We start from the raw sequence: 57,671 nt of genomic DNA, 5'->3' as shown, positions 1-57,671 counted from the left end.
AAAAAAGAAGAACTGTCTAAACAAGAAGCCAGTTCGGATGATTCCAGTATCAATTTTACTATTGATGAAAAGAAAAATAAAGGTCTTTTTGGTAAAATAATGGGCGGTTATGGAACTGACGACCGTTATGAAAATAGTTTTATTTTGAACTATTTTAATAATAAACAAAAAATAAGTTTACTGGGTTCTGCTAATAATATCAATTCGACCGGTTTTGCTATGGACGAAGTGTTTGATAATATGGGAGGCGGACGAAACAGCAGGCAGGCAACTAGAGCCACGGCATCTGGAAAAGGAATTACGACAACTAATCTGGTAAGTTTTAATTATTCGGATGAGTGGGCGAAAGTTTTTAATACAACGGCTGGCTATGATTTTAAGAATACAATTAATGAAAATCAATCGAAATCCAAGCAGACAGAATTTTTATCATCAACCAGCACTAATTTTACCGACTCAACTTCAAAAACCAGAAATGAAGGCACGGAAAATAAGGCTAATTTTGAGTTTGAATATAAAATAAATCCAACAACAAGACTGGTTGTTACACCAAATATCAGTAAATCCCGTACCAACAGCAACTCAGAATCTTCTAGTGCAGCTACAGATCAAAATGGTGTATCTTTAAATGAAAGTAACGGGACTTCATACAAAGAAAATGCATCTGCTAATTTTGGGAATACCATAAATTTTAATAAAGCTTTTGAAAGAAAAGCCCGTAACCTGAGTTTTGTTTTCAGTAATACTAATTCCAATAGCGATTCGGATGCAATAAATGAGTCGAAAACTGTTTTTAAACAAGGTAACAGACAGAATGATGAGCGTCATCAAAATGGAAAAAGTAATAATACTGCTGACTCATATTCGGCCGAAATTGAATTTACGGAACCAATAACTGATTCACTGCGAATTCGACTTGGAACAGAATTAGGGTGGGACAGTGAAGTAAATGATGCGAAAACCTATGATTATGATGATGCAGCTCAAACGTATTCAATTTTAAATAATCTTCAGACAAATTATATTACCTCAAGTCAAAATTCGATTACTCCAAAAGCGGGTCTTACTTTGGAAAAAAACAATTTTACTTTTACTTTGAATTCCAAAACTTCTATAGTTGATTACAATAATCATTCACTTTACCTGAACAATGCCACTGATTTGAATCAGCAATATGTGCTGCCTTATGGTAATGCACAAGTAAGGTATAAATTTGATAAGTCAAAGTTCATTACTTTTAGGTACAATTACTCAAGCAGTCTTCCTTCGGCAACACAATTAATGCCGGTAGCCAATTTGGCAAATCCATTGAATACTGTAATAGGGAATCCAGAATTGAATGTAAACAAAGTAAACAGCGTAAATATTAATTATAGAAATTTTGATATGCGTACCCGTTCTGGATATAACATATTTGCAAGTGGGGATTTTTATGATAGTGCAGTGGTTGCTTCTTCTATTTATGACACTGTTACCGGAAAAAGAATAACTAAGTATCAAAATGTAACAGGGACTTATAGAACTAGTGTCGGTGGAAACTGGGGACAGAGTATAAAAATGGATGCTCACGTTGTACGATATGGTCTGCGTTTAAACGGTAGTTATTCTTTGGATAAAAGGTTTACCAATGCTGTTTTATATAGTGCAAAATCATTGGCTGTTTCGCCAAATGTGTATGTTTCCTATGATTATGGCGAACTGCTTAGTGTTTCACCTTCTTACGGTCTGTCTTATAACGAATCAACGTATAGTAATTCGTCAATAAATGCCAGCTCAAATGTGGTACATAGAATAAACATACAGACTACTAATTATTGGCCAAAGAACTGGATTTTCGGAAACGATTTTGGTTATAATTACAATTCGAATATTTCAGGTGATTTCAAAAAAGATTTTTATTTATGGAACACCAGTTTGTCGTATGGTTTTTTCGAAAAGAAAATGACTTTGAAAGTAAAAGTTTATGATGTTTTAAATCAGAATCAAAGTGCATCCAGAACAATATCTGCAACGACGATTCGTGATGAAGAGAATACAGTATTGAAAAGATATGCAATGTTTTCTTTAACATATAAACTTGGAACTTTCGGCGGACCAAGAGATAGACGTCAGCCTCCTGGCGGCGGTTACGGCGGTTTCAGAAGAGAGGGTATGAATATGGATTAATTTCATGAATACTGCTGATTGTTTTTAAATTGTTTTTTTTTAATAAAATATTAAGGAATTATGGGTTAAACCATTTTAAAACAAAATAGTCTTATAGTTTTAATCTTAAATATAAATGAATATGAAAAAGTTAATTATTGCGGCTTTATTAGTTATTAGTGCTTCTTCTTTTGCCCAAGAGCAGACAAAGTCAGAAGATAAATCAAATAAGCCGAAAAGAGAAAAGCAGACTCCTGAACAAAGAGGTCAGGCACAGCTGGATAAACTGACTAAAGAGTTAAGTCTGAATCCTCAGCAGCAAGAACTGATAAAGCCAATTCTTGCAGAGCAAAATGCCAAGATGGAAGCTTTTAGAGCAGAACGAATGGGAAATAATTCAAAAGAATTGTCGGCTTCTGAAAGAGATGCTTTAAAAGCAAAAAGGCAAGAAGACAGAAAAGCTGCGGATGCTAAACTACAAGCCATTTTGACTCCGGAGCAGTTTAAAAAAATGAAAGACATTGAGAAAGCCAATATGGAAAGAATGAGAGAGGCGAGAGGTAATTGGGGAAACAGAGATAGAGATAATGGTAATGGAGATAACGGTGGCGGTTTTGGAGACAATAACGGCGGTAATAGAGAAGAAAACTAATTCTAATCATGTTTTTTTAGACAAGAAAAGTCCTAAACATAAATTTTATGTTTAGGACTTTTCTTGTCTAATGTGTTCTGAAATGTGTTTTGGCTGTTATGAAAAATATTTTTTAGAATTATTTTTCAATGCTCCATTTTTTTTGAGGTTTTGTGTTCCTCTTCATAAAAAGCAGAGAAAACCATACTGAGTGCCACACCCAAACCCAAAAGATACATTGACATTATGACTGGAAGAGACAGAAATAAATCAGCTTGATATATTGCTGTAAAAACCATGACATAGATTGTGGTAAACCACACCAATTTAATCACATAATTTTTCATAACTATATCTTTTACATAAAGTTACGTTATTGTATTGTGAATTTTGTTAATTCGAAAATAAATAATTCATAAAATAATAATGCTTATTTAATGATTTCTTTTCTTACTGATTAAAATAGCTTCAGTAAAATTCCTAAAATTGCTGCTATAACGATAATATGAGGTTCTTGTATTTTTTTTACATAAATCAAAACAAGTGCGGTTCCTGCAGCAATTAAGGCAGTTGGTATGTCTATAATTGTCCGGATGGCGATTACAATTACAGCGCCCACCAATGCGCCAATAACTCCTGCAGTTATTCCGTCGACAAATGCTTTGATGCTTTTGTTCTGGGAAATCTTTTTAAAATAAGGAGCAGGAATAACCGTAAATAAATAGCAGGGAAGAAAAACACCTAAAGCCGCAATGCAGGCACCGGTAAATCCAGCCACTAAATAACCAATGAAGCCTACAGTGATTACTACCGGACCTGGAGTAATCATGGCCACAGCCACAGCATCGACAAACTGATTTTCGGTGAGCCAATGGTGTTCAGCGACAATACCCGAGTGCAGGAAAGGAACAATGGCTAGTCCGCCGCCAAAAACAAAGGCACCAGCTTTGATAAAAAACCAGGCAAGGTCGCCTAGTTTTCCCAGATCAATAGTTGAGAGACCTACTGTAGAAAGTAAAAAGAAGGAAGCAGTTTTAGGACGTCTGATCCATTCCGGAGGTGCTTTTACAATCATATAGATGAGTCCCAAGGCGATAAATAGCAGCAGTTCTTCATTTTGAGTCACTGCAGTAAGCACGATAGCGGTAAAATAAAATATCCACAGTAACCAGCTGTTTTTGATAGCCGGAATTTCAAATTTACTGATAGATTTCACAGTGAGTTTATAAGAACTCACAGCAATAATTCCAATTACTGCAGCACTGATTCCGTAAAAAATTGCCTGCATCCAGGGCAGACCGCCATAAGCCTGATAAGCGATTCCTAATAAAACAACCATTATAAAAGAAGGAATGACAAATGCTAATCCGGAAAGTGTAGCTCCTAAAACGCCAAAGTGTACAAATCCAATATAAATTCCCAGTTGTGCAGCCAATGGGCCGGGAGCAAGCTGTGAGAGTGCTAATCCTTCCTTGAAGTCGGAATCGTTAATCCATTTTTTATTCTCAACCAAGTCGCGGTGCATGTAACCAACCAAAGCAACAGGCCCGCCAAAACCAGTAGTTCCTAACTTTAGAAAATATTTTATTAAATCCAGTAAGGTGTAATTTAATTTTTCAGTACTCATAATTGTTCTCTTAAATCTTGTTAGTTACCTTATTCATAAAAACTAACAATCAAAAAAACAATCAGTTTTGGGTTTAACTTTTTAAAAATCTTAATTGGTGAATGTCTTGTGTTTTTGGGTAAGTTTTATTTTATGATAAAAGGTAAACCTGATAATATCTCTGTCAAAATAATCAACACCGCTTGCCCGCTGCTGAAAACTGTTTAAATAACCTAATTCTAATGCAATATTTTTATTGATGCCGTACTGCATAGCGGCGTAAATCCGGTTTTGGTCAAAAGTGTTTTTTACGATGCTTTGCCCAGCATTAATCATCAGTTCATCATACACTATGGCTTTTAAATACTGCTTTTCCTTTTGCCAGAAAGAATATTCACCCTGCAGGCGGTACCTGAATCTCCAGGTAAAAGTTGTTCCCGGGAGTAAGCCTGTTTTGTCCGCATTGTGTATAAAACGTTCTTCCACTTGAAACCGCTGGTGGGTAGTGAAATTACCATAGTCGTGTTTCCACGAGATGTCCTGCTGTATGCGGTATTCTGGTGTTCTAAAATCATTAGTGCTTTCAGGGACTTGTGTTGCCACTGAAAAATAGGAAACTCCGGCTCCCAAATCTATATTTTTATTGATTTTGTACCGCCCGTGCATTCGAATCAAAAACAAATTGTCTTCGAAAGGATTTATGAATACCCGATTGTCAAATTCAGTATGTACAGACCATTTGTCGTTTATCGTCAGCTGGTTGAAATAGCGTGTCCAAAGCAGACTTTGGTGATCTACATTTTTTTCGGTCTGGGCATTAGCAATGATACATAGTAGTAAAAGGCCAAAGATATTGATGCTTTTCATGAAAGGAATCTCAATTTTTTCGGCAAATGTAATTAAACTCTATGTATTAAATAGGTTTTATTTTTTTTGCTAGACCAAAAAACCTTTTACATAATCCTGGGTCAGTTTTTCTTTTGGATTTAAAAGCACTTCTTCTGTTGGTCCAAATTCTATAATCTCTCCCATGTAAACAAAACCAATATAATCCGAAACACGTCTGGCCTGACGCAGAATATGAGTAACCAGAACGATAGTGTATTTGTCTTTTAATTGTAAAAATAATTCTTCAATAGCCTGGGTTGAGATGGGATCTAATGCTGAGGTCGGCTCGTCTCCCAGAATTATTTCGGGTTCAATGGCCAGTCCTCTCGCTAAACACAATCGCTGTTGCTGTCCTATGGATAATCTCGTTGCAGGCGATTTTAGTCTGTCTTTTACTTCATCCCAAAGGTTAACACCACGAAGGTATTTCTCTACAATTTCGTCAAGATCATTCCTGTTATTGTTACCATGAATCCGTTGTCCGTAAGCAATATTATCATAAATATTCATCGGTAATGGAAAAGGTCTTTGCGAAAGCAGTCCCATTTTTTTTCGGATGTGCGTTACTTCGGCTTTTGGATCGTAAATGTTTTCGCCATCTACCAGAACTTGGCCATCTACACGCACATCATCTTGGCGGTCCAATAATCGGTTCATCGTTTTTAGAAGAGTAGTTTTTCCACAACCTGATGGACCAATTAATGAGGTTACTTTCTTGTCTGGAATATCTAGATTGATATTCTTTAGGATATGGTTGTCACCAATGTGAACATTTAAATTCTGAATACTTATATGTGGCTGAATAATCATATTTTATTTTTTGAAAGATTTTTGCTTGCTGTTTTTGCTGCAATGTTGATGATTAAAACAATAATGGTTAAAATAACCGCTGCTGCATACGCTCGGTTTTGAACCTCCTGTATGGGACTGCTCAACTGGAAAAAAATAGACAGTGGCAATGTTGCTGCAGGCTGATCTAATGAAGTTGGGATACTATCTGTAAATCCAGCGGTAAAAAGTACGCAGGCAGCATCACCAATGGCTCTCCCAAAAGAAAGCAGTATGGCAGTTATAATTCCTGGGATGGATTGTCTCAAAATGATTTTAGCAGATTCATAGCGAGTGCCTCCAAGGGCAAAAACGGCATTAGACATATCTTCCGGAACTACACGAACCACTTCGTCAATAGCTCTGACTAATATTGGAATTATCATTAAAGTGACCGTAATAATTCCAGCCAGTAATGATGTTTTTAATCCCATATACACCATGATTGTAAATCCAAATGCACCATATACAATTGACGGAATACCAAATAGAATGTCTGAACTTAATCGGGTGATCGTTGCTAATCGGGCATTTTTTTTGGCATATACATTAATGTAGATTACAATTGGCAGACTGATTATAAGTCCTAAAAAAGTTGAACCTAATGTAATATAAATTGATCCGACTATTGCGTTTAGAATCCCGCCGCCTTTGCCAATGTAGAAACCGCCTTCTGGAATTTTCGAAATCATTTCCCAGCTTAACGATCCAGCTCCTTTCGAAAAAAGCGTGTACACTATCATAAATAAAGTACTGCTGACGATTATGGTACTTAAAATCATCAGAAATCGGAATATATTTTCTTCTATTTTTCTTGCTTCCATTCTGTTAGGTATTTCTTTTTTCGATTCGGTATAATATTACTCTCGAAAAGGTATTAAACAAAAAGATAATGACAAATAGGAGCAAGGCTGCAAACATAAGTGCCGAATCGTACATGGGAATAGACATCATTTCGCCATAATTATTAGCGATTAGAGCTGGTAATGGATACCCCGAGTCGAATAGATTTTGGGGGATTTGTGCCAGATTTCCGCAAACCATTAAAACGGCAATGGTTTCACCAAATGCTCTGGAAATGGCAAGGACAACAGCTGCGATTATTCCGTCGAAAGATTTTCGAAGTACGACTTTTTTAATAGTTTGCCATTGTGTTGCACCAAGAGATAAAGATGCATTTCGTAAATCCTGAGGAATATTGTCGAATACCTCAATTATGATGCTTATGATAAGCGGGAAAATCATAATTGCCAGAACGATTCCTCCTGCTAATACGGAATAACCTGTTGTAAATTCTACAAAATGAGGCGCTATTGTATCCTGAATTAAAGGAACAATTACCAAAACTCCCCACACTCCATAAAGAACAGGAGGAATACCCGATAGTAATTCGATCAATGGTAAAACTAATTTGCGTACTCTTTTATGCGCATATTCCGAAAGGTAAATGCCAGTAAGCAGTGATAATGGCAAGGCAATAATAATAGAAATTGCAGTTACCCAAAGTGTGCCTACTATAAATGAATAAAAACCAAAAGCTTCTTTGAAAGGTTTCCACTCGGATGAGAATAATAAATTGGAAAGCGAAGTACCGTTTAATAGCGGTATGGATTTGTAGAATAAACCTATGGCAATTAACACCACCATTGAGATAGACAGCAGGGTGAATGCCAGAAATGTTTTGCTGACAAATTTATCTTTGAGTAATCTTTTGTTTTTGATTGAATTATAGAAAGCCACCCTGCAAAATTTTTGAAAGCTCCTCATTACTTTCAAAACCTGCTTTCGGGTGGATTTTTTCTTTACAGACTTAAGTCTGATTATATCTGTTGATGTTGGCATAATAGTACTGATTTTTATCTTTAGCCCTGATAGAAGTAGAAAACCTTTTTGTTTTTGCTTTAAAAACAAAAGATTGGAACGTAGATCAGGACCCATATTGATGAAAAATGCCTGATGGTATTGCTCCTAAAAAAAGAGTTTAAAAGATATTTATTTTACCTTATCTAATTCTTTCTTTAATTTATTTTTTGAGAGTTTGATATAACCCGCTTCTGTAACATACTTTTGACCATCTGTAAGGATGAATTTAAGGAAAGCTTTTACAATTGGGTTATTTGGTTTTCCATTGGTAACAAAATACAAGTCTCTTGCAGGAGGAGATGGATATTTTCCAGCAGCAATAGCCGCAATCAATTGGTCGATATCATTGTAAAAGTTTTCGTCTGGGTCTAATTTTCCATTATTGTTTAGATCGATAGGAACTGGTACGAGCCCATTAGTAGGCTTGTTGGTTTTTGTATCGTAGACGTACACAATATTATTAAAACCCAATCCAGAAGGATCTCTTTTGACAGCTTCTGCCAATCCTGGATCTCCAAACACGGCAACACCTTGTAAGTCTTCTTGTTTTTTGCCAAAATAATGCGCCCAGGTTTCGGCAGCACCAGCAGCGTCAGAACGGGTGTAAACATGTATAGCAGCGGTATTTTTGAAACCTAAAGCATTCCATGTTTTGTATTTGCCTGTTATGAATATATTGTTTAAAGCTTCTTTCTTTATTCCTCTTTTGTACAAAACCGCTTTATAAGGACTGGCTGCACTTATGGTCGGAATTACGGCATCTTTAGTTACTGCAATGGCAAATGCTTTCTTTTGGAGTTCGGCTTTATTTAAATCTCGTGATACCAATCCAATATCAGTTACTTTCGATAAAACATCTGTTATTCCTTTTCCTGCACCGCCGGCCTGAATGTCAATTTTGACTTTTGGATGCGCTTTTTTGAATTCTTCTGCCCATTTTACCGTAATAGGATATAAGGCAAATGCTCCTGAAATACTTATGTTTCCTGATAAATCTTGTGCTGTGATTTTATTGGGAGTTATGTTCGTAATTATAAGTGCCGCTATGAAGACTAATGTTTTTTTGTATGTTTTCATCTTGTCTTTTTTTATTTAATTAAAATGTTTTTTTTGATAGCAAAAAGTTAGCACATAATGAATGTGTTAACTTTTAAATTCTGTTTTGCTGTATTAAAGAGCGTAACGAAGCGTAATTCCATATGTTCTTTGATCTCCTATTACACCGGCATATTGTCCTGAATTTCCTCCGGCTGGTAATAACTGCTCGTAATAATCTTTATCCAAAAGGTTGCGTCCCCAAAAGTGAACTGATAATCCTTCAGAAGCACGGAATCCGATACGGCCGTTAAAAATTGCATAACCAGGAACTACCAAATATTTTGAAGCTGATGGGCTTGATGAAAATTCTGAACGAGCATAACCATCAAGAGCTATGAAGAATTTTCCTGCGTTAGCAAAGAATTTTGCGCTTTTTGTATATTCTCCGCTTAAACTTCCTGCCCATTTTGATACTCCAGGTAAATTAGAACCTGATACATCTTTAAATGACACTGAAGATCCAGTTTCTTCTAGAGGCAGCGGTGCATTTGTAAATTTAACATACTTACCGTCGCTATAAGTTCCTGCTCCGTAAAAGTTGAAATGCTTATTTAAGATGAAACTGAAATCTAGTTCTACACCTTGTACACTCACTTCATCTGCATTTGCAAGATAACCGCGGTTTACTCCCAATTCAGCAGCCTGAACATTGGTTTGGAAATCTTTGATGTTGGTGTTAAAGTATGTCAAGTTTAATATTGAATTTGTAACTGGTGAAGTTTTTATTCCAAATTCATAATGAGTAACATCTTCTGGCTTAACTGTTGCAAGATCTCCTAAAGTTTGTCCCGCTGGCGGAGTAGGAAGTCCTGCCACATTCACTCCAATAGGTTTGTAGCTTTTTGCAAAAGTTCCATAAGCATTGATTTTATCTGATGCTTTGTATGATACAGTTATGTTTCCAGAGAAGTCGGTATCGTCATTATCTGATGAGAAATTTTGATCTGTATACACTTTCTTTTTCAGTGCAATTAATGCAGGATCAGTAGTTTGAAGTCCTCCGTATGTTTTACGGTCATAATCTGCATTTTTCTTGTCATAATTGTATCTTAAACCAGGTAATACATGCAGTTTATCTGTTACAGCCCAGTCTAATTGACCAAATACTGCCGCACTGGTTGAATGTATCTGAGCATTGGTTTTTATTCCATATCCTTCAAAAAGACCTGGAGTTTTCCATAATGCCGTATTTGCTGGGGTAAATGAGTCTTGTGAAAATCTCCATTGTGCGTTACCGGATTCTTCTGTACCTTTTGTTTTTGATGTCTGGTCAATATAAAACACACCGGCAACACCGCTTAATTTAGATGTAATATGACCTGCGTAACGTACCTCTTGAGTAAATTGAGTTTGTCTGGAAGGATTTTGCGATTTTGCAAGTACCTGTAATCCTGTAAAATCCCTGTCATTTGATGGGTCCCAAGTCCAGAATCTCCATGCAGTTGTTGAGGTAAGTGTTCCGTTTCCAATTTTTGTGTCCACATTAAGTGATCCTCCGCCCAAATCCTGTCCTGAACGCCATGGAGTGTCATGGTCAATTTTACGATCGAAAGCATTTAAGCTTGGCAATTGGTAGTTTAAATCAGCGATAATTGCATTAAATTGGCGTTGTGGAACTCTATTTGTTGGAGCAACACCTGCAACTACCTGAGCATATCCGTCATTATGCTGTGTTGTGATATCTCCTGCTAACGTAATATTTGTGTTTTCTGTTGGAGTAAAAAGCAATTGACCTCTAATACCTTGGTTGTTTAATGTATTTGTTGGTTTTCCTGTTTTAACATTATCGATTATACCATCACGCTGGGTACCTGAAAATGACAATCTGCCAGCAATTTTTTTACTCAATGCTCCAGTAACCGATGCCTTAGCTTGAAGATATGCATAGTTACCATAACTCACTTCGAAGTCTGCACCTGAGTTGAAGCTTGGCTTGCGCGAAGTGATGTTAAAAGCACCTGAAGTTGTGTTTTTACCAAACAATGTCCCTTGAGGCCCGCGTAATACTTCAATTCTTTCTACATCGATAAAATCTAGAGTAGTTGCAGCAGGGCGGGCATAGTACACACCGTCAACATAGAAACCAACACCTGGATCGATACCATCATTAGTTAGACCAAATGGTGATCCAAGACCGCGAATATTAATCCCGGTGTTTCTTGGGTTTGAAGAATAAAGCTGTACCGATGGAACCAATTCTTTGATACGGTTCACGTTAAAAGCGCCTGTTTGTACAGCTTGCTTGCCCGTAACAACAGACACTGCGATAGGAATATCTTGTGCTTTTTCTATTCGGCGTCTGGATGTTACAACTACCTCAGATAATACTTTTTCTTCACCAGTGCTAATAGTTATCTGTAAAGGTTTAGCAGCAGTTGGCAGTTCGTTTATTTTAATTTCTTTGGTTGTGTAACCTAAGTATTGCACAATGATTGTAAATGGAAGTGTTTTGGATTCAATACTGAAATTGCCATTAGCATCAGTAGTTGATGAATTAGTAGTTCCTTTTACAACGATATTAACGCCTTCTATAGGAGAGTCGTCATCGGTTTTTACAACTCCTTGTAAAAGGTTTTGACCATATGAATTCGAGAAAATTAGAAAAAAGAATAAGCCTGCAATTGTTTTTATAAATGTATTTTTCATTATTTTAATATATTATATGTAATTAGTAGAATTTAAATTTAAATTTTTTTTATTTTCTAGCATATACACATACACATCAAAATGGATGCTTTTTTTTCAAAATTTGAAAAAATTATTGTTTCAATGTTTTTCCTGACTTCACGTTTTTTACTGGTAATAGTCTGCATAAGTTAAAATTTGATTGTTAGTCTTGATTAATTTTGATGCAAATATATAATTAATTCTATAAAATTGGTAGAATTAATTATATATTTTTTTATTTTTTTATCAAAGAGGCGATAGTGATGCCCTGCATTGCTTTAAGAGTTTCTTCTCTTATGGCAATCAATCCGTGGCGCAGTGAGCATTCCGACTCACTTTTGCAGTCTGAACAGCGTTCGTAAAAATTTAATGAGGCACAAGGCAAAAGTGCGATTGCTCCGTCAAATAATCGATAAATATCGGCCAAAGTAATCGTTGCTTTGTCTTTCAAAAGATAATAACCGCCAAATTTTCCTTGTTTACTCCCTACAAAATGGCCTCTTTTTAAATCCAAAAGAATCTGTTCTAGAAATTTTTTAGGGATTGATGCTTCTTCAGCAATTTCGATGGTTCTTGAAATATGATTTTCATCTTGCTCTGCTAAGTAGAGTAATGCTTTAAGGGCGTATTTGGATTTGTGTGACAGCATTCTTGGATAAAAGTTTTAGTTGAATATGAATTCGGATGGCATTTCAAGATGTAATTATAAACCAAATATAGTTATTTTTTTAAATTATAAAAAACTTAATTTCAGAAACACTTTCTTAATTACTTAGACTAGCTGGAAGCATGTAATCTAAAATAATTAAAATTATACTATACATAGATCAAAAATATAAGACATTATTTCGTTCTCGCTGCTTGGCATAGTGTTGTAAATAATAAAAAGAGCTGTCATCAACTTAGAAAACAGCTTTTTTATCTTTAATGAATTTTTATCTTATTCTTTGATTCTCTTTTTTAATTCTATTTTTAATTGTTCATTGTAATGATCTCCTGAATCAAAATGTGAGAGCTGTAAGAACGATAACTCCGACAACAATTAGAGATGAGGAAAATACAGTATTAAAGCGTTACGTCATGTTCTCATTGACCTATAAGATTGAAAAATTTGCTGATAAAGAGAGAAAATCAAACGGAATGATGCGGTTCTAAAAACAGAAATGCCTTCAGATAATGAAGGTATTTCTGTTTATAATTTTGTACCAAAAGAAAGTATAAATTGTTTTACCAGCTTCCGCCTGAGCCTCCGCCCGAGAATCCGCCTCCGCCGAAACCACCGCCAAAGCCACCGCCTCCGCCACCAAAGCCACCACCTGATGATCCGCCGAAACCGCCTCCCCCGCCTCTTCCAAGACTGCTGAGAAGGATAACGTCCATTAGGCTAGGACCGCCGCCGCCACGGTTGCCGGAATTACCGCTTCCGCCGCCTTTGTTTTTCGATAGCAGTATCAAAACAATGATAACTATTATAATAATTGGAAAAACTGGAAAATCATTTCCTTTTGTCTGTTTTCGTTCCCCCTTGTATTTACCTTTGAAAACATCAATAATAGCATCGGTTCCTTTGTCCAGACCGCGGTAATAACTTCCTGCTTTAAATTCGGGAATAATGATGTTTCTTGTGATTTCTCCGCCAATCCCTGCGGTAAGCCGGTCTTCTAATCCATAACCTGGCGATATCCATATTTTTCTTTCGGCTTTTGCCAATAAAATAAGGACGCCGTTATCGTCTTTTTCAGTTCCGCCAATTCCCCAGGTCTGTCCCCATTTTGGAGTTAAAATTCCAATATCTTCGCCTTTCAGGCTTTCTATCGTTATAACCACAATTTGAGTTGTAGTGGAATCAGAATATTTGATGAGTTTTTCTTCGAGCTGTGATTTTTCATCAGGACTAAGAATATTTGCATAATCATAAACTGAAGTTTGAAAACTAGGTTTCTCAGGAATGGTAAATTGTGCAAATAAAAATCCACTGTTTAAGAAAAGGAAAACATAAAGAAATAATTTCCACCCAGCTTTCACTTTCTGATTTTCGACTTTCGACTTTCGACTTTCGACTTTGTGACTTATTCCCATTATCCTTTTGATATTTCGTTTGATAATTCGTTGGTGTCACCTTCCTGCCATGGGAAATGTTTTTTAAGTTCATCTCCGGCTTTCAATATGCCGTCTATTAATCCCTGTTTGAAATTTCCCAATTTGAAATGAGCAGCCATGACATCGCGTGTGCTGTCCCAAAAAGTATTGGTAACAATATCGTTGATGCCTTTGTCTCCGCAGATCACAAAAGTTTTATCTTCAACAGCCAAATAGATTAAAACACCATTTTGCAGCTCAGTTTCATCCATTCTCAATTCGTGAAAAACCTCCATCGCACGGTCATATGCATCCAGTGCGGTTGTTTTTTCGATGTGAACTCTAATTTCGCCAGAAGTATTTTTTTCGGCTATACGAATAGCTTCAACAATTTCTTGTTCGTCTTCTGTGCTTAAAAAATCTTCTACTTTTGACATGGGAATTATTTTTGAATGAAGATTAACGATTTTTGATTGTAGAAGTATTCATTCTACAATCAAAAATCGTTAATCAAAAATCTGAAATCTTTCTAGAATTTTACTTCAACAGGTTTTTCAGCACCAGCAACCGCCTCAAAGTATGCTTTTTTCTGGAATCCAAACATGCCGGCAAATATTGAGTTTGGAAAGGTTGCGATATGATTGTTATAAGGTTTGACAGCCTCATTAAATCTTGTTCTTGCTGTTAGAATCTGATTCTCCGTACTTGCCAATTCGTCTTGCAGTTTTAAGAAATTCTCATTAGCTTTTAAATCTGGATATTTTTCCACAGAAACAAGTAATTTTGACAAAGAACTGCTTACTCCGCTTTGCGCTGAATTAAAAGCGGCTAATTGTTCTGGAGAAATATTAGTTGGATCAACAGTTACTGATGTTGCTTTGGCACGAGCTTCGATTACCGCAGTTAAAGTGCTTTTTTCGAAATCGGCGGCACCTTTTACAGTGTTTACTAAATTCCCGATAAGGTCATTTCTTCTTTGATAAGCAGTCTGTACATTACCCCATGACTCCTCAATGTTCTGGTTTAAAGTAACTGCTGTATTGTTTATTCCTTTAACCCAGCTGTATATTCCAATAATTACAACTGCTCCGATAATCCAAGGCAAAAATCTTTTCATGTTTGTCTAATTTAAAGTTTAATATTTATGTGTTTAAAAGTATAAGTATTTGTTGTTTTTTGACATTGACATTGAAACTGTCAAAGTTCGTTTTTAATACTAATCAGCTGCGTCTTTATGGTTTCTAATTTACTGATAATTTCAAATTTATCCATAGTTTTCTTCTGACCTTCTTTAAGATGGGTTTTGGCACCTTCCAAAGTGAATCCTCTTTCTTTAACCAAATGATAAATAAGTTTTAAATTCTTGATGTCTTCGGGTGTGAACATTCTGTTTCCTTTAGCATTTTTCTTTGGTTTCAGAATATCAAATTCACCATCCCAAAAACGGATCAGGGAAGCGTTTACGTCAAATGCTTTGGCAACTTCGCCTATGCTGTAATATCTTTTGTCTTTTGGAAGTTCAATATGCATGCTTTAGTTTTTTAGTTGTTAGTCCTTAGTTGTTAGCTAATCACTAATCGCTAATCACTAATCGCTAATTATTTTTTGTCTATATTCTATTTTCTTTAATCTATAATTCTAATCCAACGATTGATTCTCCTGATTCGCTATTTTTGAAATGGCAACGTATTCCACTGCCGAAATATTGCCGTAATAAAAATTAAGAGGGTTGACCACTTTTCCGTTTTTGTGCACTTCATAATGTAAGTGCGGCGCTTCTGAACGTCCTGTACTGCCTACATATCCAATAATATCACCGCGTTTAACCGATTTTCCCGGTCTGCAGTTGTATTTGCTCAAATGAGCATAAAGAGTTTCGTAACCATAACCGTGTCTGATTACAATATGATTCCCAAATCCCGAAGCACTGTTGTCTGCCCTTGCTACGACTCCATCGCCTGTGGCATAAATTGGAGTACCCGATTTGGATGTGAAATCCATGCCTTCATGCATTTTTCTTGCTTTGGTAAAAGGGTCTGTTCTGTATCCAAAACCAGAGGCCATTCGTTTCAAATTTTCATTTTTTACAGGCTGTATTGCAGGAATTGCTGAAAGCAGTTTGCCTTTGGCTTTGGCTAATTTCACAATTTCGTCCAATGATTTGGACTGAATCGCGAGTTCTTTACTCAAAGCATCGACTCTTTCGGTAGTGCTGGTTACCAATCTTGAGTTGTCATATCCCTGCAGAGCCGCATAACGATTTATTTTAGAGTAACCCGCTTTTCGTTCTTCTTCCGGAATGGCCGCCGTGTTGAAATATACTCGGTATAAATTATTATCTCTGTCTTCAATATCTTCAATGACATCATCTATCTGATCCATTTTTTTGTTCAAAATGGCATAATTCAATTTTAAATTTTCAACTTGTCTTTCCAGTAAACGGTCTTTTGGAGTGTCAAAATAAGGAGTGTTCAATAGTATTATGAACGTCAAAAATCCAAACAATGCCGAGGACAATAAAAATAGTACAGCATAGCCGACTTTTCTTCTTTTTCTGATTTTTATTTTCCGATAGGCCAGATTTACTGAATCGTAATAATATTTTACTTTCGCCATATTTTAAAATACCCTATTTTTGCAAATTAGTATAAGGTAAGTCGAACAAATTTAATAAATGTTTCAGATGTTCGGTTATTTTTTCAGGAATAAATAATTAGCCAATTTTATAATTGAGATAATTAGGCAATTAGATAATTTTAAAATTATCTAGTTATCACATTATCTATTTATCTATTTTCTAATTATCAAATTTTCTAATTATCAAATTTTCTAATTTAAATATGAAATCACAAGACGTACGCAAACAATTTTTAGATTTTTTTGAAAGTAAAGGGCATTTAATTGTTCCATCGGCTCCGATTGTTCTTAAGGACGATCCGACATTGATGTTTAACAACTCCGGGATGGCGCAGTTTAAGGAATATTTTCTTGGTCTTGGAACTCCAAAAAGCAACAGAATTGCCGATACGCAAAAATGTCTTCGTGTTTCTGGAAAACATAATGATCTTGAGGAAGTAGGGATTGACACCTATCACCACACTATGTTTGAAATGCTGGGGAACTGGTCATTTGGTGATTATTTCAAAAAAGAGGCAATTCATTGGGCTTGGGAATTATTGACCGAGGTGTATAAAATCCCGAAAGACATATTATATGTTTCGGTTTTTGAAGGAAATCCTGCTGAGAATGTGCCTTTTGACCAGGAAGCTTGGGACATCTGGAAAACATTAATCGATGAAGACCGAATTATTCTAGGAAACAAGAAAGATAATTTCTGGGAAATGGGGGATCAAGGACCTTGTGGACCTTGTTCTGAAATTCATGTTGATATTCGTTCTGCTGAAGAAAAAGCTTTGGTTTCCGGTAAATCTTTAGTTAATGCCGATCACCCGCACGTGGTAGAAATTTGGAACAATGTATTTATGGAATTCAACCGTAAAGCAGATGGTTCATTGGAAAAATTGCCTGCGCAGCACGTAGATACAGGAATGGGATTTGAGCGTCTTTGTATGGTTTTGCAGGGAGTTCAGTCTAATTATGATACTGATGTTTTTACACCGCTAATCAGAGAAATTGAAACGATTACCGGAACTAAATATACTATCAAAGCAAATGACGAAGCCGAAGAAAAAATAAATATTGCGATTCGTGTAATTGCAGATCACGTTCGTGCAGTAGCTTTTGCTATTGCTGATGGTCAATTGCCATCAAACACCGGAGCTGGTTATGTAATCCGTAGAATTTTACGTCGTGCTATCCGTTACGGTTTTACTTTTCTGAATACTAAAGAACCTTTTATATACCGATTGGTTGAGACTTTGAGTGCACAAATGAGTGGTTCATTCCCGGAAATTCGTTCACAAAAAGCGTTATGCTCCAATGTAATCCGTGAGGAAGAAAGTTCTTTCCTAAGGACTTTGGATCAGGGATTGGTGCTGCTGGATGCTGTAATCAGTACGAACTCGGGCTCAGTAATCGATGGTAAAAAAGCATTTGAATTGTATGATACGTATGGTTTCCCAATTGATTTAACAGCTTTGATTCTTTCTGAAAAAGGATTGGAACTGGATGAAAAAGGATTCCAGGAGCAATTGCAATTGCAAAAAGAACGTTCCCGTGCGGCTTCAAAAGTAACGGCTGGAGACTGGAATGTTCTGGCTGAAGATGATGTTCAGGAATTTGTGGGTTACGACCGATTGAAACACAATGTGAAAATCACTAAATACCGCCGAGTTGACAGCGTGAAAGATGGTGAAATTTATCAGCTGGTTTTCAATGCTACACCATTTTATGGAGAAAGCGGAGGACAAACAGGTGACAAAGGATATCTTGAAGCGTCAAACGGAGATATCATCTATATTATTGATACCAAAAAAGAAAACAACCAAACGATACATCTTACACAATCGCTTCCGGATAATCTAACCGATAGTTTTGTGGCTGTTGTAGATGAAATCCAAAGAGCAAAAACATCTTCAAATCACTCGGCTACTCACTTGTTACATCAAGGACTGAGAAAAATATTGGGAACACATATTGAGCAAAAAGGATCAATGGTTCGAAATGCTTCTTTGCGTTTTGACTTCTCGCATTTTTCTAAAGTAACCGATGATGAATTGAAAGAAGTAGAGGATTTTGTGAATGCAAGAATCCGTGAGAGTCTGCCTTTGGTAGAAAAAAGAGGAATTCCAAAAGACCAGGCTTTGCAGGAAGGTGCAATTGCTTTGTTTGGTGAGAAATATGGAGATGTGGTTCGAATGATTAAATTCGGTGATTCAGTGGAATTATGCGGAGGTACTCATGTACCAAATACAAGTGATATCTGGCACTTCAAAATCACTTCGGAAGGTGCTGTTGCAGCAGGAATCAGACGTATTGAGGCGATTACAAGTGAAGCCGCAAAGGATTTCTTCGAATCGCAACTGATTACTTTTGCAGAAATAAAAGAAGTTTTGAAAAATGCGGTAGATCCTGTAAAAGCCATTCAGGCAATGCAGGATGAGAATGCTTCTTTGAAAAAACAATTGGAAGTTTTATTGAAAGATAAAGCTAAAAATATGAAAGGAGAATTGGCTCAGGAACTGCAGGAAATCAACGGAATTCATTTCCTTGCCAAACAAGTTGATTTGAGTCCAGAAGGAGCAAAAGATTTAGCTTATGAATTAGGAACTTTAGGAACCAATATATTTTTAGTATTAGCTACTGCCGATGCTGGAAAACCAATGTTGTCTTGTTATATTTCTAAAGAATTAGTTGCCGAAAGAAAACTGAACGCAGGCCAAGTAGTTCGTGAATTAGGTAAATACATCCAAGGCGGTGGAGGAGGTCAGCCTTTCTTTGCTACTGCTGGAGGTAAAAATGTGGATGGAATTGCAGAGGCTTTGGTGAAAGCTGTTGAGTTTGTGAAGTAGTTCTCGGTCTCTCGGTAAGTTTTTTAGAAAATAATGTCTCGCAAAGACGCGAAGACGCAAAAGTTTTGTGGATAAATATTTATTGACTATGCTTTGCGCCTTAGCGTCTTTGCGAGATTTGTATTATATTAGCGAGAAATAAAAATATGACTGAAAACGAAATTTCTAAAATTGTTGTTGATGTTTCTTATAAAATCCATACCAAACTAGGCCCTGGGTTGCTTGAATCCGTTTATGAAGCAATTCTTTATTATGAGTTATCTAAACGAGGTTTAAATGTTGAAAGGCAGAAACCACTGCCAGTAATTTGGGATGATATATTTTTAGATATAGGTTTCCGCACAGATTTAATAATTGAAAATAAGGTAATTATTGAAATAAAATCAGTCGAAGAGATTGCAAATGTTCATCCAAAACAACTTTTAACTTATCTTAAAGTAACAGGAATGAAATTAGGTTTGTTGATTAATTTTAATGAATCATTAATTAAAAACGGAATTACAAGAATAGTAAATAATCTGTAATTTTTACACTTTATAAGTTTAAATGTGATTTTATTAAATTTGTGTCTCGCAAAGGCGCAGAGACGCAAAGAAAACGGGTTTGCACTTTGCGTCTCTGCGCCTTTGCGAGAGAAAAAAATGCTTAATACTCCTCGGCTCATAAGGAAATAACTATGAACTTTAGAACTCAAATACCCATTCCTAAAAACCAAAATCCAATAGACTACAACTCCAAAATAGTCTCGTTAGGCTCTTGTTTTGCAGAAAATATGGGTGCTAAATTCGAATATTTTAAATTTCAAAACAAGACAAACCCATTTGGAATAATATTCAATCCAGTTTCTATCGAGAAGATTATTGATAGAGTGGTTTCTGAAAAACCATTTACTGAGGAAGATGTTTTTTTTCAAAATGAACAATGGCATTGTTTTGAAGTACATTCGGATGTTAGTGATTCAAGTAAAGAGAAATTATTACAAAATCTGAATCAAATTTTGGTGGAAACCAAAAAGCAATTGCAGGAAGCAACACACCTTATTATTACTTATGGAACTTCTTGGGTATATCGAAATATTGAAAGAAATACTATAGTTGCCAATTGTCATAAAGTGCCTCAAAAACAATTTGCTAAAGAATTATTATTAGTTGAAACTATCGAAAATTCAATTCAAAATACGATCGAATTAATCAAGAAAATAAATCCAGATTGCAGTTTTATTTTCACCATTTCCCCAGTACGTCACCTCAAAGATGGTTTTGTCGAAAATCAAGTAAGTAAAGCACATTTGTTTTCGGCTTTACATGGGACTTTTGACTTTCGACTTTCGACTTTTGTCTACTTTCCTTCCTATGAAATCATGATGGATGAACTTCGGGATTATCGTTTTTATGGCGAAGACATGTTGCATCCAAGCCAGACAGCAATTGATTACATCTGGGAACGTTTCAGCGAAAGCTGTATTGCCGAAAATAGTTTTCAGACAATGAAAGAAGTTGCAGAAATTCAAAAAGGATTGCATCACCGAAGTTTTAATCCTGACTCAGAACAGCATCTCAAATTCTTATCAAAACTAAATCAGAAGATTGCTGTTTTAGCAGAAAAATTTCCCCACATAAAGTTTTAAAGACTGCATTTTATTCCATAATAAAATTGGTTCAGTAAAATTTTAGAACATTTAAACGAAATTGTGTAACTTGTTGAAGTATATTATTTACATTTTTGTAGATTGGATAGTTTCAGCTTGATTACGAAGGCTTTTGTTTAACGTGTTTTCTGACTTATGAATCAAAAATACATTCATTTTTTTAAAAAAACACTGCGTGTATCGCTTTGGTGCGTCGCTTCGGTAGTTGCGCTTTTATTGCTTCTTACCATTTTAATTCAGGTTCCCGCTATTCAAAATTTTGCAAAAGACAAAGCGATTACTTATCTGCACGGCAAAATTAAAACCAAGGTTGCTTTAGACCGGATTGCTATAAATTTTCCTAAAGAAGTGGTTCTTGAAGGTTTTTATTTTGAAGATCAAAAGAAAAAAGTCTTACTTGCTGGAAAGCGCTTAGAAGTTGATGTTGATTTGTTTAAACTGATAAGCAGTGAACTCGAAATAAATTCGATTTCCCTGACGAATACAACTGCCAATATTTCGAGAAACAAAGATGGAGTTTTTAATTTCGATTACATTATCAAAGCTTTCGATTCGAATGAACCAAAAGATCCCAACAGCAAACCATTCAAGATATCAGTTGTAAAAGTAAATCTCGATGCTATCAATTTTAATTTTAAAGATGATTATTCCAAAAATGATTTTCGCGTAAAACTCACGCATTTTGATACAAAATTCAAAGAGTTTGATTTAGATAAAATGGATTTCAATATTCCGGATATTAATTTAAACGGATTGAAATTAACGTTGAATCAGGATGCTGTCGAAAAAATTGCCGAGGTTTCGGTAAAAACTGTTGATACCATTTCAAAAAGAAAAGACTTCAAATTACAATTGGACAAAATCAGTTTGTCAAAAATTGATATTGCATACGATAATAAAGATTCTAAACTGGATTCAGGAATACGTTTGGGAAATCTGGAATTGACTGTCAATGAAATTGATCTGAATAAACAGCTTTTGGATTTTGATTCTTTCGAGTTAAAAAATCTAAAAGGAAACCTAAGATTAGGCGTCAAATACAAACAAATCAATACTCCAGATTTAGATTCGACCGACATTAAACAAACGGGATGGAAAGTAAAACTCAACGATGTCAATTTAAAGAATATCGCTTTCAAATTTGATGATATGCAGTCTAAACCCAATCCCAAAGGTATTGATTACAGCCATCTTGATTTAAACAAATTCGATTTTGAAGCGGAAAAATTATATTACGGAAATGATACTATTTCGGGAAATATAAAAGCACTTGCCGTGAATGAAAAAAGCGGTTTGCAGATTCAGGCTTTAAAAACGGATTTCTTTTATGGACCTAAAAATGCGGAGCTGAACAATTTGTATTTGAGAACACCGCAGACACTTTTGCAGAATAAAATTAAAGTCACTTATTCATCGCTTGATGCTCTGAAAAAAGACATTGCAAATATTGCTGTGGATGCCAATTTAAATCAGTCTAAAATTGGTTTCAAAGACATTTTACTTTTTGCTCCCGATTTGCAAAAAACAAATCCGTTTAAAAGCAATCCAAATGCTGTTTTGTATCTGAATACCCGTTTGAACGGAAAGGTAAAAGATCTGAATATTCCTTTATTCGAAATGAGCGGAATTGGAAGTACGAGAGTTTCACTTTCGGGAAAAATAAAAGGTTTACCCGATGTTAAAAAAGCCTATTATGATTTGAATATCAAAAAATTGTCGAGCACTGCCAAAGATGTGTATTCATTTGTTCCAACGGGAACAATTCCAGCGACTATTCAGTTGCCTTCGCAGTTTAATCTACAGGGAAAATTCAAAGGTACGGTTCAGAATTTCAATACCAATCTGGCTTTAAACAGCAGTTTCGGAAGCGCAAAAGTGGATGCATTATTTGACCAAAGAATTAAAAAACAAGAGAAATATGATGCGAATGTTTCCTTAGTGGATTTTGATTTGGGTCGATTGATTAAAAATGATTCTATCGGAAAAATTACGCTTAAAGCGAAAGTAAAAGGCAAAGGTTTAGACCCAAAAACAGCTCAGGCAGAATTGGCTGGAATTGTCCAGAAAGCGGTATTCAACAGATATGCGTACAAAGATTTGAAGGTGAAAGGAAATATCAAAAACGGTTCTTTTGCTGTAAAATCGGGAATGAAAGACCCAAATCTTAATTTTGATCTGACTGCCAACGGGAGTACAAAAGACAAATATCCGACCATTCAATTAAAATTAAACCTTGATATTGCCGATTTGGAAAAGCTGAATCTTCACGCTGGCCCGATGAAATTGCGAGGAAATGTAGATGCCGATATTGCCAACAGCAATCCTGATTTTCTGAATGGAAAAGTATTTCTTTCGAACATTCAGATTTTGCAGAACGAATTGATTGTTCTGGATTCTGTGCGTGTAATTGCTTTTTCGGATAATGCCCGAAACAATATCAAAATATCATCTCAGTTTTTGAAAGCTGAAGTAGATGGTAAATACAAGCTAACCACATTAGCCTCGGCAGTAAAAAAATCTTTGTCAAAATATATGGATCTGCAAAATCCAAAAGTGAATGCGGAATCAGATGAACAAAGGCTGGCTTTTTCAATTACTGTGGATAATGTTCCTGTACTCTTTAAACTGCTTCCTAAACTTACAGGACTGGAGCCTTTTAAAATTACTGGTAAATACAATAATGTTGCCGATTCTTTGGAAATAAAAGGAACGATTCCGAGAATTGTTTATGCCAATAATACAATCGCTGACGGTAAAATAAATGTCGAAGCCAAAGAAAATGCTTTGGAATATCAAATTTCGGTGGCAACAATTGAAAGCGGTGAATTAAAAATTCCTTACACCAGTTTATCCGGAAAAGCCGAAAACAATATTCTTTCTTACGCCTTGCAGGTAAAAGACACCAAAGACAAAGAACAATATGTTATCGCCGGTGAATTTCTGCGTCAGGATGCCAAAAATATCTTGAAAATCAACTCGGATAATTTCGTGCTTAATTATGATAAATGGAATATCAATCCTGAAAATGCAATTGAATTTGGCGATAAAAGATTGTACATTAATAAATTTTTCTTAGATAATTCGGGCAACGAACTAAAGATTCAATCACAAGGAACTCAAAACAACGCTCCAGTTCAGGTAGATTTTGTGAATTTCAAAATTGAAACTATTCTGAATATTGTCAAAAAAGACAAACTGCTGATGCAGGGTTTAATCAACGGGAATGCAGTTGTCGAAAACGCAATGACATCGCCGATTTTTACTTCAGATATCAAGGTGGATGATTTTGCTTTTAAGGCAGAACCTGTCGGCGATATTGAGATAAAAGTCGATAACAAAACGACCAATACGCTTGTTGCCAATGTAGTTTTGAGCGGTGAAGGCAATGATGTGAAAATCAATGGAAATTATAGAATTACTGATGGCAATTTAGATTTTAATGCCGATATCAATACATTAAATATCAAAAGTATTCAAGGATTTTCGATGGGGAATATTAGTGATGGAACAGGATTTTTATCTGGAAATTTCAAAATTACTGGAAATGCGACGACACCAAAAGTGGATGGTCAGTTAAACTTTAATGGTAGCAGTTTCAGAATTACAAAACTCAATTCTTATTTTAAAACAGAGAATGAAAAAATCACTTTCAGTAACGATATAATTGCGTTCGACACTTTTACATTTTATGATGAAAATGATAATGAATTGGCGCTAAGCGGTACCATACAATCTCCAGATTTCAGAAATTATAATTTCAATTTAAAAGTCGCTGCTAATGACTTCAGAGCGATACATTCTAAAGCTTCGGATAATGATCTTTTTTATGGAGATTTATTTTTTGATACTAAATTAGACATAAAAGGAACGCTCGAAAGTCCTATTGTAGGCGGCGATCTCAAAATAAATAAAGAAACCAAATTTACGGTTGTATTGCCTCAATCCGATCCATCGATTGCCGATAGAGAAGGAATCGTAGAGTTTGTAAATGAAGATAATATTTATTTGAAACAGACGGTAGCAATGCAGAAAAAACTGAATCAGTCGGACTTGATTGGGATGAATGTCAGCGTTGATATTTCATTGGACAAAGAAGCAGAACTCACATTGGTTATCGACAAAGGAAACGGAGATTACCTTAATTTGAAAGGTGAAGCCCAGCTTACTGGCGGAATTGACCCTTCGGGAAAATCGACTCTTACCGGTAAATATGAAGTTGCAGATGGAGCGTATGAAATGAATTTTAATGGCATCCGAAGAAAATTTAATATTCAGAAAGGAAGTTATATTATCTGGAACGGAGAGCCAACGATGGCAACTTTGAATATTACGGCAATTTATAAAGTGAAAGTAGCGCCGATTGACCTGTTGGGAAACCAATTGGGAGCAGTTAGCCCGACCGTAAAAAACACGTACAAGCAAAAAATTCCGTTTCAGACTTTATTGAAAATGAATGGCGAATTGCTAAAGCCTGAAATTACTTTTGACATTAAACTTCCCGATGGAAATTATGGCGTTTCATCAGATATTGTATCGGCTTCCCAGACAAAACTGGAACAATTGCGACAAGAACCAGCAGAATTAAATAAACAGGTTTTTGCCCTTTTACTGTTGAGTCGTTTTGTTGGCGAAAATCCTTTTGCAAGTGAAAGTGGCGGAACAAGTGCCGAATCATTGGCCAGACAAAGTGTGAGTAAGATACTTTCACAGCAATTAAATGATCTTTCGGCAGAATTAATAAGCGGTGTTCAATTGGAATTTGATTTAGAATCGACCGATGATTACACTTCCGGATCAATGGAAAACAGAACGGATCTGAATGTTGCTGTTTCTAAAAAATTGCTGGATGATCGATTGAAAGTTACTGTTGGAAGCAGTTTTGGTGTTGAAGGAAAAGAACGTGCCAATGAAGAAACTACCAATATTGCGGGAGACGTTTCTTTGGACTATCAGCTTACAAAAGACGGCCGATATATGGTTCGTGCTTATCGCAAAAATGAATATCAGGTGGCTGTTGAAGGTCAGGTTATTGAAACAGGTGTCGCTTTTGTGATCACGATGAGTTACAATAAATTCAGAGAGCTTTTTCACCGAAGCGATGAGGAAAAGCGCATAATTCAAGAGGAAAAAGAGCGTAAAGAGAAGAGAAAACGAATAGAAAAACAAGAAGAGAAACAAGAAGAGAAATTCGAAAAACAAATTGAAGGAAATGAGCAAAAAACATAGCAGTATGAAAATCAATTATATGAAATATTGTATAGTGCTGTCCTTACTTTTTGTTTATGGATGCAGTAATACCAAGTATCTGCCAGAGGGGGATCTGCTGTACAAAGGCGGTTCTGTGACGGTGAAAGATTCTGTTATGAAAAAGAAAGAAAGAAAAGAACTGGAGAAAGCACTGGAAGATCTGTTACGTCCTAAACCGAATAAGCAAATATTAGGTTTGCGTCCAAAACTATGGTTTTACAATATAGCGGGCGAGCCAACGAAAGACAAAGGAATCAGATACTGGTTACGAAATAAAGTAGGTGAAGAACCTGTGCTTTTCAGTAAAGTAGATTTAGATTACAATGCAAAGGTTTTAAGGAATTTTGCTGAAAACCGTGGTTATTTTAAAGCCAGAGTCAGCGCCGATTCTACGGTCAGAAATAAAAGAGCAACAGCAGAATATATTGTTCAGCCGAGACAGCAATATAAAATAAATGAAGTGAAATTTCCAGATGATTCTTCTGCTTTAGGGAAAGCAATTGCCAGAACCCAACGCAGATCATTGTTGAAAGAAGGAAATCCATACGATCTTGATGTTATAAAAACCGAACGTGAACGCATCGATGCCAGATTAAAGGAAAGAGGATTTTATTATTTTAACCCAGATTATATTTTGGCTCAGGTCGATAGTTCAAAGGGAGATCATTTGGTTAATATTAAATTAAAAATTAAAGAGGAAACTCCCGAGAAAGCCAGAGAAGCCTATAAAATTGATAAAATTATAGTGTATCCTAATTTTACGGTTTCAAAAGATACTATAAAATACAAAAAAGAAGACATTGTTCAGTACAATGATTTTACCATTATTGATACTGCCGATACTTTCAAACCCAGCGTTTTTGACAGAGCCATACTTTTTAAAAAAGGAGATTTATACAATCGGAAAGATCATAATCTTACGCTGAACCGTTTTGTGAATCTTGGGACTTTTAATTTTGTCAAGAATGAATTCAAAGAATCTGACAGTTTAAAAAACACTTTAGATTCCTATTACTATCTTACGCTTCTTCCGAAAAAATTCATTCGTTTTGAAGTTTTAGGGAAAACAAATTCGGCAAGTTATACAGGATCAGAAGTTAATGTAAACTGGAATAACCGAAACCTTTTTGGTGGTGCTGAACTGCTTACAGTCTCTGTATTTGGCGGTGCCGATTTTCAGCTTGGAGGTGAGAATAACTGTAAAAATATATTTAAACTTGGAACAGAAACCAGTCTGACCTGGCCAAGGTTTATCACGCCATTCCATATTCAGGGCAACAGTGAATTTGTTCCAAGAACGAAAGCAACTGTCCGCTATGAATTTCAAAACAGGATGCAATTGTATTCATTGAATTCTTTTAACGCTTCGTTTGGTTATTTGTGGAGAGAAAATATCCGAAAAGAGCATCAGTTAAATGTTATGGATATAACCTACGTAAGTCCAAATAATGTAACAGTAGAATATCAGCAAGACATTGATACTGATTCCGCTTTGGGGAAAGTAATCGAAAAACAGCTGATTTTTGGACCAACGTATTCGTACACTTATACCAATACGATGCAAAAGCGAAAAAAACATACCTTCTATTTTAATGGAGAATTGGATTTGGCCGGAAACATTACTGGTTTGATAACAGGAGCTAATATCAAGAAAAAAGACACGGTAAAAATATTAGATGTGCCATTGAGCCAATATGCAAAAGTGAAGACAGATTTCCGTCATTATTTAAAACTTAGTAAAGACACGCAATTGGCAAGCAGAATTATCGTCGGTGTAGGATTGCCGTATGGAAATTCGGTTGTAATGCCAACATCCAAACAATTTGTATCAGGAGGAACCAATAGTATTCGTGCCTTCAGAGCCAGAACACTCGGTCCCGGAAGTTATCTAAACCAACAGACTGATAACTCTTATTTGCCAGATCAATCGGGAGATATAAAATTAGAATTCAGTACCGAGTATAGAGCAAAATTATTTAGTATTGTAAATGGTGCTTTGTTCTTAGATGCTGGAAATATCTGGCTTTTGAATGAAGATCCCAACAAGGCAGGTGCCAAATTTTCGAAAGATTTTATGAAAGAAATCGCCGTTGGTGCTGGAGCTGGATTGCGATTCGATTTGTCCTTCCTTATTTTAAGAACAGATTTGGCAATTCCACTTAGAAAACCTTGGTTGCCCGAAAACGACCGATGGGTAATTGATGCTATTGATTTTGGAAGCAGTTCTTGGAGAAAAGACAACCTAATCTTGAATATTGCTATTGGTTATCCTTTTTAAAACAACAACTGGACAAAGGAGCTAAAATAATCATATGGAGAATGATTTTTATAAAAAAAGAAAGCTGTCAAATATGGCAGCTTTCCTTTTACGGTCAATTGAAATTATGATATTTCAATCATTCTTGGAGGTTTTGGTTTCACCTCTTCACGTTTTGGAATTGATAACAATAAAAGTCCATTTTCATAACGGGCTACTATTTTATCTTCATCCACAATGTTTTTTGGCAATTCGAAACTTCTCTGAAATGATTGATAGCTAAACTCTCGACGGCTATAATTTTCTTCTTTGGTTGTTTTTTCATTTTCTTTCACTGAAGAAATAATCAGCTGATTGCCATCGAGTGTGATTTTGAAATCATTTTTGTCCATCCCTGGAGCAGCAACTTCTACTTCGTAGTTATCTGCGGTTTCTTTGATATTTACTGATGGCAGCGTGGTACTTGTTGTTGAATAATTATTATTTTCCCAATTGAAAAAATCACGGCCAAAAATATCATCAAAAAACAAACGATTTAAAGGTGCTTGACCTGCATTTCTTTTAATAAGATTCATAACGGTTTACTTTTAAAATTGTTAAACAAATATTTATCTAATCTTGCGCAAGATATATACCCAGAAACAAAATATATGCCATTTCAAAAAAATGACATTTTTTCAGAATGAGGTTGAAAAAATGTCATAAAATCTCTTTTTTATTTTAATCGAAAAATCATTTTGTTTCTATTAATGTTAAACTTCCATCGGGTCAAAGGGAAACGTTTGGCTTTTTGCGTGCATTTTAAAAAAAAGAATTAATTTGGCTAAAATAAAAGAATGAAATGCAAAACTTAATTAAAAGAATAATAGCTGCAGCTGTAGTCGTAGTCATAATAATTTTGGCTTTCAAATTTTGTGAGTTCAAGAAAGGTGACAATTCATCATTAGATTACAATACCAATTTGATACAACAGCAAATTGTAAATGTTGGGAAATTGGTAGTAACAGAAGGACATTTCTCCGAAGTCGTTACCTATAAAAACCAGCAGAAATATATGATGGACATGCTTTCGTTCGAGAAAAAAGCATTGGTAATAGTCAATGCCGATGTTACTGTATCGTACGATCTGCATCAAATGAAATATGATATCGACGAAGCCAATAAAACCATCACTATTCTTAGCATCCCAAAAGAAGAAATAAAAATCAGCCCCGACATCAAGTTTTATGATGTAGAACAAAGTCAGATGAATCCGTTTACTGGCGATGATTATAATAAAATCAATAAATCTGTAAAGGCCAATCTCGCAAAGAAAATAGAAAAATCATCGTTGAAATCCAATGCACAGAACCGTCTGATAAGCGAACTCTCCAAAATCTTGATTCTAACGAATACCATGGGTTGGAAACTGCAGTACAACGGTAAAGAAATCTCTAATGAAAAAGAATTACAGCAGGATTTAAACACGAATTTAAAAAACAAATAAATACAGATTTTATAAGTTTTAGAGAGTGCTAATTTGTGAAATCTATGTTTAAATTTAGATATCTAGATTTATTTTGATAATACAAAAGGTAAGAATATTTTGTTATATTTGGCAAATTTTCAGTACACTATAATAAAATTAAAAGTAAAATTGCGTATCTACTTCATTTACAAATAAATAATTGCTTATATTTGTAAAAGAATTATTATATTTTTTTAGCTAAGTGATATAAAATTTTAAAAAACTACTTATGAAAAATATAAATCAAATTTGTGATTATGTCATACTTCGATTAAAGCAAGAAGAAGATATGCCTTTGAGCAATATTAAATTACAAAAACTTTTATACTATATTCAAGCATGGAGTTTGGCATTAAAAAATGAAAAATCTTTTGATGGAGATTTTCAAGCTTGGGTGCACGGTCCTGTTAATAGGCAAATTTATGATAGATTCAATCCAACTAAATATTTATTTTCCGAAATAAGTTTAAACGATATCCAAGATAAAGAAATCGCAACTAAATTAAATGAATCGGAAATATCTCATATAAATAAGGTTTTAGAAGTGTATGCTCCATATTCAGGTGTTGAATTGGAAGAAATGTCACATAAAGAAGAGCCTTGGATTAGTGCAAGAAAAGGTTATGCTCCAAATCAAAGATGTGAAGAAATTATTGATGAAAAATTATTAGGCGATTATTTTAGAGAAAGAACTACGAGAAAGAATAAAAAATAGTTTATGCCAGAAAATGAAATTATTGCAACCTCAATACATAGAACTTCTCAACCAGTTGCAACTAAATTAGATAAAAATAAAAAGTGGGCATTTTCTTTTCAATTTTTCAATCAAGTTAAATTTTTTGGATTAGATACTTCTGACGCAAAATGGTTTGTATCATTACTTGAGAGACTAAAAGATTTATCTCAGAAAGAAAGATCAGCAATTTTTAGTGATAAAAACACAAAAAGTTTCTACCGATACCATAAAATTGATTGGGCAAGTAAAAATATACCAATTAAAAAATCTGAAATAAACTGGATAAGTAAAGAATATATTGATAATGATGATGATTTTCCATTTCATCAATTCCAAATATCTAAAGCCAATGGTAGGGTTGTAGGTTTTTGGAACGAAGATCACACTATTTTTTACATAGTATTATTAGATCCTCTTCATAATATACAACCAGCTCAAAAATATCATTATATTGTTGATGATTGTTATCCGTTAAGTTGTGAATACTCATCTATAAAAAGTGATCTTCATAAAGTGATGGAAGAAAAGTCAAAATGTGATGATTGCAATATCAAAAATAAAATATCAAAAATTCCTACTAAATTAAATTCATCTACAGCAGTAGTAGGTTATTTAGATCCAGAATTTTTTAATGAATATGAAAAGATATCACATAAAGTAAGTTTTTCACAAATTTTACAACAAGGTATATACCATTATATGGGAGAAGAATAATCTTCGAACTTATTAATTTATAAAACTGTTCTTCTCAAAAGTTGTACACCCAAGTATATAGGTATCTAAATTTAGTAATTCGTGTCAATTAGTGAAATTCGTGTTCAGCTTTTTTAAACAGTTTCATTCTCAAAAATCAATTCCAGTCCATTCGAAATTAACTTTTCGATTTCGGGACGCTGTTTTTTTAGATTTTCCAAATGCAGAAGCACTTGCTCCATCAAGTTTGTTTCGTTTCGGCTGTACAGAAGTTCAGCCAATTCTACAGAAAGTAACCAGTCGTTCGGATGATCATTTTGGAGTTTTGTAAAAATAGGTTCCAATGAAGCACCTGTATCACTCGATTCGCGAATGCTTCTGACCGTTTGATATAAAATTTCCAGATCATCTCTCTCGGCAGTTTGTTTCGCTTTAATAGTCTTGCTCGAAGGAACGTGCGAAATCAAATCAAAACTATTCACATCTGCTGGACCCGAGAAAGCTGAAACCAGTTTTTTGCCCACCGCCATATCATAATTCCCCCATTCGGGTCTGAACAAGACAGTATCTCCGTGCGTCACCGTACAGTTTTTGAAACAGATTAAAATGATTTCCCCATGTAGATTTCGCTTTCCGGTAATGATTTCTCCAACTACTTTTATGTCTCCTTCAAATTCCAGCGTGGCAGTCTGTCCTTCATAAATATCGTATGCCTTTAAATCACGAGGACTCATATCTTCGATGGCGAGATTGATGCCTTTCAATTTGCCAATCGGGCTTCCAAAACCATCCGGATGCGTACTGGTTCCATGGCCGACCAATTCTTTTTCACGGTAGGCCAGAGCCGTTTTTCCTGTGGTTTGAAAATAAATCGGTTTGCCTTCGTGTTCAATAACATTCGTAAATACACCCGAAATCTGTAAACCCGTACTCAATTCAGCAGTTCCTAAAGCTTTAGAATGGATAAGTTTTTCCATTCCTGATAATCCGCCTGTGCGCAAAGCCATGGTATTGGCAAATTCTTCGAGAATAAGGCTTAAATAAGCAAAATCGGGAGTTACATAGAGCTGTGGCTGTAATTTGGTAATATCAAAGCTTTGATGGACAGCCGAAAAATCATAAGGGATTTTCTTCACGTTATCGGTCATGCACCAGGCACTTTCGCCAATGGATGATAATAATCCGGCACCATATATTTTTGGGTTTTCCAATGTGCCTATTAAGCCATATTCAACCGTCCACCAATGCAGGTTTCGGATTTGAGCCATTTCAGACAGTTCGCCCATGTTATTCTGCAGGTCTTCTACCGCTTTTTCGGCAGTTTCGATTTCGCTTTGCGGAGTGCCTTCAGCTTCTTTCAAAATAGAAAGCAACCGAATCGCTTCGTACATTTCGTAATCTTTGTGGGATGAGATAGCTTTACAGCCAATTTCTCCAAAACGGCGCAGGTATTCAGCATATTCCGGATTCGCAATAATAGGAGCATGGCCAGCACCTTCATGAATAATATCGGGAGCAGGAGTGTATTCGATATGTTCAAGCTGACGAATATCTGAAGCAATTACCAAGACATTATACGCCTGAAATTCCATAAAAGCATTGGGCGGAATAAATCCGTCCACAGCTACCGCAGCCCAGCCAATTTCACTGAGAATGCGGTTCATTCCGTACATACTTGGAATGTTATCTACCTCAATCCCCGTTTTTTTTAGACCTTCCAGATAGGAACTGTGAGCCACTTTTGAGAGATAATCCACATTTTTCCGCATTACATATCTCCATACAGACTGATTTACAGGAGTGTATTCACTGTAATCCTGAGGTTTGATAAATTGCTTCAAATGCTTTGGTAAACGATCCAATAACGGATTACTTTTGATTTTTGGGTTCATAACGAAAACGATATAGCTGTATATGCAAAAGTACAATTTTCAGAAGTTTTTTTGGAAATTATCTTTACTATTTTATTTTAGTAACAATCTGTTTTGAATTCAGTTTTTAGTTAACAGTTATTGTATGATAATTAAATTCAAAATAACGAAATGCTGTAAATAATGTTAAAATAATATTTCGTTTTTAATAATATCATACTTTTGATTTTTTGTAATCGATTACAAAATTTTTTCTTTGATAAAACCATATAGTAAAATGCCACAAATTATGAATAATAAAATTTTCAAAGTAATCATTTCAGCAGTATTCTTATTTGCTGTAACAATACGGTCATATTCTCAAAACCCAAATTTTTCAATTGCTGGTTTTGCTGCTGAAAACGGCGGCACTACTGGCGGGCAAGGAGGCGAAGAAGTAACAGTAACTACGTTTGCAGAGCTGAAAAAATATGCAGAAACTGAGAATACGAAGTATGTAATCAAAGTAGCGGGTACCATAACAGGAACAGGCAGTATTGCCGATAAAAATTATGCGGGTTCTATCAAAATTGCTTCCAATAAAAGTATTATTGGTATTGGCAATAAAGCTTTTCTGGACGGAGCAGGTTTTACGATTAAAGATGCCAAAAATATTATTGTCCAAAATGTTAGGTTTTCGCTGGTTTCCGTGGGGAAAGTAATTCCTGCTGGTTCTGAAGATATTCCAAAAATATACAGTAAACTGGGGGACGAAGGAAGACCTCAAATATTGGTGAATTCCGGGGATTTAATTTCTATATCTGGTGCCAGTACTAATATCTGGATTGACCATTGCGAGTTTTTTGAGGAAAACCCATACGAACAAAAAAATCAGGATTTGTACGATGGTTTGGTTGATGTAAAAGATAACAGCGGTTTCATAACGATTTCATGGTGTTATTTTCACGATCACCATAAATGCAGTTTAATTGGCAGTTCTGATAAAGATTTGTTTGCGGATCGAAAGATAACTTTTCATCACAATTACTACAAAACCATTCAGGAGCGAGTGCCTTTGTACAGAGGAGCAACGGCGCATTTCTTTAATAACTATTGTGAGGATATTTATGGAGGAATCGTCAATTCCCGTGTGAATGCCTGCATACGTGTTGAGAAAAATTATTTTGAAAACTCCAAAAATACTGTGTATTCTAAGAATAGTAAAATTTCAGGAAATGCAGAAATAATTGATAACAAGGAGGTCAATTGTAACAATAAAGAATCTTATCCTGCAGCTTGTACCGCAGTTATTCCATATGATTATTCCTCAGTACTGACCAATAAAACTTCAGATGTAGAAAAAATTGTTGAAAGGTATTCGGGCGTTGGAAAATTAAGTGCCAAGTAGTTTTTTAAAATTTAAACGGCATTAATCTCAAATTATTTTTTTTTGAAATTAATGCCGTTTATTTTATAAAAGCGGATGCTTTCCTTCATGCCTGAAATACTCAATTTTATAGTTGAACATTTCGGCCATATTTTTTGCTCTTAGTTTAGCTTCTTCGGCAAGCGGACCAGCAAAAAGAGTATCAACTGTTTCGGAGAAAATTTCCATCCATCGGGTAAAATGATGTTTTTCGACAGGAAGCTGTCGGTGAGGAGGAAAAGGGCTTCCGGAATAGGTGTGCTCTTCGAGCAGAATAGTCTGCCAAAAGCGGTACATTTTTTCCAGATGTTCCGGCCAGCGATCGCCGATTTTTTCGTTGAAAATGGCACCAATCAAATCGTCTTTTTGTACTTTGGAATAAAATGTATTGACTAATAATTGTATGTCTTCTATATTTGAAATGTCTTTGTTTGTCATGATGTTTTAATGTAAAAAATACTCTTTCAAAGATACGGTATAATTAAAAATGCTGCTGAAAAAGAGTTGTTAATTTATCCGATCAATTGAGTGAACAAGTCGTGTCTTTCATTAAGATAACGATATTCAAACCCTTTGGAATTCATATTGTTTTTGATGGCGTGAATATCATTTGGATTCTTCAATTCCAGTCCCACAACTACCGATCCTACTTCACGGCTGTTTTTTTTGGCAAACTGAAAATAAGTAATATCATCATCAGGACCCAAAATGTCGTTTACAAATTCCTTTAAAGCTCCGGGACGCTGCGGAAACTGAATCATAAAGTAGTGCATCAATCCTTCATACAGCAGGGAGCGTTCTTTTATTTCGGCGGTTCTTTCGATGTCATTGTTACTGCCGCTTACAATGCAGACTACCGTTTTCCCTTTTATTTCTTTCTTGTAAAAATCCAGTGCGGCTATAGTTAATGCTCCTGCGGGTTCGACTACCATGGCTTCTTCATTGTACAGGCGCAGTATTGTAGTGCATACTTTTCCTTCGGGAACCAAAATAATATCATCCAGTTTTTTTTGACAGATGTCAAAAGTCAGGTCGCCAACCTGCTTTACCGCTGCGCCATCGACAAATTTATCGATGGTGTCTAATGGAGTATTCTTGTGATTAGCAATTGAGGTTTTCATCGACGGAGCGCCTAGAGGTTCTACACCAATGATTTTTGTATTTGGGCTCAGCTGTTTGAATACGGTTGATAAGCCGGAAGCCAGTCCGCCGCCACCAATTGGAATGAAAACATAATCAATAGGTTTGTGATAATCGTCTAGTATTTCTAAACCAACTGTTCCTTGTCCTGCGATCACTTCTAAATCGTCAAAAGGGTGGATGAAAGCTTTGTTGTTTTGAGCGGCATCTTCTACAGATTTTGCGTAAGCATCATCAAAAGTGTCGCCTATCAAAACGATTTCTACGTAGTTTTTACCAAATAGCTGTACTTGTTTTACTTTTTGTTTGGGAGTGGTTTTGGGCATGTAAATTTTACCCATTATTTTTAAAAGATTACAGGAATAAGCAACTCCCTGAGCGTGATTTCCTGCGCTGGCACAGATGATTCCCTGTTCTTTTTCAGAATCGGTCAGGGTAGACATTTTATTGTAGGCGCCTCTTATTTTATAGGAACGGACTACCTGCAGGTCTTCACGTTTTAATAATGTTCTTGATGAAAACTCTTCGGATAAATTCAGGTTTTCTATCAGCGGGGTAGGAGAGATTACGCCCTGAAGCTGTTTTTGTGCTTGCTGTATTGCTGTAAATAAAGTCATTTTTGCTGTATTTCGGATTTTAAAATTTTTGAATTAAAAAGAATTTATCAGGTTTAATTGCTGGATTGTTTCGTTGTCTGTTTTACTGGTGTAAACGCAGTAATCATTTTCCTGAATAATCGGAACAGCATTGATAATTGATGTAATTTGCTTTGCTTTTTCATCAGAATTCAGAAACTTTAATAGTAGAATCTGGTGAGTAGAAAGTTCGGTTTCGGTCTGCAGATAACATTTAAAAACTTCAATTATTTTTTCCATTTGATATACGATGTTTTGAACTGCCTTCTCGGTTTCAATAAGCGTAATCGTAAAACGATATAAATTTACTGTTTTACAAAAAAATACTGAGAAGCTGTTTATGTTTATTTTTCTCCGAGTCAAAATAAAGGCTGTTTTATTGATTAAGCCTTCCTGTTTTTCACTGAAAAGTGTTATTGTAAATTCTTGTTTCATTATTGAATAGTTTGTTTTTTGAATAAAAAAAAGCCTTTCTTCATTTGAACGGAGAAAGGCTGTATTAGAAAATAGAATCCTGACTCGTCATGTGATACGAATAATGATAATTACGATACTAATAATTACTGCTGAATTTTTCATGTTTGCTTAAAATAAAAAACCTCCCGACGTGGGAGGTTTTATAAATTGTATATTGATTACTCTTTTATATAACACCCCGCCATAATTATCGAATGATAATTATAATAATGACAATGATGATGTTAATTAAGTTCTTCATTTTTTGAGCTTATACTGCAAATGTATTCATTTTTGAAGGGACTAAGAAAATAAACTGTTATTTTTTAGCTGCAACTGGTGGATATTGCGCTAAAATTTGACCAACGATATTGTTAACGATTTCATCTTTTCTATTCATATCTTTGCTAAGTGTTCCAGTTCCCTCACCCTGCCAGATCAATTCTTTCTTTTTGGCATCGATAAGGTCAATGTATAATGTTCCTTCGGTAGATGAGCTAACGGTCGTGTGGCCTCCATACATCATATACGGATTCCAGCCATAACCCCAGCCGTAACCCCAGCCAGCATTGAATTGGTTTACACTTACTTCTTCGCGGGATTTAGTGAAAATATTAACTAATAAATCAGGATTATCACTTTTGGTAAATCCTTTGGCTTGCAATTGCTGATCAATAGCATTGAGAATTCTTTTTTTGTCCAAATCGGAAATTTCGACTTTATCTATACCCGATTTCATAAAGGCGAAAGTCTTGTACTGCTTAAAATCGGCTGATTTATCATAATCAGAATATACTTGTACGGAGTCACAAGATGCAGCTATGAAAAGTAATAATAGGGGCAGGAATCTAAATGTTTTCATGATTTATGTGATTTATGTTCGAATAAACTGGCACAAAAACCGTACCAAGTTTACTGTCTTAAAGTTAGATGATTTATTTGTACTGTACAAAGTTTTTAACAAATTGTATTATTTTCAGAAATTGGCTAGTTTAATAACTCGTCGTCAACCAAATTTGGTAATGTAACTTTCAATAAAGGTTCTGCTTCCATAGCTCTTTTTATCGCAAAAACAGCTCCTTCATTTCGAGCCCAGCTGCGTCTTGAAATTCCGTTATTGACATCCCAAAACAACATTGAAGCCAAGCGTCGTGAAGCTTCGGGAGTACCGTCAAGGACCATTCCGAAACCGCCGTTGATTACTTCGCCCCAGCCTACACCGCCGCCATTGTGAATAGACACCCAGGTCGCACCACGAAAACTGTCGCCTATTACATTATGAATGGCCATATCAGCTGTGAATCGGGAACCGTCATAAATATTTGAAGTTTCTCGGTAAGGTGAATCCGTTCCCGAAACATCGTGATGATCTCGACCCAAGACAACTGTTTCAATTTCTCCTTTGGCAATCGCCTGATTGAAAGCTTCGGCAATTTTTACACGGCCTTCGGCATCAGCGTATAAGATTCGGGCTTGTGAACCTACAACCAGTTTATTTTCCTGAGCACCTTTTATCCACTGAATATTATCCTGCATTTGCTGCTGAATTTCTACAGGAGCAGTTTTTGCCATTTCTTCCAAAACCTGACAGGCAATTGCATCTGTTTTAGCTAAATCTTCCGGTTTTCCTGAAGTACAAACCCAGCGGAAAGGACCAAATCCGTAATCAAAACACATTGGTCCCATAATATCCTGAACATAACTCGGGTATCTGAAATCAATCCCCACCCCAGCCCTCCCCGAAGGACAGGGAGAAGAAAGGGTTTCTTTTTTTAGAATATCCGCTCCCGCACGGGAAGCTTCTAATAAAAAGGCATTTCCATAATCAAAGAAATACGTTCCTTTGGCTGTATGTTTGTTGATTGCATTGGTATGACGTCGCAAAGTTTCCTGCACTTTTTCTTTGAATAAAACTGGATTATTAGCCATCATTTCATTGGCTTCTTCAAATGAAATGCCAACTGGATAATACCCGCCCGCCCAAGGATTGTGAAGCGAAGTCTGGTCGGAACCCAAATCGATATACAGGTTCTCCTCGTCAAATCGTTCCCAAACATCGACCACATTTCCGAGGTAGGCGATAGAAACGGTTTCGTTATTGGCTTTCGCCAAAGTCACTCTTTGCACCAATTCGTCAAGATTCTCAACAACTTCATTAATCCAGCCCTGACTGTGACGAATGTGTGTGATTTTTGCATTTACTTCGGCACAAACCGTGATACAGCCCGCAATATTTCCTGCTTTTGGCTGTGCACCGCTCATGCCGCCAAGTCCGGAAGTCACGAATAATCCGCCTTTTGGAGAACGTTTTATTTTTCTGAAACCGTTCAGAACCGTGATGGTCGTTCCGTGCACAATTCCCTGCGGACCTATGTACATATAACTGCCTGCGGTCATTTGCCCGTATTGCGAAACCCCCAAAGCGTTCATTCTTTCCCAATCGTCAGGCTGAGAATAATTCGGAATCACCATTCCGTTAGTAACCACAACTCTTGGAGCTTCTTTATGTGAAGGAAACAATCCCATCGGGTGCCCGGAATACATCGTCAGTGTCTGCTCATCGGTCATCTCCGAAAGGTATTTCATCGTCAATAAATATTGCGCCCAGTTCGAAAAAACTGCTCCGTTTCCTCCATATGTAATCAATTCGTGCGGATGCTGTGCCACCGCATAATCCAGATTGTTCTGAATCATCAGCATAGTGGCTTTTGCCTGTTCGCTTTTTCCTGGATATTCCGAAATTGGGCGAGCATACATTTTATAATCAGGACGAAAACGGTACATATAAATACGTCCGTACATTTCCAGTTCGTATCGAAATTCAGGAATTAGCTCCACGTGATGCTGCGGTTCAAAATAGCGCAAAGCATTACGAAGTGCCAGTTTTTTCTCGGCGTCCGTCAAAATTTCTTTTCGCTTGGGAGCGTGGTTAATATTCGCCTCATACGGCTTTGGCTGTGGTAATATAGCAGGAATTCCTTGTTGTATCTGTTCTTGAAAAGTCATTTTTAAATAGATTTTTTAGATTTTCAGATTGCTGGATTATTAGAATTTTATCAATTCAATAAGCATATCTGTTAATCTGTTTTGGTTGTACTTTTTTAGATTTCTTCGAACAGTCGAATAATCTAAAATTCGAATACTCATTTTTAAATTAAAACAATAAACTAAGGATACCGTATATCCGACCTATGGTAGGACTTGTGAATTTTAATTTTATATTTTAAAGAAAGAATGTCCATTGTTACTATTGAACTATTTTAAAAATTATTTTCTGCGGTCTAAACTCAGCTATCTGTAATCTATTTTCTAATCTCCCCAGTCTTTTTATCAAATCCATATGGACAATGACGGCAGCCACTTTTACAGCAGTACCCACGTTTCAAATGATATTTTTCGGTAAAGCACTTGTATCCTTCGGGCGTATAATAAAAATCTTCGCCCTCAGTTAATTTATTTTCATTATTTTGTTCTGTCATTCTGTTTTTATGCTGAAATCTGCCGAAAGGCGATTGTGTTTTTCTTTGAATTTGGCTATATTGCTTCTACAAATCTATAAATTTTATAATCAATGTATATTATCGTTGCCAAATATTTAATTCCAAAAGGATATCGCGGTCTCACGGTCTTTCCGTTTGTGATTATAAAACACCGCTTCGATTCCGAAAACCAAACTTTGATTAACCATGAAAGAATCCACATTCGGCAACAGCTGGAACTGCTTGTTCTGCCTTTTTTTGTTTGGTATTTTGTCGAATATGCGGTACGTTTGCTGCAGTACAGGAATGCTAATTTAGCTTATAAAAATATCAGTTTTGAAAGGGAAGCATATGCTAATGAAAAGCATGTTGATTATTTGAAAAACCGAACTCTTTTTAGTTTTTTAAAGTATGTATAAAAGTTTTTTTAACCGCAAGGTTCGCAAAGCTTTGCGTAAAACTTAGCGAACCTTGCGGTTAATCTTCATCCCTTAAATCAAAAAAAATAAAATTTTGAATCAGATACTCCCACTTGAATTACCCAATGGAATTTCTCTTGAAATAAAAAGAGAAGATCTGCTCCATCCTTTTATTTCTGGAAATAAATTCAGGAAAATGAAGTACAACCTGATTCAGGCGAAAAGTGAGAATCAGGAAACGCTTCTCACTTTTGGCGGCGCTTATTCTAACCATATTGCTGCGGTGGCTTATGCGGGAAAAGAGCAGGGTTTTAAAACTATTGGTATAATCCGAGGTGATGAACTGGGAGATAAAATTACTGAAAATCCAACTTTAAAGTTCGCACAGGAATGTGGCATGGAATTCGAGTTTGTAACCAGAGAAGCTTATCGGCACAAAACCGAGTTTGATTTTATTGCTGGTTTGAAACAGAAATTTGGTTTATTTTATCTTGTTCCAGAGGGCGGAACTAACAAATATGCGATAAAAGGCTGTGAAGAAATTTTGACCGAAGAAGATGCTAATTTTGATTATGTCTGCTTGGCGGTGGGGACAGGCGGAACTATTTCGGGGATTATCAACAGCGTATTGCCACACCAAAAAGTTTTGGGATTTCCGGCGCTAAAAGGCGACTTTTTAAAAGATGAAATTCGTAAATTTGCCCGCAGCGAAAATTGGAATTTAGTAACTGATTATCATTTTGGCGGATATGGAAAGGTAAATGAAGAATTGATTCAGTTTATTAATCGGTTTTACAAAGAAACTCAAGTGCCTTTGGATCCCGTTTATACTGGAAAGATGGTTTTTGGCGTTATGGATTTGATTCATAAGAACTATTTCCCTGATAATGCTAAAATTCTGCTGATTCATACAGGAGGATTACAAGGGATTCAGGGAATGAATACGTTTTTGAAAAAGAAAAACAGCACATTAATTCAATTTCAATAACAATGGCAAAAATCAATGACAATATTGAAAATCCTAAATCATAAATTCAAAATATGTTTAAAAAAATAATTTTACTCTTTGTGATTATGTCCTTGATTGGATGTGGTTCTTCAAAATCAAAAATTCAGACTACCAAAAAACCAGTGGGCTGGAAATATTCCAAACCCATTCAAAACGGCGGTGGTAGTTCGGCTTCTAAACCAAAGTCAAACGCAGAAATAGTAAATGGGTATGTAGCCCAATACAACGGTGTTGCGATGAGCAATATGAAAACGTACGGCATTCCGGCCAGTATTATTTTGGCACAAGGAATTTTGGAATCTGGCGCAGGACAAAGTGATTTGGCAGTAAATGCTAATAATCATTTCGGAATTAAATGCCATGATTGGACAGGTGACAAAGTGTATAAAGATGATGATTCTGCCAACGAATGTTTCAGAAAATACAAACAGGCTTCGGAATCATACAAAGACCACGCCATGGTTTTAACAGGTAAAACTAGATATGCCAGTTTGTTTAAATTGCCGAAAGGCGATTACAAAGCTTGGGCAAAAGGCTTACGCGAAGCAGGTTACGCCACCGATCCGAAGTATCCTGAAAAATTAATAAACTATATTGAAACCTATAATCTGCATGAATATGATTCTAAGGTTTTGGGAAAAGAACCCAAAAATGAAGAGACGAAAGTATTAGTTCAGGATGATTTTGGTTCAGACCAAGTTAATCTTTACGAGATTCAAAAAGGAGATACCTTTTATTCGGTTTCCAAAAAATTCAATTTAACGGTTGAGGAATTAAAGCAAAAAAATAATTTAACGGATAATACGCTTTCGATAGGACAGAAGCTGATTGTGAAATAGAAACAGAAAGATAATAGACAAATAGATAATAGAAAAATAGATTGAAGAGTATGATAATTTATTGAACTTTTGAGTCTATCATCAATTAGTCTATTATCTATTATCTCAAAAAAATAAAAAAAATGATATACCAAAGAAGCAGTCAGCTTTTTGCTGAAGCAGAAAAAGTAATCCCAGGAGGAGTAAATTCGCCGGTTAGGGCTTTTAGAGCCGTGGGAGGAACACCAATATTTGTAAAAAGCGCCAAAGGTGCTTATTTGTATGACGAAGACGGAAACCGTTTAATCGATTATATCAATTCCTGGGGGCCAATGATTTTGGGTCATGCTTATGATCCAGTTGTGCAGGCCGTAACTGAAAAAGCAAAGCTGGGAACTTCTTTCGGGATGCCGACCGAACTGGAAACACAAATTGCATCATTGGCTGTTTCTATGGTTCCGAATATTGATAAAATCCGTTTTGTGAATTCGGGTACAGAGGCGTGTATGAGTGCAGTGCGTCTGGCGCGCGGATTTACCAAAAGAGACAAAATCATAAAATTTGCCGGCTGTTATCACGGTCATTCCGATTCCTTTTTGATTCAGGCAGGAAGCGGTGCGGTGACTTTTGGAACACCAAACAGCCCAGGCGTGACAGCAGGAACGGCCAAAGACACGCTGCTTGCCCAATATAATGATCTGGAAAACGTAAAGACATTAATCGAAGCCAATAAAAATGAAATTGCGGCTATAATTATCGAACCAGTTGCCGGAAATATGGGATGTATTCCGCCGGCGGAAGGTTTTCTGGAAGCTTTGCGTGAACTGTGTACGGCAAACGGAATTCTGCTGATTTTTGATGAGGTAATGACTGGTTTTAGATTGGCCAGAGGCGGTGCGCAGGAGCTGTTAAAAATCAATGCGGATATCGTTTGTTTTGGAAAAGTTATCGGTGGTGGTTTGCCAGTTGGAGCTTTTGCTGCTCGCGAAGAAATTATGAATTACCTAGCACCATTGGGGCCTGTTTATCAGGCTGGAACTTTGTCTGGAAATCCTTTGGCGATGGCTGCTGGATTGGCAATGTTACAGGCTTTGGACAATGATCGTGAAATTTTTAAAAGACTGGAAGAGAAAACCGCTTATTTGGGCGCAGGAATCGAGAGAGTCTTGAAAGCGAATAATGTTGTTTTCACAATTAATAGAGTGGGTTCGATGATTTCGGTTCATTTTGATGCGAATCCGGTGACTGATTTTAAATCGGCTGGTGCTGGAGATAATGAAACTTTTAAGAAATTCTTCCACGGACTAGTAGCTGAAGGTGTTTATATTGCGCCATCTGCTTATGAAACTTGGTTTATCACTGATGCACTGACGTATGAAGACTTGGATTTTACTATTAATGCGATAGATAAGGTTTCCAAAACGTTTTGAAAAAATTAGAACACAAATTACACTAATCAGCACGAATCAGTTTGTTTATAAAATATAGATCTCACAGAGTAGCACAATGTAAAAATTGGTGTTAAATCTGTGAGACCTATTTTTTAGAACATTTTAATTGATTCGTGTAAATTCGTGTTTAACTTTTTACATCCCTCTTTTTTCTCTCATTCGGTCTTTTATTTTATCTTTGTTTTCTTCTCTTATTGTAAGCCATTTTTGGTATTGATCGGCAGATAAAATAGCTTTCATTTTGGCTTCTGTATCTGCTTTTTCGGCCTGCATTTTATTTTTTAAAGCGGTTCTTTCTTCTGAAGTCATTTTTTCTCCGCTGTCTTTTCTGGTGTCTCTTTGAGCTTTGAGGTCTTGTGCTTTGGCACTTTTTTCTGCTAAAATTTTACCGACAGCTTCCTGCTGTTTGGCATCCAGATTTAATTCTTTGGTTAAGTAAGTCAAATGTTTCTGCTGACGCTGTTCCGGAGTTGTTTTTTCCCGGTAGGATTCACCAGACTGTGGTGTGCTTACCTGCGCAAATCCAGATACTCCAATTCCAAATACTAAGGCAATTATTAGTGTTTTCATATTCTGTTTGTTTTTAAGTTATATGGATAAGACAAATATAACGGTCAAAGGTTTAATGTATTAACTCTTATTTTGAAAAAAACACCAATGCTTGAAATATTTTTGTTTGAGGTTTTATAAAATTCTTCTAACAAAAGAAAGAGTAGCTGTTTATTAACTTTTAGATGCAATAGTATCATAAAATCATTTGCGAATCGTATTTTTGAAAACCAATATAATTCACAGCACATGATTTCTGTTCAGGAAGCTTTTTCGATATTACAAGATAATTTGCCCGTTTTGCCAAAAGCTGAGTATTCGCTTTTTGAAGCAAGAAAACATATTTTGGCCGAGTCACTTTTTTCACCAATCAATATGCCTCCTTTCCGCCAGTCGGCGATGGATGGTTTTGCTTTGTGCCTTCACAATGCTTTGGTTTATGAAATTATTGGTGAAGTAAAAGCGGGAGATTCCCATAAGGTTGAACTGCTGCCAGGGCAGGCCGTAAAGATTTTTACGGGTGCAGCTTTACCTGATTCGGCGCAAGCTGTTATTCAGATTGAAAAGGTTTCTGTCGACGGAACACAATTATTGCTGGATGAACTGGTTGAAGCCAAAACCAATGTTAGACCAATTGGAGAACAGATTTCGGCGGGAGATCTGGCACTCGAAAAAGGAAAGATTCTGAATGCGGCAGCGATAGGTTTTTTGGCAGGACTTGGTTTTACAAAAGTCAGTGTTTACCAGAAACCAAAGGTTGGAATTGTAGTTACAGGCAATGAGCTGTCCAAGCCCGGAACACCGCTTGAATACGGAAAAGTCTATGAAAGCAACGGACTTATGCTGCAGTCAGCGTTGATTGATGCGTATTATGGTGCAGTGACCTTGTATGAAGTTAATGACGATTTTGTAAATACCAAAAATAAACTGCAGGAAGCTCTAACTGCTAACGATGTGATATTAGTTTCTGGAGGAATATCGGTTGGGGATTATGATTTTGTGGCAAGAGCTTTAAAGGAATTGGAAGTAGAAACCTTATTTTATAAAGTGAATCAAAAGCCAGGAAAGCCTTTGTTTGCTGGAAAACTGAATGATAAAATGGTTTTTGCATTACCGGGAAATCCAGCGGCCTGCCTGACTTGTTTTTATGTATACGTTTTGCCTACACTGGCAATTTTATCTGGTGCGGAAGCGAATTATCAGCAGGCGGTTTTAATGTCTATTGCTCATGATTATGAAGTACGAAATACCCGCTCCCAATTTTTGAAAGCGAATATTGTTAACGGAGAAGCAGCAATATTGTCACATCAGGCTTCATCGATGCTCAATTCTTTTTCCGTTGCCAATGGATTGGTTTATGCTCCTCACGGAAATTATGAATTGAAAAAAGGAGACAAAGTGGAGGTGTATCTGCTGTAGTTTATTTTAGCTGTTTTTAGCGAGTGTTTTTTCAAATGCCTTTCTTTCGCCTCCTCTAAAATATACTTTGCCACAATACTTGTAACCCGATTTTTCAAAGATTTTAAGCATGGCGGTATTGTCAAAATTGGTATCTGCTTTGACGCTGTAAATATTGTTGCTTAGAGCAAAATCTTCAATGTACTCCAGTATTTTTTTTGCCAGACCTTTACCCAGATGATTTTCGGAAATTGCTACACGGTGAAATACAACAAAATCATCATTTGTTAACCATTCGCCTATAATTTTAGCATATTCAGGCTCATCGTTTATCAATACTGCGCTGTATCCTGCTATTGTTTCTCCTTCAGTTAAAACAAATCCCTGGCCTTTTTCTACGTCATTTTGAACCGATTGCAGATTGGGGTATCCATCCTGCCATTGTTCACTGCCGTCTTTTTTTCTGCGGACAATCGCCTGTTGTAAAATTTTCCATACCTCAGGAATTTCAGAAGCTGTTGCTTTTCTAAAGGAATAATTCATTTTTATTGTTTTTTATTTCAGAGACCATAATTGAGCAATATTCTGGGCTGCAAGGTTATAATCTGTCTTTTTTGCATTTTCATTTCTGTAATTGCAGAATACGGGATCTTCATTGAATAATGATTTGGCTAATTCTCTTCCTGCTATTGTGATGGCAGTTGTTTTTTGGAATCTGTTCTTTTGGAATTTTGCAAATGCTTCATAGTGTGTTTTTGCTTCTTCCAAAACGGATGCTAATTCCCATCCATCTTCTATTGCTTGGCATGCACCCTGTCCTGATGTTGGCAGTGCAGCGTGTGCCGAATCTCCGATTAGGCAGACGTTATTTTTGTGCCATTTTGAAATTGGATTGTGGTCGAATACCTCAATATACTTGATGTTTTCTTCTTTGCTTAGTTGTATGGTGTTTTCAATTTTTGGTGACCATGTAGCAAATAATTTTAATAATTCCTCTTTGTTATTTTTGGTTTTAAAAGGCGAATTAAGAGGTAACGATTTACCGCCCGCCCAATATCCTTTGAATTTGTTTATTGGAACGATTCCGAAACGCTCTCCATAACCCCAAAAATCCAAGACATTTTCAGCGTTTGAAAAAATAGGTTTGTCGCTTTCGACTATTCCTATCCAGTTTACAAAATTCTGATAAACAGGTTTGTTGTCTCCATTGACATATTGTCTCGCTGCCGAATTCATTCTTCCGTCTCCGCCAATAACAATATCTGCTTTTATTTCTCCGCCGTTGTCAAACAAAACTTGTGCTTTATTGTCACTAGAAGATAGTTGCATGGCTTTATGGTTATAGAAAACAGGAATTTTGAGATCGGTGGTTTTTTTTAATAAAATTTCCTGCAGTTCCTTTCTGCTCGCCGAATAACTGGTTGCGCCAATTACTGTGTCAATAGTAGAAACATTAATGGAACCTAAGAATTCCTCTTTGTCAGTCCAGCGTTCCATTTGTTTTATTTTGCCTCCAATTTTTTGTACTTCGGTCAATAAACCTAGCTTATTGAGAATTTTGCTTGCATTTGCCCATAGAACAATGCCTGCACCAATTGTTACTGATGTTTGTCTTTGCTCAAAAATGGTTATATTTTCAAATCCTTTTTGGCGCAAAGCTATTGCGGTGGTCAATCCGCCGACACCGGCACCCAAAATAACAATATTTGTTTTTCTATCCATTTCGTTACTTGTTTCTTCAAAAATTACACAGACGATCAGCTTTGGTGTATCAAATATAGTGAAAGAATTGTTTTGCAGTCAATGAAAATGGATTCATCAACGGCTGTAAAAATTAAATTTTGTTTCCGTATTTAGGCTTCAAGAAAATGCAAATGGTTGTATCTTTGCGGTCCCTTAAAACAACGAAACTATAATGAAACAGCAATGTGTAATTTTTGATATGGATGGTGTAATCTGTCACACCAATCCAGATCATGGCAAGGCTTTTGAAGCATTTTTTGATAAGTACCAAATTTCTCATTCCCAAAAGGAGTTTGAAGATCATATGTACGGAAAACACAATGGTTACATCATGTCGCATTTCTTCAAGCGTCCGATAACTGGCGATGAACTTAAACAATTGGAGGACGAAAAAGAATCGATGTTTCGTGAAATTTATAAAGACAAAGTAGAAACCATTCCGCATTATCTGATTTTTTTGGACGAACTTAAATCCCGTGGTTTCAAAACCGCCGTTGCGACATCGGCTCCGCGTGCCAATCTCGATTTGATTATAAATGCCCTGGAAATTGGAGACAAAATGGATTCGATGATGGCAAGCGAAGATGTAAGCAGTCACAAACCCAATCCCGAAGTGTATTTAAAATCGGCTGAGCGTGTAGGGGTTTCTCCGTCCGACTGTGTGGTTTTCGAGGATTCTTTTTCGGGGGTTACCGCAGGTCTGAATGCCGGAATGAAAGTGGTGGGCGTATTGAGCTCGCATACCAAAGAACAATTGCCTCCGTGTCATTTTTACATCAACGATTACAGCGAGGTAAATGCGGACAAGATTCTGGAATTATTGAATAGTTAAAGGAATTTGATGTTTTTTTAAGGAGCAGAAGTACTTATTATTTCATCAACAGTTGTCCCGCTTTTCGTTGCAATCTTTTATGCCGAACACCGGCATAAAAGGATTTCCACTGCAATCTGGGCTGGTTTACGGGTTTAGTTTTTCATAATAACTTTTTCCAGCTAGTACTAGTGGTGGAATCACTTAAATTTTTTGTTTGGATTTCTACTTGTATGAAAAATGGCAGAAATTAAAATTGTAGAATCAATTTTTGTTTAAATAATGACAAAAGGAAATTTTTTGACCACAGCTTGGCGGTAAACATCAAATTCTAATTTGTAAGTTTCAGTATTCAGTAAAATGGATTCAATGCAGGCATCGATTTGCTTTAGAAAGTTATCTCCAATTTTTGTTGAAATTAAATCATAGAACTGTAATGCGTATTCCAATTCATTTTCAGCTTGAATTGAAAGGGCTTCTTTTAATTTACCCATTTCGTTTCGAAAGTAATTTGGCTTTAACTTCTTTCCAAGATTTTCCTTTGTCTTTTCCGGATAAATAATTTTCGGTATTTTCCCTTGCAATGTTTTTTTGTTCTTCGCTTAGTTGATATTGCAAAGGTTCGTCATTTAGATAATCTTTTAAGAAATCCAATGTGTTTTGATCTTCGGTATGGAGAATTTTGTCAATTAAATCAAGTTTATCCTTTTGTAAATTAGTTGGTTGCATAATTTCTGATTTTAAAACCTATTTTACAAATATAACGCTAATCCAATTTTAAATTTTATAATTTGTCTGTAAATTTAAGATTCTTAATTTTTTGATAAGTAGATTCCCAGTTAGCGCGAGCGTCAGGCTCGTGCTCGCTTTTGGTAATAATTATTTGTCAATCTTTGTGTGTACGAGCGTGACGCTCACAATAGCGGGGGAACATTTTTTGTTGTCTTAAAGTTTTAGATCAGTTGTTTTATTTTTTGGATTCTTGAAAATCACAATTACAATAATAAAATTGAGGATCAGAAAAGGAGTGAAATATGTCAGACCGATTAGAAAATTATCATGAGAATGCATAATTGCCCCAATTAGCCAGATTATAAGTGAAAGAATACTTAAGACTTTTGCTGTTTTGATTTTAGATTTATAGGTAATTAGAAATATTGATAGCAGATTTAAGATTAGACAAACTGTCAAAAAGAATCGAATAAACATTGCGGTAATTCCTTGATAACATGATCCTCCTTCCGTTTCAAACTTGTTTGGAATATTGAAATAGGAATAGGTAACTGCAACAATTAACATTGTTAAAAGAAAAAATTTAGTCTTTTTATCCATTTTGTTATTCTATAAGGTTGTTTTTCAATCTTTGCGCGTATGAGCATGACGCTCACACTAGTGGGGAACATTTTTGTTGTTTTTATTTTTGCTCAAGAATAGTTTTTTAGCAGAAACTATAAAAAAGCTTATGATCGAGCTAACAATTATTACTTCTATATTTTTAAATCCTGAAAATAGTATTTCACTTTTAGTTGGAATTTTTTCATTTCCAATAAAAGAAATTTGAGTATATTCTGTTTGATTAAAATATGATGGATAGAATATTTCATAAACTTTGTAGATTCCCCATAATAAAATAAAAATAGAAGTTACAACGACGATTAAAATGAATGTACGTTTCGATATTTTTGGTTTATTTTTTAAAATCACTTTTGTAATAGCTTTTAATTTTCATATTCTAAATTTATAAAATTTGGAATTTTCTTGTCATTATTATTTTCCCAACTTTTAAATGTGAAATTTTCAATTTTAGTTTTTAAATCATTCTCTAACTCCAAATTTGTTTGTTCGCAAAAAGCTAAAATTGTCGCAAAACCAACAATTGTTGGGTTTGTGTCTGTAGCAATTCGACCTTCTACTTTTTTTATTATGACTTTCCATTTTTTATTACTTTTTGAGAAAGCAAATTCCAATCCGTTTTTTAAAGCTTTTTTCCAGAGTTCATAACCGTTCATAGGTATGCTTTCTATGCTTCCTTGACTTTTCCACCCTTCACCTTGATATTCTTCAACGATTTCGTTTCTAGTATCACTTCTGCTAACTCAAAATTTATTATTGCAAAAAAGGGTTTTCCATTCTTGACTTTTAAAAATCTAAAATCCATTTTTTCATTTATCATTGTTGATGTTTTCTGAAGGTTATTGCGAACTTAATATCTGTGAACCATAAAATCACATAAATACCTTTTGTTAGTTTTGTTGATATATAATATTTACAAATTATTAATTGGAAAACCTCACGTATGCAGTTTCCCGCGTGAGGGATGGGAGCAAGTTACCTTGTAACGCGTACAGCCCGACCGCGTTGAGGAAAGGGGCTGTATAACCGCATTGCAGAATAAGCCCCTTTTCTCAATGGGGGCACGCCCAAATGAGTTTTAGCAATAAATTGAAATCGTAAAATCCTATTCTTCAGTCTCAGTTTGTAATTCTTCGATTTGGGGTTCATCGTTTTCCATGTCTATCCATGAAAGGAAAAATTTATATCCTAAAGTCAGGATTACCGCTCCCAGGAATAAGCCAATGAAGCCGTTGTAAATGAAACCGCCTATCGCACCAAGGAATATCACAAGCATTGGTGCCGGAGGATTGCCTCTTCCCAGTAAAATAGGTTTCAGGATATTGTCGGAAATCAGCGTGATTCCGACCCAAATTGCCAGTATTGTTGCCGTTGTGGCATCGGTTACGGAATACATATAAATGACTACCGGAATGGCAACCGGGCCAATTCCTACTTGAATAATGGCAAGAAATAGACAGATAATGGTGAAAATTCCAGCAAAGGGAACGCCTGCCAAAAAGAACCCAATGCCTATCATTAGCGCCTGAATCAAGGCTACGCCCAAGAATCCTTTTACGACATTGCGAATGGTGATTACGGTGACTTCGGCGTAGTGTTCGCCATTGTTTCCGATAAGTTTGACGAAAATGTTTTTGGATACTTTGGTTAGCGATTCGGAATACAATAACAGTCCCATCGCAATAATAATCGATACAATAAATTGTAGGATGCCTTTACCTATTCCCGCCAAGGAAAGCAATAGCCATGAACCGACTGTTTTTAACTGTTCTGTATATTTAAGTGCCACTTTGGAAAGGTCTTCGGAGGCCGAAGCCCATATTTCAACTATTGGTTTTGTTATCGTTGGCCAATTTTTGGTGGTTTCTCCGGGTGGCGGAATCAAGTGTTCATTGGTTTGGTAATACTGGGCGAAATTATTGACCTCTTCGTATAAAGATTGTGTTATGAGTACGCTAGGCACAACTAAAATAGTAAGCAGAATTAACGTGACAAATATCGTGGCCAATATTTTTTTGCCTTTAAATAATTTGACTACTCTTTCATAAATTGGACTGAAGGCGACAGCAATGACAATGGCCCAAACTATGATTAAAACAAAGGGTTTCAGAATATCATAACACCAGCCAATCAGTAAAAACAATACACCGAGCCGTATAAGGATGTCGGCAATTTTTTCGAAATTGAAAATATTGAAAGTTGGGCTGTTTTGTTGCATACTATTTCGGTTTTGGATAATGAGTAATATTTGGATTATTGTGCTAATCTAGTTAAAATATGGTAATTATTAATGGTATATTCGGATGTCTTTTGCGGAAAGTTTATGTTTTTTTGTAGTCTTAACATAAAAATAGTTTTAAAATAATGTTTGGTTTGCGTACGAATTAAATTGCGGTTTCGTATTTTTACTAAATTGATATTTCGAGGCATTTCAATGTTTTATACGAAATACAAATGTAAATTAGTTCAATAGGTTTTCTCAATTTCATTAAGTTAAGGATTTCCTGCTAGAGTTTGTCTAAATATAATTCTCGCAAAGGCGCAAAGAAATCCGATCTAAACTTTGCGTTTCTGAAAGTGAAGTAAAGCTTAACTTATTGACATTGGAAGCTCCCCTCTCTTTTGGAGAGGGATTGGGGGTGAGGTTAAATAGTTTGTTTAATTTATATTTGTGTTTGCTGTTAATAAGGATGTGCTTTTGTATTGAATACCACGAATCATAAAATACTACATATGAAAATAGCGCTTTATACCAACGAATTTCCACCAAATATTTATGGAGGAGCAGGAGTACATATTGATTTTTTAAGCCAAGAATTGGCCAAGTTAGGACAGGTTGAGGTTCGGTGTTTTGGAGACCAAAAAGTAAACAACGATTCCATGCATGTGGAAGGGATAAATTCCTGCTTGTCTAAAATGGTGGATCCAGAAAATGAACATATCAAAATGTTTCATAACCTAAGCCGAAATGTCGAAATGGCACAGGCAACACCAAAGGCCGATATCGTGCATTGCCATACTTGGTACACACATTTGGCGGGTGTTTTTACGAGAGAATTGTTACAGGTGCCGTTGATATTGACCACCCACAGTTTGGAAACGCACCGTCCTTGGAAAGTGGAACAGTTGGGCAACGGTTATTTTATGTCCCGATGGATTGAGACCAACGCTTATAAATCGGCGGATGGCGTTATTGCCGTAAGCGAACAGATGAAAGTTGATGTGGTCGAAGCCTATGGAGTCGATCCTGAAAAAGTTACGGTAATCCATAACGGAATCGATCCTGAATTTTACAAACCTACTTTTGACAATACTTTATTAGCTGAATATGGAATCGACCCGAATATTCCGTTTGTGCTTTTTGTGGGGCGAATAACCCGCCAAAAGGGAATTTCGCAATTGATCGAAGCCTGTCAATATTTTAATAAAGATTGCCAAATTGTGCTTTGTGCGGGTGCTCCGGATACCGAAGAGATTGCCATCGAAACATCCAACCTTATCGATCAGCTGAAAGCAAAACGAAAAGGCGTAATTCTGATTTCAGAAATGTTACCACGCGAAAAAGTCAAAGTGTTCTACAGCCATGCACGTGTTTTTGCCTGTCCGTCATTGTACGAGCCTTTCGGAATCATCAACTTGGAAGCGATGTCTTGCGAAACACCGGTTGTAGGAAGTCACGTGGGCGGAATTCCAGAGATTATTGTCGAGGGCGAAACCGGATATTTGATTCCGCTTGAAAGTGTTTCGAGAACGAATTTCAATCCGCTGAATCCAACAGCTTTTCAAAAGGCCTTCGCAGTCAAAGTAAATACTTTGCTTGAAAACGAGGAATTGGCTACCAAAATGGGTAAAGCTGGACGTGTACGGGTTTTGGAGAAATTCAGTTGGGAGTCAATTGCCAAAACAACTTATAATTATTATCAGGAAGTCATCGCCCGATTTGAGAAAGAAACGGCTTAGATAATTTTAAAATTAGATAATTAACCGCAAGGTTCGCAAAGTTTTACGCTATGAACGCAACGCTTTGCGAACTTTGTGTTTTTTTCTTGTGTACTTTGTGGTTAAATCGACCATGGATTTAACGGATAAAACGGATTTTACACGGATAAAATCTGCGAGAATCTGCATAATCTGCGTGCAAATTTTACGAAAAAGCTTTGTAAACCTTGTATTTTTTCTTTATGTCTTTTGTGGTTAAATTGGCTGTACGGTACATTCAGGAGTTACAACAGTTTCAGTAACCGGATTGTATTCCACTTTACTCAATTCAATAATTTTTTGAGCCACGGTTCCTCTTTCAAATATTCGGATAAGTTTGAAAATACTGCTTACAAAGAAACCAGGATTCGAAACCAATCGCGCTATTTTGGTGACCTTGTGATCTCTTTCCTGTATCGAAGTTTTCCATTGATCTTCTGGAAGCAGGACAAATTCTGTTGCATATTTCCATGCCCCGTCTCTTGCGGTTTTCATGCTAAAATCAATAAAGAAATTGTCTATTTTGCCAGATAGTTTTAAGATGTATGTAAGTGTTGGCCAGATTTCCACCAGGCATTTTTCGACACCATTAACCAGATTGCTTAAAATTTCGTTGATTTTATTATAGTCAGAATGCAGGTCAAAAATACTTTCAGGCGTGCTCACCTGTGCGCAGGCAATTCCCAAATCCAGATTCACATGCGCATTAATTCCAAGCAGTAAATGCTGTACCACAATCGGCCAGTATTCCTCACCTTTTGTGAATGAAAACTCCCAGCATTCCGAACATTTTTCTTTTGCCTTAAATTGATAATACGCCTTCAGATAGCGATTCGCAAAAATAACATCCAGTTTTTCCATGCGTTCCGGATTTTCGAACAAGCCCGTTTCAATACCGTTTTTTATCTGCATTGTAACTTCTCTGTATAAAGTGGCAAATAAACCTATGGCACATTGCTCTATTTTTGATTTTTCAATAATCTCGTCCAGACACTGGATGACTTCTTTAATACTAGTGGCTTGTTTCGTGTTCATTTTTAGCTGGTTATCATTAAAATTGCTCAGCTAATATAATTATTTTTTGTTTTCAATGCGTTTTTTTGCAGTAATTATCTTGCTGTTTTGCAAAAGATTTCGAATATTATTTTTAGGAGCAGAAAAATTGTGCATTTGCAGAAAGATTTGTCCCGCTCTTCGTTGCAATCTCCCTGTCCGAACCCCGGGCAGGGAGGATTTTCACTGCGATCGGGGCTAAAAATCAGCATTTTATTTCATAATTAGTTTTTTATTCTTTGCGTGAATATGGGCTCGCAAAGGGCTAAGACGCAAAGAAATCCGTTTTGAACTTTGCGATCTTGCGTCTTTGCCGAGCAAGAATTAAAGTTTAACTTTATGTAATTGGGCTAAGGGTATATTGAGCCATTATCTAAAAAAGAAATCTGCGTAAATCTGCGTGCTAAATTTTTGGAGTATCTTTTTTTATAACAAAAAATATATCATAAAGCCGTTTTTATATTTTTTTGAAAAACAGATTTCGTTATATTTGTAAAAGTATAACGAAAAAGACTGACTTTGAAAATCAAGAGCAAAATCTGGATAGAAACCGATGAGGGAATTCTCATTAGCGAAGGGCGTATTCATTTGCTAAAACAGATTGAAGCCACGGGTTCGCTCAACAAAGCGGCGAAGGAAATGAATATTTCGTACCAAAAAGCGTGGAAATTAATCGACGCTTCTAACAAAGCTTCCAAAGAGCCCTTAATTGCAACCCAAGTGGGCGGAAATAAAGGCGGAGGTACTGTTATTACTCCTTATGGGAAATCGCTTATCGCGTCTTTTGAAAAAATCAATGTGGCCTGTTGGGAATTTTTGGATGCCGAACTCAAGAAACATTCGTTATAATTAGTTTATGGAAAACAAAATCACAGCAATACTTTTGGCCGGAGGGAAAAGCCAGCGAATGGGGACCGATAAAGGCTTATTGGACTGGAACGGAAAAACATTCATTCAGCACATTTGCGATACTCTACAGCCTATCGTAGCCTCGAATATCTTGATTGTTTCTGCCAACAAAGAATACGATAAATTAGGTTTTTTAAGAGTCGAAGACATTATTGAAAATAAAGGCCCAGTGGGCGGTCTTTATACAGGACTGAAAGAATCTAAGACCAAAGTAAATCTGGTTATAAGTGTTGATGTGCCACTCGTAACAACCGAATTACTGCAATGGCTTTTAGAAAACCACAACGAAACAGATATGGTTACACAAACTGCAATCGGAGACAAAACCAGTCCGCTGATTGCAGTCTACGACCGCTCGATGAAAATTGTTTTCGGTGAACAGATAGCAGGAAATAAATTGAAATTAAAGCAGGCAATTGAAGATGTAAAACACCGCACTATTGAAATTCCTGAAAAATGGAGCAGTCAAGTGCAGAATATAAATACAAAAGAAGAATATCAAAATTTAATCAAATGACCATTACGCTAAAATATTTTGGGTCACTCGCCGATATCACGCAATTGAAAGAGGAACAATTCACTTTTGATGAAGAGACTATTTCGGTTTCTGCATTAAAGTCAAGAATTGAAAGCACTTATCAAAATATGCAAAATACAGCTTACACCATTGCGGTCAACCAGACGATGAGTGATTTGCAAAACAAAATAAAAGATCAGGATGTGATTGCCTTTTTACCGCCTTTTGCGGGAGGATAAGGATTTAAGATTGCAGATTTTAGAATTTAGATTTCAGGTAGAAAAAACTTATATGACTTATATGTTTCCAAAAAAGTTTTAAAAATAAAATGATAAACGCCAAACGCTATAACAGACAAATAATCCTCCCTGAAATCGGAGAAACTGGTCAGCAAAAATTGCAAGACGCCCGCGTTTTGGTAATTGGTGCGGGAGGTTTGGGCTGTCCAGTGCTTCAAAACTTGGCAGGTGCAGGAGTTGGAACTATTGGAATTGTCGATGGGGATGTCGTGGATGAAACCAATCTGCACAGACAATTATTATATACTTTAAAAGACTGTGGAAAAAGCAAAGCAGAAACTGCCAAAAAAGCCATTTTAGAACTCAATTCAGAAGTGAAAGTAACTATATTTCCAGAATTTTTCAATACTCAGAATGCCTGCGAAATTGTTCAGAGTTACCAAATTATTGTGGATTGCACTGATACATTGGCTGTCCGTTATCTGATAAATGATTTGGCTGTTGCCAAAAAAATTCCGGTTGTTTATGCCTCTATTCATAAATTTGAAGGTCAGGTTTCGGTGTTTAATTATAAAAATGGGCCAAGTTACCGCTGTTTGTTTCCGGAGCAGGAAAGTCTGAAAGCGGTTCCTAATTGTGCAGAATCAGGAGTTTTGGGTGTTTTGCCAAATACATTGGGAACATTACAAGCCACCGAAGTACTCAAAATAATACTGGAAATTGGTACAGTATTATCGGGAAAATTACTGATTTACGATACCTTGCATTTTCAGACTCAAATTATTGATTTTGCCAGAAATCCAAAAGCAATTGAAAAAGGATTTATCAATGGAAGTCTGCTTTTGAATCGTAAAAAAGCAAATCAAAACTTAAGTCCTGATGCTTTTCTAGAAAAATGCAATCAGTTGGGAATGGTTATTATTGATGTCCGTGAATCAGATGAATTGCCCGAGTTGAAGAAAGATAATGTGATTCGGATTCCTTTGAGTGAATTGGAAGAGTATAGTAAGAAATTAAATAAAAATCAGGAAATTGTACTGTTCTGCCAAACAGGCCAGCGTAGCCAACAGGCGA

The 57,671-nt window shown here is 36.0% G+C and carries 52 protein-coding genes (2 of these 52 only partly in view); 23 read left to right on the top strand and 29 right to left on the bottom strand.

From position 1 onward, the window contains the following. Positions 1-2,166, top strand: the 3' portion of a protein-coding gene (locus tag OZP07_RS17725) for an outer membrane beta-barrel protein (RefSeq protein WP_281636157.1). Its footprint begins 627 nt before the window's first position; the window shows 2,166 of its 2,793 coding nt (coding positions 628-2,793); its start codon lies off the left edge, out of view; its stop codon occupies positions 2,164-2,166. 121 nt (positions 2,167-2,287) lie between these two features. Further along, positions 2,288-2,797, top strand: a complete 510-nt coding sequence (locus OZP07_RS17720) for a DUF4890 domain-containing protein (protein ID WP_281636156.1) — start codon at positions 2,288-2,290, stop codon at positions 2,795-2,797. A gap of 436 nt (positions 2,798-3,233) precedes the next feature. On the opposite strand, the gene OZP07_RS17715 is transcribed toward OZP07_RS17720, so the two are convergent. From OZP07_RS17715 to OZP07_RS17680, 8 genes are all read right to left on the bottom strand, one after another. After that, entirely contained in the window at positions 3,234-4,403 is a 1,170-nt protein-coding gene (locus tag OZP07_RS17715) for a chromate transporter (protein WP_281636155.1), read from the bottom strand. A 90-nt stretch (positions 4,404-4,493) separates the two neighbouring features. Then, on the bottom strand, positions 4,494-5,249 hold the full coding sequence (locus tag OZP07_RS17710; RefSeq protein ID WP_281636154.1) for a DUF2490 domain-containing protein: 756 nt from the start codon (positions 5,247-5,249) through the stop codon (positions 4,494-4,496). 69 nt (positions 5,250-5,318) lie between these two features. Next, complete coding sequence (locus tag OZP07_RS17705; RefSeq protein ID WP_281636153.1) at positions 5,319-6,080, bottom strand: phosphate ABC transporter ATP-binding protein; 762 nt, start codon at positions 6,078-6,080, stop codon at positions 5,319-5,321. After that, positions 6,077-6,922, bottom strand: a complete 846-nt coding sequence (pstA, locus tag OZP07_RS17700) for a phosphate ABC transporter permease PstA (RefSeq protein ID WP_281636152.1) — start codon at positions 6,920-6,922, stop codon at positions 6,077-6,079. The genes OZP07_RS17705 and pstA overlap by 4 nt, the downstream gene beginning before the upstream one ends. 4 nt (positions 6,923-6,926) lie before the next feature. After that, positions 6,927-7,940: a phosphate ABC transporter permease subunit PstC gene (gene pstC / locus OZP07_RS17695; protein ID WP_281636151.1), complete on the bottom strand. Its 1,014-nt coding sequence runs from the start codon at positions 7,938-7,940 to the stop codon at positions 6,927-6,929. 150 nt (positions 7,941-8,090) lie between these two features. Further along, positions 8,091-9,038: a PstS family phosphate ABC transporter substrate-binding protein gene (locus tag OZP07_RS17690; RefSeq protein WP_281636150.1), complete on the bottom strand. Its 948-nt coding sequence runs from the start codon at positions 9,036-9,038 to the stop codon at positions 8,091-8,093. A gap of 93 nt (positions 9,039-9,131) precedes the next feature. Continuing rightward, positions 9,132-11,705, bottom strand: a complete 2,574-nt coding sequence (locus tag OZP07_RS17685) for a TonB-dependent receptor (RefSeq protein ID WP_281636149.1) — start codon at positions 11,703-11,705, stop codon at positions 9,132-9,134. A 256-nt stretch (positions 11,706-11,961) separates the two neighbouring features. Continuing rightward, the gene (locus OZP07_RS17680; RefSeq protein WP_194643545.1) at positions 11,962-12,375 is read right to left on the bottom strand and encodes an RrF2 family transcriptional regulator; all 414 of its coding nucleotides are present in this window, start codon (positions 12,373-12,375) and stop codon (positions 11,962-11,964) included. 359 nt (positions 12,376-12,734) lie between these two features. On the opposite strand from OZP07_RS17680, the gene OZP07_RS17675 reads away from it, so the two are divergent. After that, positions 12,735-12,881, top strand: coding sequence for a hypothetical protein (locus OZP07_RS17675; RefSeq protein WP_281636148.1), 147 nt, complete (start codon positions 12,735-12,737; stop codon positions 12,879-12,881). A 72-nt stretch (positions 12,882-12,953) separates the two neighbouring features. Here the strand turns inward: OZP07_RS17675 and OZP07_RS17670 are convergent, their stop codons facing one another. The 5 genes from OZP07_RS17670 to OZP07_RS17650 all read right to left on the bottom strand — a co-directional run bounded on the left by OZP07_RS17670 (position 12,954) and on the right by OZP07_RS17650 (position 16,421). Further along, positions 12,954-13,805 (bottom strand): TPM domain-containing protein, encoded by an 852-nt coding sequence (locus OZP07_RS17670; protein WP_281636147.1) that lies wholly within the window; start codon positions 13,803-13,805, stop codon positions 12,954-12,956. After that, on the bottom strand, positions 13,805-14,242 hold the full coding sequence (locus OZP07_RS17665; protein ID WP_281636146.1) for a TPM domain-containing protein: 438 nt from the start codon (positions 14,240-14,242) through the stop codon (positions 13,805-13,807). The genes OZP07_RS17670 and OZP07_RS17665 overlap by 1 nt, the downstream gene beginning before the upstream one ends. A 92-nt stretch (positions 14,243-14,334) precedes the next feature. Beyond that, positions 14,335-14,922, bottom strand: coding sequence for a LemA family protein (locus OZP07_RS17660; RefSeq protein WP_194643551.1), 588 nt, complete (start codon positions 14,920-14,922; stop codon positions 14,335-14,337). Positions 14,923-15,002: 80 nt separating this feature from the next. Further along, positions 15,003-15,335 carry a MerR family transcriptional regulator gene (locus OZP07_RS17655; protein WP_281636145.1) on the bottom strand — a complete coding sequence of 111 codons (333 nt, stop codon included), beginning with the start codon at positions 15,333-15,335 and terminating at the stop codon, positions 15,003-15,005. Between the two features lie 108 nt (positions 15,336-15,443). Continuing rightward, on the bottom strand, positions 15,444-16,421 hold the full coding sequence (locus OZP07_RS17650) for a M23 family metallopeptidase (RefSeq protein WP_281636144.1): 978 nt from the start codon (positions 16,419-16,421) through the stop codon (positions 15,444-15,446). Between the two features lie 224 nt (positions 16,422-16,645). Between OZP07_RS17650 and alaS the strand changes: the two genes are divergently transcribed. The 5 genes from alaS to tamL all read left to right on the top strand — a co-directional run bounded on the left by alaS (position 16,646) and on the right by tamL (position 28,449). Beyond that, positions 16,646-19,276, top strand: coding sequence for an alanine--tRNA ligase (gene alaS / locus OZP07_RS17645; protein ID WP_281636143.1), 2,631 nt, complete (start codon positions 16,646-16,648; stop codon positions 19,274-19,276). Between the two features lie 146 nt (positions 19,277-19,422). After that, on the top strand, positions 19,423-19,800 hold the full coding sequence (locus OZP07_RS17640) for a GxxExxY protein (RefSeq protein WP_281636142.1): 378 nt from the start codon (positions 19,423-19,425) through the stop codon (positions 19,798-19,800). A gap of 152 nt (positions 19,801-19,952) precedes the next feature. Continuing rightward, positions 19,953-20,903 carry a GSCFA domain-containing protein gene (locus OZP07_RS17635; protein ID WP_281636141.1) on the top strand — a complete coding sequence of 317 codons (951 nt, stop codon included), beginning with the start codon at positions 19,953-19,955 and terminating at the stop codon, positions 20,901-20,903. Positions 20,904-21,059: 156 nt separating this feature from the next. Then, positions 21,060-26,150, top strand: a complete 5,091-nt coding sequence (locus OZP07_RS17630; RefSeq protein ID WP_281636140.1) for a translocation/assembly module TamB domain-containing protein — start codon at positions 21,060-21,062, stop codon at positions 26,148-26,150. 4 nt (positions 26,151-26,154) lie between these two features. Continuing rightward, the gene (gene tamL / locus OZP07_RS17625) at positions 26,155-28,449 is read left to right on the top strand and encodes a translocation and assembly module lipoprotein TamL (RefSeq protein WP_281636139.1); all 2,295 of its coding nucleotides are present in this window, start codon (positions 26,155-26,157) and stop codon (positions 28,447-28,449) included. A 104-nt stretch (positions 28,450-28,553) separates the two neighbouring features. On the opposite strand, the gene OZP07_RS17620 is transcribed toward tamL, so the two are convergent. Beyond that, positions 28,554-29,003: an Hsp20/alpha crystallin family protein gene (locus OZP07_RS17620; RefSeq protein ID WP_281636138.1), complete on the bottom strand. Its 450-nt coding sequence runs from the start codon at positions 29,001-29,003 to the stop codon at positions 28,554-28,556. A gap of 266 nt (positions 29,004-29,269) precedes the next feature. Here OZP07_RS17620 and OZP07_RS17615 point away from each other — a divergent pair, with 266 nt between their 5' ends. The 3 genes from OZP07_RS17615 (at position 29,270) to OZP07_RS17605 (ending at position 31,385) form a co-directional block, all read left to right on the top strand. Further along, positions 29,270-29,914 (top strand): DUF4230 domain-containing protein, encoded by a 645-nt coding sequence (locus tag OZP07_RS17615; RefSeq protein ID WP_281636137.1) that lies wholly within the window; start codon positions 29,270-29,272, stop codon positions 29,912-29,914. A gap of 250 nt (positions 29,915-30,164) precedes the next feature. Continuing rightward, positions 30,165-30,650 carry a Panacea domain-containing protein gene (locus tag OZP07_RS17610; RefSeq protein WP_281636136.1) on the top strand — a complete coding sequence of 162 codons (486 nt, stop codon included), beginning with the start codon at positions 30,165-30,167 and terminating at the stop codon, positions 30,648-30,650. 3 nt (positions 30,651-30,653) lie between these two features. Next, positions 30,654-31,385, top strand: a complete 732-nt coding sequence (locus OZP07_RS17605; protein WP_281636135.1) for a hypothetical protein — start codon at positions 30,654-30,656, stop codon at positions 31,383-31,385. A 113-nt stretch (positions 31,386-31,498) separates the two neighbouring features. On the opposite strand, the gene OZP07_RS17600 is transcribed toward OZP07_RS17605, so the two are convergent. Beyond that, positions 31,499-33,256: an aromatic amino acid hydroxylase gene (locus tag OZP07_RS17600; RefSeq protein ID WP_281636134.1), complete on the bottom strand. Its 1,758-nt coding sequence runs from the start codon at positions 33,254-33,256 to the stop codon at positions 31,499-31,501. Positions 33,257-33,524: 268 nt separating this feature from the next. On the opposite strand from OZP07_RS17600, the gene OZP07_RS17595 reads away from it, so the two are divergent. Then, positions 33,525-34,622, top strand: a complete 1,098-nt coding sequence (locus OZP07_RS17595; RefSeq protein ID WP_281636133.1) for a pectate lyase family protein — start codon at positions 33,525-33,527, stop codon at positions 34,620-34,622. Between the two features lie 63 nt (positions 34,623-34,685). On the opposite strand, the gene OZP07_RS17590 is transcribed toward OZP07_RS17595, so the two are convergent. The 6 genes from OZP07_RS17590 to OZP07_RS17565 all read right to left on the bottom strand — a co-directional run bounded on the left by OZP07_RS17590 (position 34,686) and on the right by OZP07_RS17565 (position 40,350). Then, positions 34,686-35,078: a group III truncated hemoglobin gene (locus OZP07_RS17590; protein WP_281636132.1), complete on the bottom strand. Its 393-nt coding sequence runs from the start codon at positions 35,076-35,078 to the stop codon at positions 34,686-34,688. A gap of 74 nt (positions 35,079-35,152) precedes the next feature. After that, the gene (gene ilvA, locus OZP07_RS17585) at positions 35,153-36,397 is read right to left on the bottom strand and encodes a threonine ammonia-lyase IlvA (protein WP_281636131.1); all 1,245 of its coding nucleotides are present in this window, start codon (positions 36,395-36,397) and stop codon (positions 35,153-35,155) included. A gap of 33 nt (positions 36,398-36,430) precedes the next feature. Then, positions 36,431-36,850 carry an ACT domain-containing protein gene (locus OZP07_RS17580; RefSeq protein ID WP_281636130.1) on the bottom strand — a complete coding sequence of 140 codons (420 nt, stop codon included), beginning with the start codon at positions 36,848-36,850 and terminating at the stop codon, positions 36,431-36,433. A gap of 340 nt (positions 36,851-37,190) precedes the next feature. Next, complete coding sequence (locus tag OZP07_RS17575; RefSeq protein ID WP_281636129.1) at positions 37,191-37,733, bottom strand: DUF4136 domain-containing protein; 543 nt, start codon at positions 37,731-37,733, stop codon at positions 37,191-37,193. A 125-nt stretch (positions 37,734-37,858) separates the two neighbouring features. After that, positions 37,859-39,877, bottom strand: a complete 2,019-nt coding sequence (gene hutU, locus OZP07_RS17570) for a urocanate hydratase (RefSeq protein ID WP_281636128.1) — start codon at positions 39,875-39,877, stop codon at positions 37,859-37,861. Between the two features lie 296 nt (positions 39,878-40,173). Further along, positions 40,174-40,350 (bottom strand): C1orf53 family protein, encoded by a 177-nt coding sequence (locus OZP07_RS17565; protein ID WP_194643582.1) that lies wholly within the window; start codon positions 40,348-40,350, stop codon positions 40,174-40,176. A gap of 92 nt (positions 40,351-40,442) precedes the next feature. Here OZP07_RS17565 and OZP07_RS17560 point away from each other — a divergent pair, with 92 nt between their 5' ends. The 4 genes from OZP07_RS17560 to hemL all read left to right on the top strand — a co-directional run bounded on the left by OZP07_RS17560 (position 40,443) and on the right by hemL (position 44,026). After that, positions 40,443-40,769, top strand: a complete 327-nt coding sequence (locus tag OZP07_RS17560; RefSeq protein WP_281636127.1) for a hypothetical protein — start codon at positions 40,443-40,445, stop codon at positions 40,767-40,769. A 94-nt stretch (positions 40,770-40,863) separates the two neighbouring features. Continuing rightward, complete coding sequence (locus tag OZP07_RS17555; protein WP_281636126.1) at positions 40,864-41,757, top strand: 1-aminocyclopropane-1-carboxylate deaminase/D-cysteine desulfhydrase; 894 nt, start codon at positions 40,864-40,866, stop codon at positions 41,755-41,757. 53 nt (positions 41,758-41,810) lie between these two features. Continuing rightward, complete coding sequence (locus OZP07_RS17550) at positions 41,811-42,617, top strand: glucosaminidase domain-containing protein (RefSeq protein ID WP_281636125.1); 807 nt, start codon at positions 41,811-41,813, stop codon at positions 42,615-42,617. A 122-nt stretch (positions 42,618-42,739) separates the two neighbouring features. After that, complete coding sequence (hemL, locus tag OZP07_RS17545; RefSeq protein WP_281636124.1) at positions 42,740-44,026, top strand: glutamate-1-semialdehyde 2,1-aminomutase; 1,287 nt, start codon at positions 42,740-42,742, stop codon at positions 44,024-44,026. 156 nt (positions 44,027-44,182) lie between these two features. Here the strand turns inward: hemL and OZP07_RS17540 are convergent, their stop codons facing one another. Then, entirely contained in the window at positions 44,183-44,617 is a 435-nt protein-coding gene (locus OZP07_RS17540) for a DUF4890 domain-containing protein (protein WP_194644082.1), read from the bottom strand. 228 nt (positions 44,618-44,845) lie between these two features. On the opposite strand from OZP07_RS17540, the gene OZP07_RS17535 reads away from it, so the two are divergent. Further along, the gene (locus OZP07_RS17535) at positions 44,846-46,015 is read left to right on the top strand and encodes a molybdopterin molybdotransferase MoeA (protein ID WP_281636123.1); all 1,170 of its coding nucleotides are present in this window, start codon (positions 44,846-44,848) and stop codon (positions 46,013-46,015) included. A gap of 6 nt (positions 46,016-46,021) precedes the next feature. Here the strand turns inward: OZP07_RS17535 and OZP07_RS17530 are convergent, their stop codons facing one another. Together OZP07_RS17530 and OZP07_RS17525 are read right to left on the bottom strand one after the other, a co-directional pair. Continuing rightward, positions 46,022-46,537, bottom strand: coding sequence for a GNAT family N-acetyltransferase (locus OZP07_RS17530; RefSeq protein ID WP_281636122.1), 516 nt, complete (start codon positions 46,535-46,537; stop codon positions 46,022-46,024). 12 nt (positions 46,538-46,549) lie between these two features. Next, on the bottom strand, positions 46,550-47,716 hold the full coding sequence (locus tag OZP07_RS17525) for an FAD-dependent monooxygenase (protein ID WP_281636121.1): 1,167 nt from the start codon (positions 47,714-47,716) through the stop codon (positions 46,550-46,552). Positions 47,717-47,909: 193 nt separating this feature from the next. Here OZP07_RS17525 and OZP07_RS17520 point away from each other — a divergent pair, with 193 nt between their 5' ends. After that, positions 47,910-48,569, top strand: coding sequence for an HAD family hydrolase (locus OZP07_RS17520; protein ID WP_281636120.1), 660 nt, complete (start codon positions 47,910-47,912; stop codon positions 48,567-48,569). Positions 48,570-48,823: 254 nt separating this feature from the next. On the opposite strand, the gene OZP07_RS17515 is transcribed toward OZP07_RS17520, so the two are convergent. The 4 genes from OZP07_RS17515 to OZP07_RS17500 form a co-directional block, all read right to left on the bottom strand. Next, on the bottom strand, positions 48,824-49,042 hold the full coding sequence (locus OZP07_RS17515) for a hypothetical protein (RefSeq protein WP_281636119.1): 219 nt from the start codon (positions 49,040-49,042) through the stop codon (positions 48,824-48,826). After that, the gene (locus OZP07_RS17510) at positions 49,035-49,277 is read right to left on the bottom strand and encodes a hypothetical protein (RefSeq protein ID WP_281636118.1); all 243 of its coding nucleotides are present in this window, start codon (positions 49,275-49,277) and stop codon (positions 49,035-49,037) included. Before OZP07_RS17510 ends, OZP07_RS17515 begins: the two co-directional genes overlap by 8 nt. Positions 49,278-50,266: 989 nt before the next feature. Then, positions 50,267-50,557: a hypothetical protein gene (locus OZP07_RS17505; protein ID WP_281636117.1), complete on the bottom strand. Its 291-nt coding sequence runs from the start codon at positions 50,555-50,557 to the stop codon at positions 50,267-50,269. Between the two features lie 449 nt (positions 50,558-51,006). Next, positions 51,007-52,119, bottom strand: coding sequence for an AI-2E family transporter (locus OZP07_RS17500; protein WP_281636116.1), 1,113 nt, complete (start codon positions 52,117-52,119; stop codon positions 51,007-51,009). 515 nt (positions 52,120-52,634) lie between these two features. On the opposite strand from OZP07_RS17500, the gene glgA reads away from it, so the two are divergent. Next, positions 52,635-53,861: a glycogen synthase gene (gene glgA, locus OZP07_RS17495; RefSeq protein WP_281636115.1), complete on the top strand. Its 1,227-nt coding sequence runs from the start codon at positions 52,635-52,637 to the stop codon at positions 53,859-53,861. A gap of 234 nt (positions 53,862-54,095) precedes the next feature. Here the strand turns inward: glgA and OZP07_RS17490 are convergent, their stop codons facing one another. Continuing rightward, a complete protein-coding gene (locus OZP07_RS17490) occupies positions 54,096-54,914 on the bottom strand; it encodes a DUF5995 family protein (protein WP_281636114.1) in 819 nt (272 codons plus the stop codon). A gap of 537 nt (positions 54,915-55,451) precedes the next feature. On the opposite strand from OZP07_RS17490, the gene OZP07_RS17485 reads away from it, so the two are divergent. The 4 genes from OZP07_RS17485 to OZP07_RS17470 form a co-directional block, all read left to right on the top strand. After that, on the top strand, positions 55,452-55,781 hold the full coding sequence (locus OZP07_RS17485) for a winged helix-turn-helix domain-containing protein (protein WP_228520822.1): 330 nt from the start codon (positions 55,452-55,454) through the stop codon (positions 55,779-55,781). Between the two features lie 7 nt (positions 55,782-55,788). Further along, positions 55,789-56,358, top strand: coding sequence for a molybdenum cofactor guanylyltransferase (gene mobA, locus OZP07_RS17480; protein WP_281636113.1), 570 nt, complete (start codon positions 55,789-55,791; stop codon positions 56,356-56,358). Continuing rightward, positions 56,355-56,597 carry a MoaD/ThiS family protein gene (locus OZP07_RS17475; RefSeq protein WP_281636112.1) on the top strand — a complete coding sequence of 81 codons (243 nt, stop codon included), beginning with the start codon at positions 56,355-56,357 and terminating at the stop codon, positions 56,595-56,597. The genes mobA and OZP07_RS17475 overlap by 4 nt, the downstream gene beginning before the upstream one ends. Before the next feature lie 89 nt (positions 56,598-56,686). Further along, positions 56,687-57,671, top strand: the 5' portion of a protein-coding gene (locus tag OZP07_RS17470) for a ThiF family adenylyltransferase (protein ID WP_281636111.1). 83 nt of this gene lie beyond the right edge of the window; the window shows 985 of its 1,068 coding nt (coding positions 1-985); the start codon lies at positions 56,687-56,689; its stop codon lies off the right edge, out of view.

The sequence above is a fragment of the Flavobacterium marginilacus genome, assembly GCF_026870155.1.
Taxonomy (GTDB): Bacteria; Bacteroidota; Bacteroidia; order Flavobacteriales; family Flavobacteriaceae; genus Flavobacterium; species Flavobacterium marginilacus.
The sequence above is the reverse complement of the archived record's forward strand: the minus strand, read 5'-3'. Positions and strand labels throughout refer to the sequence as shown.

Coding starts and splice junctions, on each gene's coding strand:
- OZP07_RS17720 (WP_281636156.1), top strand. CDS start 2,288: ATGAAAAAGTTAATTATTGCGGCTTTATTAGTTATTAGTGCTTCTTCT.
- OZP07_RS17715 (WP_281636155.1), bottom strand. CDS start 4,403: ATGAGTACTGAAAAATTAAATTACACCTTACTGGATTTAATAAAATAT.
- OZP07_RS17710 (WP_281636154.1), bottom strand. CDS start 5,249: ATGAAAAGCATCAATATCTTTGGCCTTTTACTACTATGTATCATTGCT.
- OZP07_RS17705 (WP_281636153.1), bottom strand. CDS start 6,080: ATGATTATTCAGCCACATATAAGTATTCAGAATTTAAATGTTCACATT.
- pstA (WP_281636152.1), bottom strand. CDS start 6,922: ATGGAAGCAAGAAAAATAGAAGAAAATATATTCCGATTTCTGATGATT.
- pstC (WP_281636151.1), bottom strand. CDS start 7,940: ATGCCAACATCAACAGATATAATCAGACTTAAGTCTGTAAAGAAAAAA.
- OZP07_RS17690 (WP_281636150.1), bottom strand. CDS start 9,038: ATGAAAACATACAAAAAAACATTAGTCTTCATAGCGGCACTTATAATT.
- OZP07_RS17685 (WP_281636149.1), bottom strand. CDS start 11,705: ATGAAAAATACATTTATAAAAACAATTGCAGGCTTATTCTTTTTTCTA.
- OZP07_RS17680 (WP_194643545.1), bottom strand. CDS start 12,375: ATGCTGTCACACAAATCCAAATACGCCCTTAAAGCATTACTCTACTTA.
- OZP07_RS17670 (WP_281636147.1), bottom strand. CDS start 13,805: ATGGGAATAAGTCACAAAGTCGAAAGTCGAAAGTCGAAAGTCGAAAAT.
- OZP07_RS17665 (WP_281636146.1), bottom strand. CDS start 14,242: ATGTCAAAAGTAGAAGATTTTTTAAGCACAGAAGACGAACAAGAAATT.
- OZP07_RS17660 (WP_194643551.1), bottom strand. CDS start 14,922: ATGAAAAGATTTTTGCCTTGGATTATCGGAGCAGTTGTAATTATTGGA.
- OZP07_RS17655 (WP_281636145.1), bottom strand. CDS start 15,335: ATGCATATTGAACTTCCAAAAGACAAAAGATATTACAGCATAGGCGAA.
- OZP07_RS17650 (WP_281636144.1), bottom strand. CDS start 16,421: ATGGCGAAAGTAAAATATTATTACGATTCAGTAAATCTGGCCTATCGG.
- alaS (WP_281636143.1), top strand. CDS start 16,646: ATGAAATCACAAGACGTACGCAAACAATTTTTAGATTTTTTTGAAAGT.
- OZP07_RS17640 (WP_281636142.1), top strand. CDS start 19,423: ATGACTGAAAACGAAATTTCTAAAATTGTTGTTGATGTTTCTTATAAA.
- OZP07_RS17635 (WP_281636141.1), top strand. CDS start 19,953: ATGAACTTTAGAACTCAAATACCCATTCCTAAAAACCAAAATCCAATA.
- OZP07_RS17630 (WP_281636140.1), top strand. CDS start 21,060: ATGAATCAAAAATACATTCATTTTTTTAAAAAAACACTGCGTGTATCG.
- tamL (WP_281636139.1), top strand. CDS start 26,155: ATGAAAATCAATTATATGAAATATTGTATAGTGCTGTCCTTACTTTTT.
- OZP07_RS17620 (WP_281636138.1), bottom strand. CDS start 29,003: ATGAATCTTATTAAAAGAAATGCAGGTCAAGCACCTTTAAATCGTTTG.
- OZP07_RS17615 (WP_281636137.1), top strand. CDS start 29,270: ATGCAAAACTTAATTAAAAGAATAATAGCTGCAGCTGTAGTCGTAGTC.
- OZP07_RS17610 (WP_281636136.1), top strand. CDS start 30,165: ATGAAAAATATAAATCAAATTTGTGATTATGTCATACTTCGATTAAAG.
- OZP07_RS17605 (WP_281636135.1), top strand. CDS start 30,654: ATGCCAGAAAATGAAATTATTGCAACCTCAATACATAGAACTTCTCAA.
- OZP07_RS17600 (WP_281636134.1), bottom strand. CDS start 33,256: ATGAACCCAAAAATCAAAAGTAATCCGTTATTGGATCGTTTACCAAAG.
- OZP07_RS17595 (WP_281636133.1), top strand. CDS start 33,525: ATGAATAATAAAATTTTCAAAGTAATCATTTCAGCAGTATTCTTATTT.
- OZP07_RS17590 (WP_281636132.1), bottom strand. CDS start 35,078: ATGACAAACAAAGACATTTCAAATATAGAAGACATACAATTATTAGTC.
- ilvA (WP_281636131.1), bottom strand. CDS start 36,397: ATGACTTTATTTACAGCAATACAGCAAGCACAAAAACAGCTTCAGGGC.
- OZP07_RS17580 (WP_281636130.1), bottom strand. CDS start 36,850: ATGAAACAAGAATTTACAATAACACTTTTCAGTGAAAAACAGGAAGGC.
- OZP07_RS17575 (WP_281636129.1), bottom strand. CDS start 37,733: ATGAAAACATTTAGATTCCTGCCCCTATTATTACTTTTCATAGCTGCA.
- hutU (WP_281636128.1), bottom strand. CDS start 39,877: ATGACTTTTCAAGAACAGATACAACAAGGAATTCCTGCTATATTACCA.
- OZP07_RS17565 (WP_194643582.1), bottom strand. CDS start 40,350: ATGACAGAACAAAATAATGAAAATAAATTAACTGAGGGCGAAGATTTT.
- OZP07_RS17560 (WP_281636127.1), top strand. CDS start 40,443: ATGTATATTATCGTTGCCAAATATTTAATTCCAAAAGGATATCGCGGT.
- OZP07_RS17550 (WP_281636125.1), top strand. CDS start 41,811: ATGTTTAAAAAAATAATTTTACTCTTTGTGATTATGTCCTTGATTGGA.
- hemL (WP_281636124.1), top strand. CDS start 42,740: ATGATATACCAAAGAAGCAGTCAGCTTTTTGCTGAAGCAGAAAAAGTA.
- OZP07_RS17540 (WP_194644082.1), bottom strand. CDS start 44,617: ATGAAAACACTAATAATTGCCTTAGTATTTGGAATTGGAGTATCTGGA.
- OZP07_RS17535 (WP_281636123.1), top strand. CDS start 44,846: ATGATTTCTGTTCAGGAAGCTTTTTCGATATTACAAGATAATTTGCCC.
- OZP07_RS17530 (WP_281636122.1), bottom strand. CDS start 46,537: ATGAATTATTCCTTTAGAAAAGCAACAGCTTCTGAAATTCCTGAGGTA.
- OZP07_RS17525 (WP_281636121.1), bottom strand. CDS start 47,716: ATGGATAGAAAAACAAATATTGTTATTTTGGGTGCCGGTGTCGGCGGA.
- OZP07_RS17520 (WP_281636120.1), top strand. CDS start 47,910: ATGAAACAGCAATGTGTAATTTTTGATATGGATGGTGTAATCTGTCAC.
- OZP07_RS17515 (WP_281636119.1), bottom strand. CDS start 49,042: ATGGGTAAATTAAAAGAAGCCCTTTCAATTCAAGCTGAAAATGAATTG.
- OZP07_RS17510 (WP_281636118.1), bottom strand. CDS start 49,277: ATGCAACCAACTAATTTACAAAAGGATAAACTTGATTTAATTGACAAA.
- OZP07_RS17505 (WP_281636117.1), bottom strand. CDS start 50,557: ATGAACGGTTATGAACTCTGGAAAAAAGCTTTAAAAAACGGATTGGAA.
- OZP07_RS17500 (WP_281636116.1), bottom strand. CDS start 52,119: ATGCAACAAAACAGCCCAACTTTCAATATTTTCAATTTCGAAAAAATT.
- glgA (WP_281636115.1), top strand. CDS start 52,635: ATGAAAATAGCGCTTTATACCAACGAATTTCCACCAAATATTTATGGA.
- OZP07_RS17490 (WP_281636114.1), bottom strand. CDS start 54,914: ATGAACACGAAACAAGCCACTAGTATTAAAGAAGTCATCCAGTGTCTG.
- mobA (WP_281636113.1), top strand. CDS start 55,789: ATGGAAAACAAAATCACAGCAATACTTTTGGCCGGAGGGAAAAGCCAG.
- OZP07_RS17475 (WP_281636112.1), top strand. CDS start 56,355: ATGACCATTACGCTAAAATATTTTGGGTCACTCGCCGATATCACGCAA.